Origin of the sequence: Pedobacter roseus (assembly GCF_014395225.1) — a bacterium.
In the GTDB taxonomy this organism is placed as follows: Bacteria; Bacteroidota; Bacteroidia; order Sphingobacteriales; family Sphingobacteriaceae; genus Pedobacter; species Pedobacter roseus.
Genome location: NZ_CP060723.1, coordinates 5,363,449 through 5,421,119, shown reverse-complemented (window position 1 = coordinate 5,421,119; position 57,671 = coordinate 5,363,449). Strand labels below are relative to the sequence as shown.

Annotated in this window: 47 protein-coding genes (1 of these 47 running past the window's edge); 23 read left to right on the top strand and 24 right to left on the bottom strand. The window is 38.3% G+C overall.

The genetic code is table 11. The features are described from left to right. The 3 genes in view from H9L23_RS22320 to H9L23_RS22310 are tightly spaced (at most 14 nt apart) and all read left to right on the top strand, a layout consistent with a single transcriptional unit that may run on beyond the window. Positions 1-138 carry the 3' portion of a peroxiredoxin gene (locus H9L23_RS22320; protein WP_025141704.1) on the top strand. Its footprint begins 495 nt before the window's first position, so 138 of the gene's 633 nt are visible here — the last part of the coding sequence; the start codon falls outside the window, past its left edge; it ends in the stop codon at positions 136-138. 14 nt (positions 139-152) lie between these two features. Beyond that, positions 153-461, top strand: a complete 309-nt coding sequence (locus H9L23_RS22315; RefSeq protein ID WP_025141703.1) for a thioredoxin family protein — start codon at positions 153-155, stop codon at positions 459-461. Then, positions 461-709: a DUF6952 family protein gene (locus H9L23_RS22310; protein ID WP_010599336.1), complete on the top strand. Its 249-nt coding sequence runs from the start codon at positions 461-463 to the stop codon at positions 707-709. The genes H9L23_RS22315 and H9L23_RS22310 overlap by 1 nt, the downstream gene beginning before the upstream one ends. Positions 710-1,306: 597 nt before the next feature. Here H9L23_RS22310 and H9L23_RS22305 read toward each other — a convergent pair. The 6 genes from H9L23_RS22305 to H9L23_RS22280 form a co-directional block, all read right to left on the bottom strand. Continuing rightward, positions 1,307-1,615 (bottom strand): hypothetical protein, encoded by a 309-nt coding sequence (locus H9L23_RS22305; protein WP_187592382.1) that lies wholly within the window; start codon positions 1,613-1,615, stop codon positions 1,307-1,309. Positions 1,616-1,813: 198 nt separating this feature from the next. Further along, positions 1,814-4,399, bottom strand: coding sequence for a phosphoenolpyruvate carboxylase (locus tag H9L23_RS22300; RefSeq protein ID WP_187592381.1), 2,586 nt, complete (start codon positions 4,397-4,399; stop codon positions 1,814-1,816). Between the two features lie 262 nt (positions 4,400-4,661). Further along, the gene (locus tag H9L23_RS22295; RefSeq protein ID WP_025141700.1) at positions 4,662-6,209 is read right to left on the bottom strand and encodes a DHA2 family efflux MFS transporter permease subunit; all 1,548 of its coding nucleotides are present in this window, start codon (positions 6,207-6,209) and stop codon (positions 4,662-4,664) included. An 8-nt stretch (positions 6,210-6,217) separates the two neighbouring features. Then, positions 6,218-7,297: an HlyD family secretion protein gene (locus H9L23_RS22290; RefSeq protein ID WP_187592380.1), complete on the bottom strand. Its 1,080-nt coding sequence runs from the start codon at positions 7,295-7,297 to the stop codon at positions 6,218-6,220. 8 nt (positions 7,298-7,305) lie between these two features. Beyond that, positions 7,306-8,625: a TolC family protein gene (locus H9L23_RS22285; protein ID WP_187592379.1), complete on the bottom strand. Its 1,320-nt coding sequence runs from the start codon at positions 8,623-8,625 to the stop codon at positions 7,306-7,308. Beyond that, positions 8,622-9,248 (bottom strand): TetR/AcrR family transcriptional regulator, encoded by a 627-nt coding sequence (locus tag H9L23_RS22280; protein WP_187592378.1) that lies wholly within the window; start codon positions 9,246-9,248, stop codon positions 8,622-8,624. Before H9L23_RS22280 ends, H9L23_RS22285 begins: the two co-directional genes overlap by 4 nt. 115 nt (positions 9,249-9,363) lie before the next feature. On the opposite strand from H9L23_RS22280, the gene H9L23_RS26720 reads away from it, so the two are divergent. From H9L23_RS26720 to H9L23_RS22265, 4 genes are all read left to right on the top strand, one after another. Continuing rightward, positions 9,364-9,714: a cellulase N-terminal Ig-like domain-containing protein gene (locus H9L23_RS26720; RefSeq protein WP_246474761.1), complete on the top strand. Its 351-nt coding sequence runs from the start codon at positions 9,364-9,366 to the stop codon at positions 9,712-9,714. A 47-nt stretch (positions 9,715-9,761) separates the two neighbouring features. Then, the gene (locus H9L23_RS22275) at positions 9,762-11,864 is read left to right on the top strand and encodes a glycoside hydrolase family 9 protein (RefSeq protein WP_246474760.1); all 2,103 of its coding nucleotides are present in this window, start codon (positions 9,762-9,764) and stop codon (positions 11,862-11,864) included. 72 nt (positions 11,865-11,936) lie between these two features. After that, complete coding sequence (locus tag H9L23_RS22270) at positions 11,937-12,122, top strand: hypothetical protein (protein ID WP_010599342.1); 186 nt, start codon at positions 11,937-11,939, stop codon at positions 12,120-12,122. Positions 12,123-12,259: 137 nt separating this feature from the next. Beyond that, the gene (locus H9L23_RS22265) at positions 12,260-12,829 is read left to right on the top strand and encodes a DUF2911 domain-containing protein (protein WP_187592377.1); all 570 of its coding nucleotides are present in this window, start codon (positions 12,260-12,262) and stop codon (positions 12,827-12,829) included. 55 nt (positions 12,830-12,884) lie between these two features. On the opposite strand, the gene H9L23_RS22260 is transcribed toward H9L23_RS22265, so the two are convergent. The 9 genes from H9L23_RS22260 to H9L23_RS22220 all read right to left on the bottom strand — a co-directional run bounded on the left by H9L23_RS22260 (position 12,885) and on the right by H9L23_RS22220 (position 27,496). After that, the gene (locus tag H9L23_RS22260) at positions 12,885-13,355 is read right to left on the bottom strand and encodes a Cif family virulence factor (RefSeq protein ID WP_187592376.1); all 471 of its coding nucleotides are present in this window, start codon (positions 13,353-13,355) and stop codon (positions 12,885-12,887) included. Between the two features lie 156 nt (positions 13,356-13,511). After that, positions 13,512-14,966 carry a RagB/SusD family nutrient uptake outer membrane protein gene (locus tag H9L23_RS22255; RefSeq protein WP_187592375.1) on the bottom strand — a complete coding sequence of 485 codons (1,455 nt, stop codon included), beginning with the start codon at positions 14,964-14,966 and terminating at the stop codon, positions 13,512-13,514. Between the two features lie 11 nt (positions 14,967-14,977). After that, the gene (locus tag H9L23_RS22250) at positions 14,978-18,100 is read right to left on the bottom strand and encodes a SusC/RagA family TonB-linked outer membrane protein (RefSeq protein WP_187592374.1); all 3,123 of its coding nucleotides are present in this window, start codon (positions 18,098-18,100) and stop codon (positions 14,978-14,980) included. A 287-nt stretch (positions 18,101-18,387) separates the two neighbouring features. After that, positions 18,388-19,254, bottom strand: coding sequence for an AraC family transcriptional regulator (locus H9L23_RS22245; protein WP_187592373.1), 867 nt, complete (start codon positions 19,252-19,254; stop codon positions 18,388-18,390). 4 nt (positions 19,255-19,258) lie between these two features. Then, positions 19,259-19,624 carry a VOC family protein gene (locus H9L23_RS22240; RefSeq protein ID WP_187592372.1) on the bottom strand — a complete coding sequence of 122 codons (366 nt, stop codon included), beginning with the start codon at positions 19,622-19,624 and terminating at the stop codon, positions 19,259-19,261. A gap of 105 nt (positions 19,625-19,729) precedes the next feature. Then, positions 19,730-20,356 (bottom strand): response regulator transcription factor, encoded by a 627-nt coding sequence (locus H9L23_RS22235; RefSeq protein ID WP_187592371.1) that lies wholly within the window; start codon positions 20,354-20,356, stop codon positions 19,730-19,732. 34 nt (positions 20,357-20,390) lie between these two features. After that, positions 20,391-23,261 carry a ligand-binding sensor domain-containing protein gene (locus tag H9L23_RS22230; protein ID WP_187592370.1) on the bottom strand — a complete coding sequence of 957 codons (2,871 nt, stop codon included), beginning with the start codon at positions 23,259-23,261 and terminating at the stop codon, positions 20,391-20,393. Between the two features lie 108 nt (positions 23,262-23,369). Continuing rightward, positions 23,370-25,739, bottom strand: coding sequence for a phosphocholine-specific phospholipase C (locus tag H9L23_RS22225; protein WP_187592369.1), 2,370 nt, complete (start codon positions 25,737-25,739; stop codon positions 23,370-23,372). 251 nt (positions 25,740-25,990) lie between these two features. After that, positions 25,991-27,496, bottom strand: coding sequence for a glycerophosphodiester phosphodiesterase family protein (locus H9L23_RS22220; RefSeq protein ID WP_187592368.1), 1,506 nt, complete (start codon positions 27,494-27,496; stop codon positions 25,991-25,993). Positions 27,497-27,913: 417 nt separating this feature from the next. Here H9L23_RS22220 and H9L23_RS22215 point away from each other — a divergent pair, with 417 nt between their 5' ends. The 7 genes from H9L23_RS22215 (at position 27,914) to H9L23_RS22185 (ending at position 38,562) form a co-directional block, all read left to right on the top strand. Continuing rightward, entirely contained in the window at positions 27,914-31,231 is a 3,318-nt protein-coding gene (locus H9L23_RS22215) for a DUF4175 family protein (RefSeq protein ID WP_187592367.1), read from the top strand. 31 nt (positions 31,232-31,262) lie between these two features. After that, entirely contained in the window at positions 31,263-31,502 is a 240-nt protein-coding gene (locus tag H9L23_RS22210; protein ID WP_187592366.1) for a hypothetical protein, read from the top strand. Beyond that, entirely contained in the window at positions 31,503-31,793 is a 291-nt protein-coding gene (locus H9L23_RS22205; RefSeq protein ID WP_187592365.1) for a type II toxin-antitoxin system RelE/ParE family toxin, read from the top strand. Positions 31,794-31,848: 55 nt separating this feature from the next. After that, entirely contained in the window at positions 31,849-32,286 is a 438-nt protein-coding gene (gene ybeY, locus H9L23_RS22200; protein ID WP_187592364.1) for an rRNA maturation RNase YbeY, read from the top strand. A gap of 589 nt (positions 32,287-32,875) precedes the next feature. After that, entirely contained in the window at positions 32,876-34,738 is a 1,863-nt protein-coding gene (locus tag H9L23_RS22195) for an ABC-F family ATP-binding cassette domain-containing protein (protein WP_187592363.1), read from the top strand. Between the two features lie 199 nt (positions 34,739-34,937). After that, positions 34,938-36,800, top strand: coding sequence for a tRNA uridine-5-carboxymethylaminomethyl(34) synthesis enzyme MnmG (gene mnmG / locus H9L23_RS22190; protein ID WP_187592362.1), 1,863 nt, complete (start codon positions 34,938-34,940; stop codon positions 36,798-36,800). Positions 36,801-36,921: 121 nt separating this feature from the next. Next, a complete protein-coding gene (locus H9L23_RS22185) occupies positions 36,922-38,562 on the top strand; it encodes an Ig-like domain-containing protein (RefSeq protein WP_187592361.1) in 1,641 nt (546 codons plus the stop codon). A 95-nt stretch (positions 38,563-38,657) separates the two neighbouring features. Here H9L23_RS22185 and H9L23_RS22180 read toward each other — a convergent pair whose 3' ends face one another. Beyond that, positions 38,658-39,170, bottom strand: coding sequence for a gamma carbonic anhydrase family protein (locus tag H9L23_RS22180; protein ID WP_187592360.1), 513 nt, complete (start codon positions 39,168-39,170; stop codon positions 38,658-38,660). A 70-nt stretch (positions 39,171-39,240) separates the two neighbouring features. Continuing rightward, complete coding sequence (gene nadB, locus H9L23_RS22175) at positions 39,241-40,827, bottom strand: L-aspartate oxidase (RefSeq protein ID WP_187592359.1); 1,587 nt, start codon at positions 40,825-40,827, stop codon at positions 39,241-39,243. 450 nt (positions 40,828-41,277) lie between these two features. Between nadB and nadA the strand changes: the two genes are divergently transcribed. From nadA to H9L23_RS22155, 4 genes are all read left to right on the top strand, one after another. Then, positions 41,278-42,276, top strand: a complete 999-nt coding sequence (gene nadA, locus H9L23_RS22170) for a quinolinate synthase NadA (protein ID WP_138819280.1) — start codon at positions 41,278-41,280, stop codon at positions 42,274-42,276. 36 nt (positions 42,277-42,312) lie between these two features. Continuing rightward, positions 42,313-43,551, top strand: a complete 1,239-nt coding sequence (locus H9L23_RS22165; protein WP_187592358.1) for a dicarboxylate/amino acid:cation symporter — start codon at positions 42,313-42,315, stop codon at positions 43,549-43,551. A gap of 162 nt (positions 43,552-43,713) precedes the next feature. Beyond that, the gene (gene thiL, locus H9L23_RS22160; protein WP_187592357.1) at positions 43,714-44,754 is read left to right on the top strand and encodes a thiamine-phosphate kinase; all 1,041 of its coding nucleotides are present in this window, start codon (positions 43,714-43,716) and stop codon (positions 44,752-44,754) included. Positions 44,755-44,829: 75 nt separating this feature from the next. Then, positions 44,830-45,468: an outer membrane beta-barrel protein gene (locus H9L23_RS22155; RefSeq protein ID WP_187592356.1), complete on the top strand. Its 639-nt coding sequence runs from the start codon at positions 44,830-44,832 to the stop codon at positions 45,466-45,468. 110 nt (positions 45,469-45,578) lie between these two features. Here the strand turns inward: H9L23_RS22155 and H9L23_RS22150 are convergent, their stop codons facing one another. After that, complete coding sequence (locus tag H9L23_RS22150; protein WP_187592355.1) at positions 45,579-46,964, bottom strand: DNA recombination protein RmuC; 1,386 nt, start codon at positions 46,962-46,964, stop codon at positions 45,579-45,581. A 118-nt stretch (positions 46,965-47,082) separates the two neighbouring features. On the opposite strand from H9L23_RS22150, the gene purU reads away from it, so the two are divergent. Further along, complete coding sequence (purU, locus tag H9L23_RS22145) at positions 47,083-47,922, top strand: formyltetrahydrofolate deformylase (RefSeq protein ID WP_187592354.1); 840 nt, start codon at positions 47,083-47,085, stop codon at positions 47,920-47,922. A gap of 181 nt (positions 47,923-48,103) precedes the next feature. Here the strand turns inward: purU and H9L23_RS22140 are convergent, their stop codons facing one another. Beyond that, a complete protein-coding gene (locus H9L23_RS22140; RefSeq protein WP_187592353.1) occupies positions 48,104-49,243 on the bottom strand; it encodes an NAD(P)/FAD-dependent oxidoreductase in 1,140 nt (379 codons plus the stop codon). Between the two features lie 83 nt (positions 49,244-49,326). Here H9L23_RS22140 and H9L23_RS22135 point away from each other — a divergent pair, with 83 nt between their 5' ends. Then, on the top strand, positions 49,327-50,022 hold the full coding sequence (locus H9L23_RS22135) for a zinc metallopeptidase (RefSeq protein ID WP_187592352.1): 696 nt from the start codon (positions 49,327-49,329) through the stop codon (positions 50,020-50,022). Between the two features lie 494 nt (positions 50,023-50,516). Here H9L23_RS22135 and apaG read toward each other — a convergent pair whose 3' ends face one another. Then, entirely contained in the window at positions 50,517-50,903 is a 387-nt protein-coding gene (gene apaG / locus H9L23_RS22130) for a Co2+/Mg2+ efflux protein ApaG (RefSeq protein WP_025141661.1), read from the bottom strand. A gap of 35 nt (positions 50,904-50,938) precedes the next feature. Beyond that, positions 50,939-51,946: a tRNA dihydrouridine synthase DusB gene (gene dusB, locus H9L23_RS22125; RefSeq protein WP_187592351.1), complete on the bottom strand. Its 1,008-nt coding sequence runs from the start codon at positions 51,944-51,946 to the stop codon at positions 50,939-50,941. 43 nt (positions 51,947-51,989) lie between these two features. Between dusB and H9L23_RS22120 the strand changes: the two genes are divergently transcribed. The 3 genes from H9L23_RS22120 to H9L23_RS22110 are packed head-to-tail and all read left to right on the top strand — an operon-like array spanning position 51,990 to position 53,960. Continuing rightward, positions 51,990-52,916 carry a CPBP family intramembrane glutamic endopeptidase gene (locus H9L23_RS22120; RefSeq protein ID WP_187592350.1) on the top strand — a complete coding sequence of 309 codons (927 nt, stop codon included), beginning with the start codon at positions 51,990-51,992 and terminating at the stop codon, positions 52,914-52,916. Then, positions 52,897-53,103, top strand: a complete 207-nt coding sequence (locus tag H9L23_RS22115) for a putative signal transducing protein (RefSeq protein WP_187592349.1) — start codon at positions 52,897-52,899, stop codon at positions 53,101-53,103. Before H9L23_RS22120 ends, H9L23_RS22115 begins: the two co-directional genes overlap by 20 nt. 47 nt (positions 53,104-53,150) lie before the next feature. After that, entirely contained in the window at positions 53,151-53,960 is an 810-nt protein-coding gene (locus tag H9L23_RS22110; RefSeq protein WP_187592348.1) for a phosphatidate cytidylyltransferase, read from the top strand. Positions 53,961-54,085: 125 nt separating this feature from the next. On the opposite strand, the gene H9L23_RS22105 is transcribed toward H9L23_RS22110, so the two are convergent. The 3 genes from H9L23_RS22105 to metE all read right to left on the bottom strand — a co-directional run bounded on the left by H9L23_RS22105 (position 54,086) and on the right by metE (position 57,651). Then, entirely contained in the window at positions 54,086-54,754 is a 669-nt protein-coding gene (locus H9L23_RS22105) for a class I SAM-dependent methyltransferase (RefSeq protein WP_187592347.1), read from the bottom strand. 61 nt (positions 54,755-54,815) lie between these two features. Then, on the bottom strand, positions 54,816-55,202 hold the full coding sequence (locus H9L23_RS22100; protein WP_121285364.1) for an acyl-CoA thioesterase: 387 nt from the start codon (positions 55,200-55,202) through the stop codon (positions 54,816-54,818). Between the two features lie 115 nt (positions 55,203-55,317). Continuing rightward, complete coding sequence (metE, locus tag H9L23_RS22095) at positions 55,318-57,651, bottom strand: 5-methyltetrahydropteroyltriglutamate--homocysteine S-methyltransferase (RefSeq protein ID WP_187592346.1); 2,334 nt, start codon at positions 57,649-57,651, stop codon at positions 55,318-55,320. Positions 57,652-57,671 lie beyond the last annotated feature (20 nt).

The window sequence follows — 57,671 nt, the reverse complement described above, 5'->3', positions numbered from 1 at the left end:
AAAGAATATTTACGTTTAATTGATGCTTATGCTCACGTTCAAAAACACGGCGAAGTTTGTCCTGCAAACTGGGAAGAAGGAAAAGAAGCAATGAACGCAAACAGAACTGGCGTAGCTGAATATTTAGCCGCTAACTAATTAAACAAAACGTTATGTTTTTAGAATTAACAGAAGATAATCTTCAACAATATTTAGCCGATAACTCAAAGGTGATGGTTCAGTATGCTGCATCATGGTGCGGAAACTGCAGAATTATGAAACCTAAGTTTAAAAAACTGGCTTCAGAAAATGAAGATGTAGCTTTCCTGATTGTTGATGCCGAAAAACTTCCAAACTCACGCAAATTTGCAAATGTTGATAATTTACCAACTTTCGCAGCTTTTGAAGGCGGTAGCTTGGTAGATCAGGTACAAACCAACAAAGCAGAAGGTTTAATTGAACTATTTAACAAGATAAAGTAATGAAGATTCCGGTTATAAGACAGTTATTTCAAAACACCACTCCGGCACAACTGGAGACCACTTTGGAGGTTTTAGAGGCTTTCTGCGAGTTTAGAGGCGTTAGTGAGCACGAGGTTGATGTTGCAGGCGAAATGATTACCAATATCTGTGGTGCGTTAGAAGTACACCAGATGGTAAGTGAAGGTGCTGCCGAAAAAGATGCGCTAAATGCTTTCGGCCAAAAAGTGATGGGTTCGATTGATCGATAATCGTCTTAAGCTTTAATCTGGCTTTTTCGAAATATAAAATCCCTCGTTGATGACAAAATCAGCGGGGGATTTTTTTTCGTCATTGCGAGGAGGAACGACGAAGCAATCTTTTATGCTATTATCAATTCTTGCTTTTTTGGAAATCAAGGTTCCGTTTTCCATCGGCTGCTACAGCCCTGCTTTCCCTGCTGCCGATAGAAAACCTGTGAAACAAGCAAGCATACCATAAGTAAATAAAAACAGATGCTTAAATCGGCATCCGTCCAATCAGGTTTAGGTGGCAGGGTTTTGTAATTCTGAACGCACTAAAACCCAATGAAATGAGCATAAGTGTGATTATTAAAAATATTTTGATCCCGAAAGCTTAGAAATTTCTTAAGAGTTTAACTTCAACATGTGCTAATATATGCAGATTGTTTCAGTCTATATAATAGCAGGCCCAATAGTAAGGTCGTCATTTCGACTGAAACACAGCGAAATGGAGAAATCTTTGAACTATGGTTAAAAGATTTCTCCACTAAGGTCGAAATAACGACCGTTTGTGAGAACAGGGGAATTAAAAAAGGTCTGTGATGACACAGGCCATGGTACTTAACCTTACATTAAAGAAAATAATTGCCAAAAAGCTAGAGTAAAGCTCAAACAAAATCCAACTGTAGACACAGTTTGAAGTTTATTTCCTTTTCTTGTTTGAACAAAGAATATTCCTGAAATAACCAGGATGGCAATGGCAATACCCGTTAATAACAACGTATTCTGCAAGAAAGCAGGAAACGCCGCTAAATAATTATTTTTCGCGATTTCAAAGGAGCTATTGTTATCTGAAACACGAAACCACCAAATCATATCTACTATAAAAATGGCCAGTAGTAGTGTGGCTATAATAAATTTTGTTTTCAATTTCATTTTTATCAGTTCATATCAATTTTAAATATAACTAATAATCAGCACAATATAAAAACCGAATGCCTTATGCAATGATGCCGGAGATTCTTCGCTGTGTTTAGAACTACAAATAAAAAAGGTCTGTGAGGACACAGACCTTGGATATGGTTTTTTTAACCCTCGCAGGTTTCCGAAACCTGCGAGATTTGGCACAAAGTATTAAGCTAAATTTCTACCCGCATTTACAATACCAAACACCGTTCTTACCGCAAGCTTTTCTAAAGCATGCTGGTCTTTTTCGTTTTGATCATGCTGCAGCTTCTCTAAAGCGAAATGCTGGATCAATACCAGAGGCAAAATAATTTTCTCGCGTGTGGCGATCGATTTTTTATCTACAGGATAATTAGCCATTAAAGTTGGCTGTCCTGAGAGTTTTAAGAGCATCTCTTTGGTTAATTTAAACTCATCATGTAATTGAGTCCAAAAGGCGCCAAACTCTTTGTCGTTGGCTAAATGGGCCGTAATTACAAAGTCCGATTTGCTCATGCTCATCATACAATTATCAACAATGGTTTTCAGGTAATCAGAATCCTGATAAACCTTAACTACTTTATCCCAATTACCTGCCTTTTCCTGAGTGCTCAAGGCAGTTCCCATTCCATAAAAACCGGGAACATTTTGTTTTAGCATACTCCAGGCCGTTACAAAACTAATGGCCCTTAAGTCTTCGAGCTTCATTTCGCCACCGCCGTTTCTTTTTACCGGACGGCTGCTAATATTGGCCTGAGATAAAAGTTTTAAAGGAGATAATTTCTCTAAATAACTTACAAATAATGGGTGCTCACGCAAATCCACAAAAGCTTTATAACTTTCTTCCGCCATTTCATCAAGCAGGGCTTTATTTTCAGGATCTAAAAGAATGTTATGTTTTTCCTTTAATCCTGAGGTTAATCCCGCATTGATCAATTGTTCAATGTTAAATTCAGCACTTTCTACCGAACCGTATTGCGAGCTGATGGTTTGACCCTGAACAGTTAATTGCATGTTTTTATTGGCAATTTCTTTACCCATTGACGCATAGAAACGGTGTGTTTTACCACCACCACGTGCAGGGGGGCCGCCACGGCCATCGAAAAATGCCAGCTGAATATTGTGTTTAGCAGAAATAGCCGACAATGAGGTTTTTCCGTTAAAAATAGACCAGTTGGCCATTAAATAACCACCATCTTTGGTACTGTCAGAATAACCAAGCATAATGTCCTGTTTATTGCCACGGCTCGCCAAGTGCGCCTTATAAAAGGGATTGCTATACAAGGTGTCCATTATAGCCGCAGCGCCTTTTAAGTCGTTAACGGTTTCAAAAAGCGGTACAAAATCAATCGTCAATGATTCTTTGCTCCAACCGTTCCATAGGAAAAGTTCGATCAGTTGTAAAATATCGCTGGCCTGCTGGCAATTGCTGATAATAAAACGGTGACAGGCTTTTTCGCCATTGCGTTTTTGAATGCCCTTTATTTCTTTAATTACCTCAATGGTATCCGCAATTAAAGCATCAGGCTCGCTTGCATAAACAACGGTTGCTTCTTTAAAAGAAATCAGGTTTAGTTTTTCAGCTTCTGATAATTTATCATAATCAGCAGGATATAATGAAGAAATCGGTTTATTTTCGCGGCAGTAAGCATGCACACTTCTCAGCACGCGGCTATCCTGACGGATATCCAAAGAAGCAAAATAGTTACCGTATAGATCTATCTTACGAATCAGGTCGTTAACCAGGTCAACAAATAAACCTTCGTGTTCTGCCAACAGGGTTTCTTTAATTTTATTCAGGTTGTCCCTTAATTCATCAGAAATATCATGAAGCTCGCAGGTTTGATCGAAAGCATTTTGATAAAGCACATCATGCAGTTTTGCAATATTTTCTTCAACTCCCCTGAAGGTAATGCGACGTTTGATTACCCTGAAATCACGGTAGTAACAGCGGAAAAGAATCTGTCGCAGCATTTTAGAAACTTCTAAAGTGGTATCGGCATGGATGTTCGGATTTCCATCCCTATCGCCTCCAGGCCAGAAACCGAGTTCTAAAATTTTCTTGGTTTCGAGGTTGTACTCATCCAGATTCTGGTCTATTTCTTCCTGAATGTTTGCCGCAGCGAAGTAAAAAGTATTTTCGAGGAACCAGGCCAGGTTTAAAGCTTCATCAACAGGTGTTGGCGATTTTTTATTAAAAAATGGTGTTTTACCTAACTGCTGTAAAAGCGAATTCATCGAGGTGATGTCGTTATCCCTGATCGCTTTGGTTAAATCGGTAATAATGGCCAAAACACTGCCCGGGTAAAACTGGGTAGGGTGTGCGGTTAAAACCAAGCGGAGCGAAAGCTCATCAATCAGTTTTTCAATTTTGGCCAGTACAGGTTTGTTATCGGCATTCTTTTTTAAAATAAAGGCCAGTGTACTTTGCTCATCAGTGGTATTTAGCTTGGTAAAAGAAGCATCTTCAACCGCATCAAAAAGCACCACCTGACGCTCGATATATTGGATAAACCTGAATAGAAGGTCAACAATATCTTTACGCTCGGTATAACTGGTGTACTTGGCAAAAAATTCTTCTATAATTTGTGCAGGTTTTTCTCCGTTCGCAATACCTTCTTCACAGCTTTTAAAGAAAAGGGGAAGCAGTGTTCCGGTATCCTTAATTTTGTAAAAAGGCAAGGTGAGAAATAAACTGTTAAACAGTTCAAATTTTGAGATGACCTCATTGTTAAAAATAGATTCACGTTGCGTTGTTAAACGAAGTTTGGGCATAGCTTAGGCAATAGTTTTGTATACCGTAATACTACAAAAAATGCATAAGGTATTAAAATTCTAAGGCTTACAATTTGGAAAATTGTAGAATAAATTTTAATTTTAGAATCTTATTTGGCCACTATGTGGTTAAGTAAGAACATTTGCAATGTTTAAGGGCATTGCATTGATTGTTAATTTTTTGGGTTAAAACAGCCGATGTAATAAAATACACCGGCTGTTTTTGTTTTTTGCCATTATTTATGGCATTTCTTTGCAAATTTTAATGCACATCGGCAGGAATGTTTGCATTTTTCTTAAACTTTTGAAGATATAATAATGGGATCGAGAATAACATGATCAACCCGGCTACCCAATATGCATCGTCGTAAGTAAGCAACATAGTCTGCCTGGTTACAATTCCTTCCATCGCTTTTGCAGCCATAATTTTTGCATCGAACAAAGTTTGTCCTTTTGCCATAAAACCTTTGATTAAAATATTAAAGCGCTCTACAAATGGCTGGTTATAATCATTCACATTCGACAACAAAACACTTCTGTGGAAACCTGAACGGATGTGGATCAAAGTGGTTAAAGCGGCAATACCGAATGAACCGCCCAACTGACGCATCATATTGTTCAAGCCAGAACCCTGACCAATTTCCGGTCCTTTAAGGTCCTGGATAGCCAGTGTAGTTAAAGGCACAAACAATAAGGCCATACCCACACCCCTGATAACCAAAGGCCAGAAGAAATCGCCGGTTCCTGACTGAAGTGTCGAATTGCTCAACATCCAACAGAAAACAAAGAAGGCAAACATTCCGAAAGTGGCCATAATCTGCGCCGGAACTCCTTTTTTGAGCATAATACCAATAAAAGGCATCATTACAATGGTACATAAACCACCCGGGAATAAAATTTCTCCGGTTTGCAGTGGCGAAAACCCTAACAGATTCTGACAGAATACCGGAAACACGAATACAGAACCATATAAACCGAAACCTAAAATAAATGAGGTAAACATACCCACAGAGAAACTCCTGTGCCTCATAATTTTAAAATTCACAATCGGATGATCGGTGGTCATCTCCCGCCAGATAAACAACAGTAAGCCGAATACCGAAGCAACAGCCAATGCAGTGATATATGGTGTAGAGAACCAATCTTCGCTTTCTCCTTTTTCTAACAATGTTTGCAAACTACCTACTGCAATAGCCAATAACGCGATACCCCACCAATCAACAGGTTGACCCTGCCCTTCTTTAGGGGTTGCCCGAACAAAGGTGTACGTACAGTAGGCCGCGAGTATTCCGACGGGAATATTCACATAAAAGATCCACGGCCAGGAACTGATTTCAAGGATATATCCACCAATGGTTGGTCCTACTGTTGGTCCAACTACCGCACCCAAACCAAATAAGGCTGTTGCAATACCCACATCTTCACGTGGCCAGGTTTCGATAAGGATAGCTTGCGCTGTTGAAATTAAACCACCACCGGCCAATCCCTGAATAATCCTGAATAAAATAAGCTCATTTAATGAAGTGGCGTTCCCGCACAAAAAGGAAACGAGTGTAAAAACGATGATGGAGGTAAGAAAATAATTTTTCCTGCCAAACCGGTTACCCAGCCAGCCGGACATTGGCAATACGATAACGTTTGCTACCGCATAGCCGGTGGAAAGCCAGGCCACATCCTCCAGGGTGGCGCCCAGGTTTCCCTGTATCTGTGGAATTGCCACGTTTACGATAGTCGTATCAATCAGCTCCAACAAAGAAGCTGTGATTACCGTAAATGTAATAATCCACTTTTTTAAACCTACTTCGGCCATTTTTAATATTATTTAGTAGATACTGAAGCTTTAACGCTCATTCCTGGACGTAATTTAGCCAACAGTTCTTTTGATGGATGGATTTTGATTTTTACCGGAATACGTTGAACAACTTTAACGAAGTTACCGGTAGCATTATCAGGAGGCAATAAAGATCCTTTTGCTCCGGTAATTGGAGAGAAATTATACACTTCACCTTCAATTTTTTCGTCTGGATAAGCATCAACTTCGATTTCTACTTTAGAGCCCTCTCTGATTTTCTCTAACTGGGTTTCTTTAAAGTTCGCCGTTACATAAATACTTTCGTCGTTTACGATAGAGAATAAAGACTGACCTGCCTGAACCAATTGTCCTTTTTGAACATTCTTTTTAGAAACAATACCAGTAGCTGGTGCTTTGATATCAGTATAAGATAACTGAAGTTTAGCAAAATCGATATCACTTTGGCGTTGGCTGATTACATTACTGCTTACTGCCAGTTGCGATTGCGTGGTACCAACCTGTTTAACCGCAGCATTGTATTGATCTTGTGCTGCCTGGTATGCTGCCAGAGCAGATTGTCTTGCTGCTTCTGCAGATTCTTTATTAGCCTTTGCCTGATCGAAAGCTTGTTGTGTTATCGATCCATCTTTTACCAGGTTTTCGTAACGGTTATAATCTTTCTGTGCTAAATTTACTTTAACGTTTGCAGCTGCAACATTTGATTTTGCTGCATCAACGTTTGCTTTTGCAGTACCAGTATTGGCTTGGGTAGCCGCAATTTGCGATTCTGCCACACCAACACCTGCGCTTGCACCTTTCTGGCCAGATTGCGCTTGTTCTAATTTCACTTTGTAATCGTTATCATCAAGCTTCACCAGGATCTGACCTTCGGTTACATGTGTATTTTCTTCAAAATTAATATCCTTAACATAACCACCAACACGGGCAACAACAGGACTGATATCGCCATCAATCTGAGCATCATCCGTATCTACGTGTTTGCTATAATAACTCCATTCGGTAATCCCGAAGATTATACCGATTACTAGTAAAACACCTAAAATGATGGGTACTACTATGTTCTTTTTTTTCTTTTCAGTTGTCATTGCTGTATTTATTGCGTTATTTTTCCTGTTGATTTTAATAGTGTATAGTAAGCCAAACCTGCATCTGCCTTCGCTATCTCTAAGTTTATTTTTGCCTGATATAATAAAGTTTCTGCATCGATGCGGTCGGTAACCGAAGCCACATTGTTTTTGTATTTTGATGCCAATAACTTATCGTTCTCTGTTGCCTGTGCAATTGAAGTTTCCAAAACCTGGATTTTGCTCATCGCAACCTGGTAACTTTGAAAATTTTTGTTGATGTCGGTTTTTACCTGATCGGATAAAATATCTTTCTGAATGGTAATTTCGCTCTGTTCAATTTTAGCCTGGCTTACTTTGTTTTTATTGGTCCAAAGGTTTCCGAAATTCCATGAAACCGTTGCGCCTATTGTAACCGGCATTAAATACTGGTTTGTTGGCGGAATAAAGTTACCGCTTGGGTTAATGTAATAAAGGTTAGCACCAACGCCAACGGTAGGTAAAGTATTTGCCTTAACAGTTTTGACATTAAAATCGGCCACTTTGTTCTGAATATCAAGCTGTTTCAGCTCCTGGCGGTTAGCGAAAGCCTGACCGATATATTCGTTTAACGAACCTGGTGTTTTTAAGCCAAGCGTTGGATCAACAATTTTAACTTCTGTATCTTCAGGTAAACCCAAAAGGATGTCTAAGTTATAGTTGATTACTTTGCGGTTGCTTTCAATATCCATCTGCGTTAACGTAACATTTGCCTGTTGCAATTGGAAACGCAGTACATCGTTTTTGGTTACAATACCCTGTTCGAAGAAACGTTGTGCCTGTTTAATCTGAGCGGCGATTGATTCTAAATTCTGATCAACCACTTTTCTGCTCTGTAAAACCTTGTATAAAGAATAATAAGTGTTGATTACCGCATAAGTAATTTCTTCTTTGCTTTTATCTGCATCTAAACGTGCAACCTCGGCCAATAATTTGGTCGATTCTTTAGCATACTTTAATTTACCGCCACCGTATACCAGTTCTTGTACTGCTGCTGTACCTACAAATGCATCTGCTCTTTTTGGTAACTGTAAAGTTGATCCTCCCCCAGGCAGTGAAAAAGTGCTGGTTGGAATTTCAGCGTGGTTGTACATAAAACTCGCATTTCCGGTTGGTAAGGCATTGTCTTTTACAACCTCAAGCTTTGCAACAGCCTGGTCAATTTTGTTTTGAGAAAGTTTTAAGTTTTTACTATTGGCTATGCCAAGTTCTATTGCCTGGTTAATATTTAATTCCTTGCTGCTTTGTGCAAACAAAGCTGCCGGAATTAATGACGCCGCAAGCATTAATCTAATCGATTTGGGTATCATCTTTTTGTTGTTAAATAAACTGTTGTTAGATCTTGTAAGTGAGCTATCGCCCGCTCTTTAATAATTTTTTTGTCTTTCGGGTTGTTCAGGTCGAAATTAGAGCACGATATTACTTTGTGGGGCGCAATAACTATATTGGTAATGGTGCCCATAATGGTTGCAATTACCATCCGCACATCTACTTTATTAAAGGTGCCGTCTTCTATCCCGTCGGTAATAATGCGATCAATAAGTTGCATGTTATGACTCATGGCATCTTTAATCTTATCGTACATTTCGGGTCTCTGGGTTAAAGACAGTTCGCGGTGCATCATTTTATGAAATGCAGTGTTATTCATAATCCTATTTACATAGCCTTCTATAACCTTGTGCAATTTTTCCAATGCCGAAATCTTATCTTCATTGATGATTTTTAACTGAGATGCGAACCCTGCGATACGCTCGTTCATGATCTCTACAAAAACGCCTTCCTTCGAACCGAAATAATAATTTATCATCGCCATGTTCGCTCCAGATTCTTTGGCAATCTGGCGGGTAGAAGTTCCCTCATACCCCGTTTCGCAAAACAGCTTTTCAGCTGCGTCGAGAATGGCCTGTTTTTTATCTACTTTTTCTGTTTTCATTTCTTTTTGACAGCACAAAATTAATCAAACGATTGATTAATTTCCAAATGTTTTACTACTTCTTTTACATTATCTTGATAAAACCCTAATTTTAATTAGCTAATCATCCTTTGAAATGAAAAATAAGTACTTTTTAACAATCGCTTTGCTCAGTATTTCGTGTTTTCTGATTTCATTTACCAGTGATAAAAGAAAGCATGAACAGACCTGGATCAGGATCAATCTGCTGGGCTACCCTACCAAAGGTATCAAAGTAGCAGTATGGGCAAGTAAAACAGATGAAACACCTGCGCGCTTTGAGATTGTAGAAAAAGAAACGGGTAAAGTCGTTTATACCTCAAGCCGCATTAAGCCATTTGGCAGTTACGGTCCTTTTAAGCAAACCGCCCGGTTGAACTTCAGCGATTTTAACAAGCAGGGGAATTTTTACATCAGGGCAAATGGCATTACATCCCCCTGCTGTTAATTAATGACGAAGTATATAAAGGTGCGGCCGATTTTTGCCTGCAATATATGCGGCAGCAAAGAAGTGGTTTTAATCCGTACTTAAAAGATAGCTGCCACACGCATGATGGCTTTGTATTGTATGGTGCAAAAGCAGGTATTAAAGACAGTACACATTTTGATGCTTCAGGTGGATGGCATGATGCGAGCGATTACCTGCAATATTCGACCACTACCGCCAATGCCACCTATCATTTACTGATGGCCTACCGTGATTTTCCGCAGGTTTTTGGCGATAAACAACAGGCAAATGGTTTGGCCGGAAAAAATGGCAGGGCCGATATTCTGGATGAAGCAAAATGGGGTTTAGATTGGCTGCTTAAAATGCATCCAAAGAAAAAAATCATGTTTAACCAATTGGCCGATGACCGTGACCACATTAGCATGCGGATACCAAAAGAAGACAGCCAGTATGGCAAAGGATTTGAACGACCGCTTTATTTTATTACGGGTGAACCACAGCAACGTGGCAAATTTATGAACAATACCACCGGAACCAGTTCTACCGCAGCTAAATTTACGAGTGCTTTTAACCTGGGGTCGGTTTTGTTTAAACCCGTTGATCCTAATTACGCTCAATTGCTTGTTAAAAAGGCTAAAACGGCTTACCAGTTTGCTCTACAAAAACCAGGGGTAACGCAAACCGCTTCTGTAAAATCGCCATACATTTATGCAGAAGACAATTGGGTAGATGATATGGAACTGGCCGAAGCTTCATTCAATTTCGGACGTAAAAAAGTTGAACAGAAGAAAATAGACCGGGCTTTACAATATGCCAAACAGGAAAGCATTACCCCCTGGCTACAAAGAGATACGGCAGCACATTATCAATATTATCCATTTATTAACCTGGGCCATTATGAAGTGGCCAGGCAAGAAAAGGGAACAACTGCCATTAACTATTATAAAAAAGGAATTGAGGAGGTGTGGAACAGGGCAAAGAATAATGCCTTTTACCGCGGAATTCCTTTTATTTGGTGCAGCAATAATTTAACCGTTGCTTTTGCCATGCAGTGCAACTGGTACGGTACCTTAAGCGGCGATAAAACCTATACAGAACTGGAGCAGGCAAATTTCGATTGGCTTTTCGGCTGTAATCCATGGGGTACCAGCATGGTTTATGGATTACCCGAATGGGGCGATACACCAACAGATCCACATTCGGCTTTTACCCACTTAAAAAATTACCCCATTAATGGAGGTTTGGTTGATGGCCCGGTTTACACCAATATTTACAAAGGTTTGATCGGCATTAAGCTAAACGAAGCAGATGAATATGCTGATTTTCAGAGCGAGCTGGCTGTTTATCATGATGATTATGGCGATTACAGTACCAATGAACCAACCATGGATGGAACGGCATCGCTCATTTATTTACTGGCGGCGAAAGAGGCGCAAGCTAAAACCCCAACCAACCATAGCACTTTTTACCTGGGCGCCAATATCCGCAGAGATTCTACCCAAAAGAAAATCTACCTGGTTTTTACGGGTGATGAATTTGGAGATGGCGGCGAAAAAATAAGCCAGGTGTTAGACGATGAAGGGGTTAAAGCATCTTTTTTTCTTACCGGAAGATTTTACAGGAACCCGAGCTTTAATGGATTGATCAAAAAACTTAAAAGTGAGGGACATTACCTCGGCCCTCACTCAGATCAGCATTTATTATACTGCGACTGGACTAAACGCGATAGTTTATTGCTCACCAAAGCGCAGTTCGAAAAAGACCTTAACAATAACTACGGTGCAATGGCAGGTTTTGGAATCAATAAGGCAGACGCGAAATATTTCCTTCCTCCCTACGAGTGGTATAATGAAACCATTGCCAATTGGACCAAAGAACAAGGTTTGGAACTGGTCAATTTTACGCCGGGCACAAGATCAAACGCAGATTATACCTACCCGGAAATGGGCAAAAGCTATAGATCTAGCGATGAAATTTTTAAATCGATAACCTTCTTTAACGAAAGCCGTAAAAATGGTTTAAATGGTTTTATCCTGTTGTTGCACATCGGAACAGATGCGAGGAGAACCGATAAATTTTACAACCGCTTGGCAGAATTGATTAGCTATTTAAAAAACGGGGGTTACAAATTGGACAGAATTGATAATTAATTGGATAATTGGGGAGATTGACAAATTAAAATTTAAAATAAATATTAACTTTGCCTCCAAATAACAAAAAACATGAGTGTACAAGAAAACAGCAACAATAATTTCAACTGGTTATATTATGCTTTAGGTTTATTCTTCGGAGTTTTAACTGGAGCAATTATTACGCAAAACTATATTTTCGCTTTATTAGGTGGTGTTTTAGGTTTGTTAACTGCAGGCTTATTTTTAAACGCCATTGTAAAAGGAAGAAAATACTAGTTTCTTTTAGCCTTTTTGCATTTGCGTCCTTAAAAGGACTATAAAATTTAATTTCAAGGCAATTGAGAACATTGTGCTTTTACCAATATTGTAAAATCATAATTGCATCATCGCTACAGAAAACAAACTATACCTAAATGAAAAATATCTTCATTGTTGTTTTCGCTCTTATATGCTTTAGCGCAAAGGCTCAACAGGCCAGTACCGCTGAGGTAAAATTCCCTGCTGCAGACCCAAGTCCTGCAGATATTGTTTATTTCCCGCTTAATGCCCCAAAGGTTAAAGCCGGCGATCCGACCAAACCGGTTATCAAGATCGTTTATTCACGTCCACAGAAAAAAGGTCGCGATATTTTTGGGGTTTTAGAACAATATGGAGCGGTTTGGCGGTTTGGGGCCAACGAAAGTACAGAAATTCATTTCTTTAAAAAGGTGAACATTGGCGGCAAAAAAATTAAAGCAGGTACTTACAGCTTATTTGCCATCCCGAACAAAGATACCTGGACCATTATTGTAAATAGCGAAACCGATAAATGGGGTGCTTTTATGTATAATCAATCAAAAGATATTGTGCGCGTAAATGTTCCGGTTAAAACATTGGCTAAACCGATAGAATATTTCTCGTTAACCTTTACACCGGCTACGGAAGGTGCGAACCTGATTATAGGCTGGGACAGAACGCAGGTAGAATTACCGATCAGTTTTTAAGAATAGAAATAAAGAAAAAACAAAGAATCCCGGCCATAAACCGGGATTCTTTTGTTTAACGTGAATTTGAAACCAGCTTTCTGGCTTCACTTTCGCTGGAAATAAATACTTTATACACCTGGCTGATTTTCCACTCGCCATCTTTATTTTTTTCGATGATGACAAAGTTTTGCTGTGCACCATCAAATAGTTCGTAATTAATATCTATCCGGGCAATTACCAGGGCGTCGCTTTCTGAAACGATGGTAGAACTGATATTGCAATCGCGCTGCACTACACCCTCATTTTTTTTCATCTCACTCAATACCTCACTTGCTTTATGTTTAATTACCCTTACATCTCTATTTGAGGTAAAAACAGCATCCTCGCTTAAAACAGCTTTCAGCTTTTTGTAATCAGAATTCATATAGCTGTCCATATAATAATTGATTACTGATTTATGGCTTGCGGTTGGCTTTTCGGTAGCCAAAACATAATTGGTGATTGTAGTACCTAGTAATAAAATCACTAAAGCTTTTAGTTTCATAACTATTGGTGTTTTTTTATTAAAGTTCGGTTAGATTATAGCAAAATAATATGCCGATAACACCTTAATGATGAGGTAACTAAAATGTGATGCAAAACAAAAAAGCCCCGCTCAAAATAAATTGAGGGGGGCTGGATTTATTAATTTTTCATGGTATTAATAGCCTGGGTTTTGTTGTGGTTTTAACACCGGATTTGCATCTAATTCCGATTGAGGAATTGGCGAAACCAATCTGTTATCACCAGATGGGAAGTTTACAATTTTCCAGTGTATGGTAGAACCTGTTCTGTTAACGCCTTTTTTGGTACGCAACAAATCAAAAAATTTATGCCCTTCGCCATATAATTCTTTGTTACGCTCTAATAGGATTTCTTCTATCAGTGCATCGCCGGTGTTTGATGAAACAGCGGTTGCCACTCCTGCCCTTTGCTGTACAGCTAAAAGCGCTTGTTTAGCTGCAGGCTCATTGCTAAGCCTTGCTTCTGCCTCCGCTTCGATCAGATACATCTCTGCAGAACGCATTAGCACCTGGTTGTTAGCTGTGGTAGTGGTAAAATCGAACTTATTAATTAAATAGCCCTCACCTCTTCTTCTGTAAGCACCGGTGCTAGGATCGGCTGTTGTGCTGCTTTTTACCAAAAATTGCTTTTTACGCTCATCGTTTGCAGCAAAAGAGTTAAAAAAGTCGTCGGTAACCCTAAAACTAGAATATCCTGAATCATAAGGATCATAAAAAGACGATACCGCCAGGAAACCCTGGTTATCATCTGTACGAACATTGATGCCATAAATCCATTCGGTGGTAGCCGTATTAAAACCAGTTAACAGTGCCGCAGCAGTACTCAATGGTTTTCCTGTACGTGCCAGTTTTGCGTAACGGCTTGCCTCTGCCCAGTTACCCATGTTTAAATATACCCTGGCCAATGTGCCTTGAATGGCGGCTTTAGTCATCCTGTAAACACTTGTTCTACCAGCAGGCAGGTTTGTTTCTGCGTATTTTAAATCATCTATAATAAAAGCATAAACATCTTTTACTTTATCCCTGCCTGGTGTAGGATCGTTAGGGCCAAGCGGATCCCTCACAATAGGTACACCTAATGCTTCGGGATTAACGGTATATGGTTGTGCAAACCAACGGATCAGCCAAAAATAAGTATATGCCCTTAAAGCCCTGGCTTCGGCTAGGAATTCGGTTTTCTGTGCATCAGTTATAGGTGCAGTAGGGATATTAGCAACAAACTGATTCGCGTTAGAAATCACCTTTCCACTGTATTCCCACCAGGCACCAACATCACCATTGCTAGAGGTTTCGATAAACTGATATTGCGCTACAAAACGGTTATAATTGGCGGCACCACTTACAATCATTACATCATTACCTTTTACATCGGCACTTAAAATCATATTGTTGGTGTAGCCGGAGAATGTTGTTAAATCGTAAATACCCGTCATAGCCGCCTGAATTTTAGCCAGCGATGAAAATGCTTCTTTCGAATTGATTTGTTGGGTAGGGCTTACCTCAAGAAATTCCTTTTTACAAGCGGTTAAGTTTACCAATAACAGTAATGTACCGATGTAAATGGTGGTTTTATATATTTTTATATTTTTCATTTTTCTCTAAATTAAAATCCAACATTAAGGCCCAACGTAAACGTTTTAACATTTGGAATATCATTATTGGTTAAGCCGGTAAGTGCCGATTCAGGATCCATACCTTTATGCTTAGCAAGCGTAAAAGGGTTTTCTGCAGTTGCATAAATCCTAAGCGTTGATAAATGAATGGCCTCTAACCAGTTTTTCTTTAATGTATATCCTAAGGCAATGTTTTTTACTCTTAAGAAAGATCCATCGTATAGGAAACGGGTAGATGTGCTGTTCCCCAAATCGGTATTGTTGATTACAAAACGAGGTACATCTGTTACATCACCCGGTTTTTGCCAGCTGTTGAAATTATCTACCGATAATTGTTTACCCACATTGGCACCTCCATGCATTAAATTTCCATAAAGGGTATCGTAAATTTTTCCACCTGTTGAGAAATAAGTGAATACACTTAAATCGAACTGCTGGTACCTAAAGGTATTGTTAAAACCACCGGTAAATTTAGGTAATGATGAACCGAAATTGTTGTATCTGGTAGCTGTTGACCAGTTTTTAGTAGTGATTCTGTTCCCTGTTGATTGACCGTTCACCACTTCATCCATATACCACATCGGTTTTCCATCAGCTGCGTCTACTCCTGCATATTCGCGTAAATACCAGTCGTATCTGCTGCCTCCTACAGTCCATCTTTTGGTTGGATCATCGGTATCAATAACCTCAGCCTGGGTCATTTGGTTGATCTTGTTTTTGTTCGAAGTAATGTTGAATGAGATATTCCAGTCGAAATCTTTGGTTTTAACCGGATTTGCATTTAATAATACCTCTACGCCATAATTATCCATTGAGGCTAAATTGGTGGTTAACGTACGGAAACCAGTTAGCTGCGAAACGGGCTGGCCAAATAATAATCCTTTCGAGCCACGTTTATAGTAAGAAACTTCACCACTCAATTTTCCTTTAAAAATGGCAAATTCCAAACCTAAATCGAATGTTGAGTTTTGCTCCCAGCGTAAATCAGGGTTTGGTAACTGGAAATAGTTAATACCGGATTGGCCTTCGTAGTTTTTACCCAATGCGTATAAGCCCTGTGCAGCATAACGTTCAATCCTGTCGTTACCCGTAGTGCCATAACTTGCTCTTAATTTCAACTCGTCAAGCCAGCTTAAGTTTTTAAGAAAATCTTCTCTTCCAATACGCCATGCACCACCTACAGAATAAAATGTTCCATATTTATGGTCAGCTCCAAAAACAGAAGAACCATCTCTTCTTACACTTCCAGATAAATAATATTTGGTATCGTAATTATAGGTTAACCTGGAGAAATACGATGCAAATCTTTTCTGGGTATAATAAGATTGGGTAGTATTTGGGGTTGAAGCAGAAATTAGCTCATTGGTACCCGGAAAAGGAAAACCTGTAGCCTGGGCATAAATGTAATCTTGCTTGGTACGGTAAGCCTCCTGACCCAATAATACGTTAAAACTGTGGAGATTAAACGTTTTATCGTAGGTTAAGGTGTTTTGGAAAGTAACCGTAACATCTTCTTTAGTATAACGGTATGCCCTGCCTTTAACACTTACCCCATCGCCATGTTCCATATTATAAAACTGACGTTCGCGGTTATTGATGTAATCAACAGCCACCATGGTTTTAGCCGTAAAATCTTTTAAAAATTTAATTTCGGCGTAAGGGCTGGTGATTACCCTATTGGTGATGGTATTGTATTCGTTTAATTTTGATAAGCCAACCGGGTTAAAATCAGGTGTAACCGGGTTGATGTAGTTATAAACGGGACTGCCAGTAGCATCATATACCACATTTCCGTTTGCATCCCTTACATATAGAGGATAAATATTTGCGGTTTGATCGGCAAAGTTTACCGGGTTGTCAGAACCTGTACTTCCTGCCGGGGTATTTTGCTCGGTACGGGCCAAACTATTGTTGATCCCTATTTTTAAGAAATCGGTCACATCAGAATTCAAGTTAAACTTACCCGAATAACGTTTAAAATCTGAACGGATTACGATGCCATTCTGCTCAAAATATCCGCCAGAAACAAAGAATTTAGTTTTCTCATTACCTCCACTTGCCGATAAGTCGATATTTTTGGTAACACCCCTGCGTAATACTTCATCGCGCCAATCGGTATCGTAAAGCACTGCTGCACCATTGGCCAATACACCATTTGCGCCATAAGGATTAGCCGTATTATATGGGTTTACAACCAATTTACCATTGGTTAATCCGTTCGCGGCTGTAGCTGCAGCAGCTGGTGTTAAACCTGCTGCCAGGCGTTGTGCATAATACACATCCCAATAGGTTTTGTAATATTGGGTGGCATCCATTACCTCTGGTTTATCTACCGCCTGGTAAGAGTAACCGGTATATGCGCTCAGGTTTAATTTGGTTTGGCCTGCTTTACCTTGTTTAGTGGTAATCAACACCACGCCATTGGCTGCCCTTGAACCATAAATGGCTGCTGCTGTAGCATCTTTTAGTACTGTTAACGAAGCAATATCATTCGGATTAAGTGTAGATAATACATCAGAAGTTTGCGCTACATTACTTAAATCGCCATTGGTAATCGGAATACCATCTACTACGTAAAGCGGCGTGCTAGAGGCAGAAAAAGAGCCTACACCGCGAATACGCACGGTAGAGGTTGCTCCCGGCTGACCAGACACACTGGTTACCTGCACACCTGCTGCTGCCCCTTGCAAAGCCTTTTCGAAAGAAGTAACCGGGCGGTCCTTTAAAACATCGTTATCAATGACTGCAGCCGATCCGGTAAAGTTTTCTTTCTTTATCGTTCCGTAGCCAATAATCATTACATCCTGCAGGTTTTTAGAAGATGCAACCAGTCGTACATTTAATGTTTCGCCCGTTATTTTTACTTCCTGCTCAGTATAGCCTACGTAACTGAGCACCAAAGTCTGTGCATCTGCAGGTACCGAGATCGAAAATGTTCCCTGCCCTGTAGTTTGGGTTAATTGTGATGTTCCTTTTATTTTTATTGATACACCAGGCAACGGTAAGCCATCGTCTGCATCAACCACTTTTCCGGTGATTGTTTTATTCTGCGCCAGGGCGTTGAAATAAGACAAAACCGTCACCATTAAAATCAATAGTAATTTTTGTTTCATGTTGAGAAATAAATAGTTAGTAATTAGTTTATAGTCTAGTTTTTAGCCGGGGTGCATAAAACCAAATCAATAAGCAATTTAGGGGCTATCAAAATCCCAAAATGTGCGAAAATCACCGTTTTTAGTAAGAAGGGCTATAAACGCAAAAAAGCAAACTCCAATCCTGGCAGTTTGCTTTTTTAATCATTATTAACCTAAACAGGAAAAAACTTCTACAAATTGTCCTGCAAGAGCTTCAAAAATAGTTTCATCCTGATATACAAAATATGCAGAAATCACTATTTATATTAATTCAACTTACTCCTCCTATACTTTAAAGGGGTAATGTTGAATGTATTTTTAAATAATCTGATGAATGAGCTTGGGCATTCAAAACCCACTAACCCCACAATTTCGTTTAACGAATAAGTGGTGGTCTGTAATAATCTTTTGGCCCGGTTTAACCTCAGTTGCATCAAAAACTGGTAAGGACTGATCTCATAAGCCTCTTTAAATGTTCTGAGCAAATGGTTAACCGATAAACAGGCCTGTTCTGCAATAGCCTCCAAAGTAATGTTCTGGTTGTAGTTGCTGCTGATATATTCTTTGGCCAGTGTTAATCTTTTTAAAACCTCCTCGCGGGTTTTGGTTTTGATAAAGCTGAGTTTATCCATTTTTTGCACCACTTCGCGATCATAAATTTTATAATAGTTTAAAAGGCAGTGGTGCATGTATTCATTGATCAGCATTTCGTCTTTCAAACCCTTATCGAGCTGATTTTTAAGGTGCTGTACGTTAAAGCGCATATCGCCGGTAAAGGGATATAAAGATTCCATAAATGCCGGTCGGCTTTTAGCCCCTTTCCCATCCAGTAAACTTTCGTTGCTACTGCATAGGCTATGGTGAAAATCAGTAAAAAAATGCTCTCCGAATGAAACCGAAAATGTATTTACAGGGTTTATGGAATCTATTTTACTGCAAAAGTTCGTTCCTGCATTTACCACTGCAAACGTATCAGGGTAAATACTGAATTTCCGTTTATTGATTTCGCAATCTTCGGCGCCGTTAAAAACAAATTTAATGGTATAAGCATCGTTCTGTTGCTCATAAACGGCTTCGCAAGTGCTCTCGCTAACGATTCTGTTTCTGTTGCTCAATTCTTTAACGTACCTCATGCCATTAATCTTCATTATAGTTACGCTGTTCTAAAATGATAAATTCGTTACCATAGGGATCAGAAAATGCAGCACTTAAACCCTCACTTAAATAAGATGGTGTTTTTTTAAAAACTACACCTCTCGATTTTAACCTGCAATAATCTTCCAGGCAATCATCACTTTGTAATACAATTATATTGGTCTGGTTTTGATGCTGAAGTTCCGAAAGAAAAATATTGGTTTCGCCATCTGCCTTAACCAATATTCCTTTTTCCTGTCCGCGAAGCGTGGTTGTTTCCGTAGGCATCCCTAAACAATTGGCATAAAAAGCCCCCGCATCATTTAGTTGCTTCACTTGCACATAAAAGAATTTAGCAGAGGGACTCATTATTCCGTTTAATTGTATGGTGTAAAATTAAAGCGGAATTGAAAAGGAAGGATCACCCAAAAAGGGTGATTTTAGCATTATTTTTTAAAGGCAGATTCTTATAGCTTAAATAAAACGTTTTTCTTTTGCGGTTTTAATGGCCTCGGCCTTTGAGTTTACATCGAGTTTGATATAGATATTTTTTACATGGCTCCGCACCGTTTCCTGATCAATAAAAAGATCGTTGGCAATTTGAGGTTTGGTTTGTCCGTTGGCTATCCTGTCCAATATCTCTGTTTCTCTTTTGGTTAATGGAGAGTTCAGGTTCTTCTGAAAAGAATGCATCACAATCCGGGCTACATTGGTGCTCATGGCACCGCCGCCTGTACTTACTTCCCTAACGGCATCGATAATTTTTGCTGCACTCGAATTTTTGGTGAGGTAACCGCCCGCCCCCATCGTTAAAGCTTCGAAAACCAACTCGGGCGAATCGAATACGGTTAAAATGATGATATGGGCATTGGGCAAAGTTTTTTTGATAAAGGGCAATGCCTGTAAACCGTTTGTACCTGGCATCTGGATATCAAGCAGAATTACATCGGGCTGATCGGCATCTAGATGTTTCCTGGCTAAATCGTATGATGCGTAAGAATTTACAACTGCAAAATCTTCTATATCAGTTAATAACGACTCATAGCCCATTCTTAAAATATCATCGTCTTCTATTAAAACAATTCGTATAGTATGGTTCATTTTTGGGTGTGTTTAATGTTAGACGACTTTTATGCTATTTTGTGACAGGAATCCGGGTAGAAATTGTGGTTGTTGTTCCTTTTCCTTCTGTGGAAGAAATCTGGAAAGTAGATTTTATCCGTTTACAGCGGGTTTGAATATTGTTTAAACCTCTTCCCCTTTCAACAGAGTCAAGATCGAAACCCTGACCATCATCTGTGGTTAAAATATTGATGGTATGGTGATCCGTTTCGATAACCATAATGAGCACCTGTGTGGCTTTTGCATGTTTTAATACATTATTGAGCATTTCCTTAAAAATAAGCGTCAGGTTGCGGTTAAACTCCATTGATAGGTGCAGCTTTTGGTACTTGGGCAATACTCCTTCCATTTTAAAATCAACGCCTGTATTCTGGAATAAATCGATGCCAAAGTTTTTAATGTGCACCAAAATCTCGAAAAGATTATCACTATGCGGATCAAGGGCCCAAAGGATATCTTTTGTGCCGGTATATAGCAAGCCTGCATTTTCCCTGATCAGGCGGATCAGTTCTTTCTGGTCTTTTTCTGCGCCATCTACTTTTTTATCTAAAAGTTCCGATAAAACATTAATCCTTGTTAATTTATTGCCAATATCATCATGAAAATCTTCTGCCGTCTGTTTCCTGATTTTTTCCTGCTCCTTTAATTTTAATTTTTCAAACTGGTATTTTTTCCGTTCCCGGGTTTTAAAAATCAGGTAGAAAATAAGCCAGATCAAAAAGATCATCACCAAAAAAGCAATAATCTTGAACAAAACCGTATCGTAATAAGGCGGTACGATTGTAAAGCTAAACTGTTCGATATTGGATTGTTGACCGTTTGCAATGGCATATACCTGAAAAGTATAACTTCCGGGCCTGATGGCAGAGTATTCAATTTCCGTATTGGGTACGGGTTTACTAAAATCGTTATCTATCCCAACCAGCTTATAACGGTAAAGCACACTTTCGGGGTTTGTGAGGTACACGCCCTTAAAACTGATTGAAATGTGGTTCTGACTGTAGTTTAACTTGTAAAAGCTATCGTTTCTGCGGTTTAAATCAATAGAAAGATCTTTCGACCGGTCATTTTTATGAAAAACACTGACCTGCTGGATATGGATAAAAGGGCTTTTTTTGTTCTGGCCCGGAGGTACAATTTTGCATTGGATCAGCCCGCTAATGGTGCCCACCAAAATATTGTTTTTGTAATTGATAATCGCATTTTGGTTACACTCTACAATTAGCGCATGATCTCTAAAAACATCGTAGCGTTGCTCCTGTTTATTGAAGGTTAACTTATTGATTCCACGCCCTGTTCCCGCCCATAAATTTCCACCATTATCGGTGGCCAGGCTATAAATATCATTAGAGTTAAGTCCGTTGGCAATTACATAACGTTTAATTTCTTTTGTTTTGAGGTTCCAGGTGATGAGCCCATCTCCAAGCGTAGCAAAAACCAGGTTATCACCATGTTTAAGGATGCTTAATATATGTATGTGGCTAAGTGCTTTAATCTGGAAAGTACGATCTATTTTTTTATTTCTGATGAGCGTAACGCCATTAGAGGTTCCCAGCAGTACACTATCTTTGCTTAAGGGATAGGGAAAAATACAGGAGGAATAGCCTTCAAAGCCAGTAATTTTTTCAATTTTCCCATCTTTTAAATAAGTGGATGATTTTAATCCGTTTATCCAGATGCCGCCTTCACTATCCTCTCCAATACAACTGTTATCAAAACGTTCGGGCTTTAGTACCTGCGAAAATTTTTGACCATCGTATTTCCAAACGCCGTTACCATAAGTTGATATCCAGATATTTTTTGCTCTATCGGCATAAACGAAATAGATTTTTTTATCCTTGAAAACCGGATTATCGATCTGTACTACTTTTTTGCCGTCGTACTTAAACACCCCTTTATTATAGGTGCCAAACCATAGGTTGTCTTTTTTATCCGCAGCAATCCCGCTTATAGGGTAAGCAATATTCTGACCTTTAAATTTATTATAACGGATAAAGGCATCGCCCTCATACTTGTAAATGCCATCACTGAAACAGGAAATCCAGATGTTGTTTTCTGCATCGCTAAAAATCTCATTTACCTGATTATCGCTCAGCCCGTTTTCCGCATTGAAATAAATAAAAGAACCGTTTTTATGGATAAGGTATGCACCTTTTTCAGAACCCACCCACATGTTGCCTTTGTTATCCTGCGCTAAAGCGTAATAGGTATCAATGGCTGGATTTTTAAAAAAAGGTTTGGTCATTCCATTTTCAACCACATAAATACCGCTACGGTAGGTTAACAGGTAAACTTTGTTCCTGTTTTTCTGGTCAAAAAGGATTTTTCTGATGGATAGCGCACTAATTTCGGCCGGCAATTCCTGATAAATAACCCAATTGTTATTTTTGAGCTGATAAATCCCTTTTTCTGCAACAACCGCATAAAGATTGCCAAATTGGTCAGCATTAATGGCATTTACGTATAATCCTCCTAGAGGATAAAAAGCAAGCTTGCCTTTTTCAATTTTAAAAAGTTTATGTTCGGTTACTCCCCAGATGGTGCCCTGCTTATCTTTTAAGAGATGGCTTACGTTTTTTCCTGAAAATATGGTGTTTATTTTTCCCTTTTTTAGCACATTGATCCCCACCTCGGTTCCAAAATAAACCTGCCTCTGGTTATCTTCAAGAATGCAGTTTACCGAATTTGAGCTCAGGCCATCGGCTTTGCTGTAAGAAGTAAATACTTTTCCGTCGAAATTGCTTACGCCTCCAAAAGTACCCAGCCAGAGCGTTCTGTCTTTTGCCTGGTAAATAACCATTACCTGCGATTGCGGCAGGCCATCTTTTAAACTGTAATTGGTAAAGTTATAGCTTTGGGCCGATAGCTGAAGGCTACAAACCAAAATGAAAGAAATTATGAGATTTATCTTGACTATAGACAGTTTACTGCACATACCATACAAAATAAGCATAATTTCTTTCAAAAGCCATCCCCCTTTTTGGGGGATATTTTATGCGTTACCCATATATGGATCGGTTTGGGTAATTTCTCCGGTTTCTATTTTGCCTGCATAACGTTGCTTAAAAATCTGATTACCAGTTTGTACAATGCTGAAATCGTACCAATTGGCATTTTTAGCCAAATTAAATACCACATTAATGCCCGATTTCGGTTTTATACTGACCGTTTTTGTTCCGGTTTTGTATTTATTATCGATAACCTGCAGGGTAATTAAAACAGTACTTTTGTTCTCTATGGCAAAAACAAGGTTTCCGTTAAGTTTTTTACTTACCAAACCGCTTTGCTCCGGGTAAGCTTTTATGACAACCTGAGGATTCTTTTTACTTCCGGCAAAATTCCTGTAGAAGCCATTAGGCCCGCTGATGGCAAGGTCGTAAGCTTCGTTATCGAAATCATCTATTTTGATATTGTCTTTCAGGGTATCGCCAGCCTTTACCGCATAAGCCCAGGTTTTACCCGCCACCCCTTTAAATTTGGCAATGGTATTCATATTGAATGGTGCGCCAATACTTTCAGTTTCACTGCCGAATAAGGTTTTGGCCGATTGGAAAGTAAGCTCGATTTCGTTGTTCACCAAATATGCATCTACCATTAAGTGGTAAGGTAGCGCGCAGGCATGTTTGGTTCCATTCTCCTGTTTAGGCGCATGGATCGATGTTTCACGTGAAAAGGACTCGAATTTATTGATTTTAGCTATCTCGGTTTTATTCAGGGCCGTTGGACCAACCTGTGCGGGTTTGTTTTTAGCATTTCCGATATTGGTTACCACCACATCGCGTTTTAAGGGCTCAGGAGATTTAATTTCTTCACCGTTATAAGGCCTGAATACGGAAGTTAAATCGCCGGAAATATTTCTGCGCCAATCGCTAATGTTGTTACTTTTAACAGCTTTCCCCGTTTTTTTGGCCAGCCATTTTTCCATAAACATCAATGAAGAGGTATGATCAAAAACCTGCGAATTTACAAAACCGCCTTTGCTCCATGGCGAAGCAATAACCAAAGGTACACGGTAACCCAAACCAATCGGACTTCCCTTGCGGGCTTCGAAATCTGTTGCATAGTTGATTCCGCTTGATACTTTTCCACTGCCTGGATCATCAGGATTCGGAACTACAAAAGGCGGCTGGTGATCGAAATAACCATCATTTTCATCGTAGGTTAATACGAAAATCGTTTTTTTCCAAACCTCAGGGTTTTTAGTTAAGATATCCAAAGCTTCACTTACATACCATGTTCCATATAATGGCGAACTGGTATGGTCCGAAAAACGCTGTGGCGCCACTAACCACGAAACGGTTGGCAGTTTTCCGCTGTCTACATCTTTTCTAAACTGGTGGAAAATATCCCCTTTTGGAACATTGATGGTTTCTGATTCACCCTGATCGTTTTTAAAGGTAAAAGGCTCAAGTTCCAGGTAATCTTTTTGTGAAATATTGGTGGTAAAGGCCTTATCAATCAGGTTTTTTTCCTTTTGAGATAATTTATCATATTTCGTCTGAACTTCTTTGGCTGATAATGGAGGTTTGACCGTATTATCGCCATTTTTTCTGAAATAAGCTGATAATTTAACGTTGTGCCTGCTGATGTATTCAACAGGATTATCGCCGTAATTTCCCAACCAATCGTCTACTTCACCCTCAGGAAGTTTTGATGTCCAAAGTTCGTTCTGGTAAATGCGCCAGTCGATGCCATTATCTTCCAACGTTTCCTGAAAAGTTGGCCAGTCTACAAATACATTGTTCTGCGATTCGGCCTGATCATTGTTCACTACTGCCACACGGTTTGCACTTTTCTCTCCCCGTATGGTTCCGGTAAAAAAGAAGAGGCGGTTTGGTGTTGTTCCAGTTAACGAAGAACAAAAATGCTGATCGCAGATCGTAAAAGCATCGGCCATGGCGTAATAAAAAGGAATATCATTCCGATCGTAATAAGCCATTGTCATTGGTGTTTTTACGGGTAGCCACTTATCATAACGACCGCCATTACGTGCAGCAACCTGATCGTTCCACGAGTGTGGCAAACCACCCTGCCAGGTAATTTTGGTTTTGTTAATGTCGACATGGAAGGGGGCATAAGTATAACCCTGACCATCTTTTTGGAGCCAAACTTTGTTACCATCCGGCTGTATGTGCGGATGCGGATCATTAAAGCCACGAACGCCCTTCATTTTTCCGAACATGTGGTCGAAGGACCTGTTTTCCTGCATCAAAAAAACAATGTGTTCTGCATCATAAAAGGTGCTGCCTGGCTCTGGGTTAATCGACATGGCTTTTAGCACCGAACTGGGCAAAGTGTTGGCCATGCCCGTGGCCCCGGCAAACAAGGCTGCCTTTTTTAAAAATTCTCTACGTGAGTCCATAAATTATACAATATAGCTTAGATACCGCAAGTTATAGTTTTCAGTTAGCATTTTTCAGTAGACAGTTAAATTTTAGTCTGCGGTCTTTAGTCCAAACGAGCTATTCCAACAATTTAACAACCCAGCAATGAAACCTTTTCAATTGGAAGTTTACAATTTTCAGTTAACCAGTTTCAACAATTAACCAGTTAACCTTTACAATGAACTATCGATCTGTAAACCATTTTCCCTCATCCATCTCACATCTTCCATCACTTCTGAAACACCCTTACATAATCAACTTTCATGGTTGCCGGAAAAATAGCATCATCAACCCCTTTTTTTCCGCCCCAGCCGCCACCTACAGCTACATTTAAAATCAAGTGGAAATTCTGATCGAAAGGCCAATCACCCGATCCTTTTTTGGTATTGTTAAAAGTGAGGAATTTTTGATCGTCGATAAAGAAATCGATACGATCGGCAAACCACTCTATGGCATAAACATGGTATTCGGTATAAGGGTTATTTACTTTTAACGCTTTACCTACCTGCGTTTTGATGACGTGATTAAATTTTTCGGTATGCACGGTTCCATGCACACTGTCAGGATCGTAGCCTACATGTTCCATAATATCAATTTCGCCGCTTTTTGGCCAGTTGCCATATTTCCAATCGGTTGGCAAAGCCCATATTGCAGGCCACAAACCCCTGCCCTTTGGTAACATGGCGCGCACTTCTACCCTGCCATACTTAAAATCGAATTTGTTTTTGGTTACCAGCCTGGCCGAGGTATAATGGCTGGCATCTTTATCAGCCTTTATAGCAGTAATATTCAGGTTTCCTTTTTTTACCACAGCGTTTGCACTATCGGCATCAGTGTAATATTGAAGCTCGTTATTTCCCCAGCCTTTTCCGCCCACGTCATAGCTCCAATTTTTGGCTAAAGGCAATCCGGCATCATCAAATTCATCTGCCCATTTTAATTTCCACCCTTGCGCAACCGGCGTTTCTTTAATTTCTTCGAAAAGCAATTCAGGCTCGTTAGTGGTAATGTAATCTACCTTGTGGGCTAAAAGCCACTGCATCTCAGGTGCTGTATTTACCGTCCATGCATTTACAGTTAAACCCAGTTTTTGCGCGTTTTCGATCCAGTTGTCTTTCTGGTAAACACTATAATGATAGTCAACACCCGTTAATTTATCGGCTTTCATTTGCTCAGCGCTGATTTCGCCCCTTAAATAAGCCACTTTTGCTTTTGGCAATAAAGCTAAAACACGCTTGCAGTAATCGTAATCAAAACTGATGTATTCTACCCAATCGGTTACTTTTAACTTCTGTACCATTTCTACAGATTTATTGGTAACATCGATACCGCGCTCTTTACTGATGAGTGATGGTTTGATCTCTAAGATCAGTTTTGTACTTTTCTGTTTTTTCCCTTCAAGCAAATAAGCCTCTAAAGTTGGGATTTTCTCCCCATTGCTCATGGTTTTAGTCAATAATTCTTTATAACTGACTTTCTCGATGGTTAAACCCTGAAATTCCGGATCGTGGTTAATCACCAAAACACCGTCTGCTGTCATCCATACGTCGAACTCTGAGCCATAACAACCTAGCTTTACAGCTTCATTTAGAGAAGCGATGGAATTTTGAGGAAAATTATTTTTCTTCCAGGCGCCACGGTGCGCGATCACCTGGTTTTTGTTCCAGTTAAATTTTTGGGCAAAAGAAGCAGTAAAAATGAACAACATCAGTGCAGATATAAGTACTCGTTTCATGTTTTGGTATGATTATACAAAAATTCAAAAGTAGATTATTATGAGAACACTCATTTAAAATCTATGTAACCTTTGTATTAATAAAAACAAGATAAAGATTTTTAAATTAATATTTTTAACCATAAATGCACACAGATAAAACCGTGTTTATCAGTGTGCATCTGGCCATTGGATTTATTTATACTTTATCAAATAAACCCGATTGAAGCGGAAACCAAAAGTTTTTTCTGCTTTTGTTGCAGCAAAAAGCGGGACTGGAACCTGCCAAGAAACACTATCGTCGTTTTCCAAATCAACAAAACAATTTCTCGAACCCATCACAATTACCTACCAAACGATAAACTATTTGAAATAAACGCGTTACCTAAATATACTTTCCTTTCAATTGACTGGAACAATTTTTACATTTACAGTGATATGGTGAGCAATAACTACAACGAATTATTACGGAAGATCGATGAGTTTATCCGCAAATTTTACCTCAATAAAATTTTGCGGGGCAGTATTTATGCCGCCGCAGTACTTTTAGCGCTCTATCTCCTCGTTTTTTTAAGCCTTTATTACCTCAATCCAACTGCAGGTTTTAAAACCTTTGTATTTTTTGCTTACCTGCTCATCGGAGCATTGTTAGTTGGCTTTCTGATTGTAAAACCGATGCTATCCATGTTGAAATTGAGCAAACACCTTACTTTCGACGAAGCATCGGTTATCATCGGAAATCACTTTTCCGATATTAAGGATAAACTGCTCAACACCCTGCAGCTTCACCGCTTATCAGAAAACCAGCCCAATAACAATCAGCTCATTATTGCCAGTATCGATCAAAAAATCCTCGAACTTAAACCTGTTCCTTTTTATACCGCTGTAAGCATTAACGATAACAGAAAGTATTTAAAATACCTTTTTATACCCCTTTCTATCATTTTATTGATTGCCATTATCGCACCTGCTATTTTACGCGAGGGTACCAATAGTTTTTTCAAATACGATGAATATATTGCACCAAAGGCTCCCTTCAGTTTTACGGTTTTAAATAAAAGTTTAACGGTTACACAGGGTGATGATGTAACCATAAACCTAAAACTATCAGGTGATGAACTTCCTGCCGAAATTTATGTAGAAGACGGAAAAAACACTTATAAACTGCAAAAAGAGAACATCAGCAAGTTTAACTACAACATAAAAAACATTCAAAACGATAAAAAACTGGTTTTTAAAGGAGGTGGCTTCAGTTCTTCCGTTTTTACTATTACTGTTAAACCCCGCCCGGAACTGTTGAATGCAACAGCAACCTTAAATTTTCCCGCTTACCTCGGCAAAAAAACCGAACAGATCGCAAACGCAGGTGATATGCTCCTACCGGAAGGCACCAGGGTTACCTGGAACTTTAAAACCGGAAAAAGCAATTCAATTTTATTTGTTCTGAATGGTACCGAAAACGATTTAAAAGTGGAAGACAATGAATCTGCTTTCAATGCCACCATCAAAAATAACTCTAAATACAGCATCACTCCTAAAAATGAATACGTTACGCTTCGGGATTCTCTATCACACCAAATCACGGTGGTTAAAGATCAGGCTCCAGGCATTACTGTAGATGAAAAGCCAGATTCAATAAGTAACAAAGCAATGTATTTTAGTGGTCAGGTTACTGATGATTATGGGTTTAGCCGCTTAAGTTTTAAATATAACATCAAAGAAAATAACAGGACTATCGGTTCATTTACCAAAAATATCGCCATCAAAAGTAATGTCACAGAGAATACTTTCTTCTATTACTGGGATTTAAAAACGGCTTTAGCCAAACCTGGACAGGAAATTGAATATTACTTCGAAGTAGCCGATAATGATGGGGTTAATGGTGCAAAAGTTACGCGATCGGAGATTAAAACCTTTAAACAACCTACTAAAAAAGAAACTGCAGAACAGGTAAATGTCAGTAACCAGGCTTTAAAACAGAAAGTACAGTCGGCTATCCGTTTGGCCAATACCATCGAAAAAGAAAGTAAAAAGGTAGCTGAAAGCCTGATTGATAAAAAACAGATCTCTTTCGAAGATAAAAAGCAGATTGAAGCCCTTTTGGATAAACAAAAACAGCTTGATGAAGCCGTAAAAGAAATTAAAGAGCAAAATGATAAAAACATTCAGCAACAGGAAGATCAAAAACAAACCGAGGAGCTTTTAGAAAAACAAAAGCAGATTAAAGACCTTTTTGATAACGTTCTTGATGAAAAAACAAAAGAGCTATTGCAAAAGTTGCAGAACCTGATGAATGAGAAAAATAAGGATCAAACACAGAATGAGCTTTCCAAAATGCAATTAGACAATAAAACCCTTAAAAATGAACTCGACAGGATTTTAGAACTCTATAAACAGTTAGAATTTGAACAAAATCTTCAAACGGATATCGATCGATTAAATGAACTTGCCAAAGAACAAAAAGAGCTTGCAGAACAAACAAAAGATAAAAAACAGGACAACGAATCTCTAAAGCAAAAACAGGATGCGCTTAACAAAGAGATGAAAGACCTAAAAGATGATCTTAAAAAACTGGAGGAAAAAAACAAGTCATTAGAAAGACCAAACCCTTTCGAAAACCCTGAAAAAGATGTTCAGGATATACAAAAAGAACAACAAGACAGTAAAGATGCTTTAGATAAAAAAGATTCTAAAAATGCGAGTCAGAAACAGCAAAAGGCCGCCGATCAGATGGAAAAGTTATCAAAAAAAATGAGCGAAATGCAACAACAGGGTGAAGAAATGGAAAACAACCTGAATGCCAAAGAGTTACGTCGTTTATTAGAAAACCTGTTAACTACCTCATTCGACCAGGAAAAAGTAATGTTGGCTTTAAAAAGAATGAATGCTACCGATCCATCATATATCAGCAATGTCCAAAAGCAACGCAGCATTAAAGATAACCTTAAAACCATTGCTGATAGTTTGTACAGTTTAAGTAAACGTGTTCCACAGATAGAATCGACAGTTAATGAGGAAATGAATAAAATTAATTTCAACCTCGATAAAAGTTTGGAAAGTTTAGGTGATAGAAGAACTCCAGAAGCCAACCGTTTTCAGCAGTTTACCATGACTTCTATCAATAACCTCACGCTGATGCTAAGTGAAGCCTTAAGCCAGCTGCAAAACATGCAGAAAAACGGTAAAGGTGGTAGCGGAAAGAAACAAAAGCAAGGTATGAAACAGCTTTCGCAAATGCAGGATCAACTGAATAAAAGCATGCAAAAGGCCAGAGAACAGATGCAAAAATCAGGAGGCAATCAAGGTACCGTTGGTAAAGGGCAAATGAGCCAGGAGTTTGGTAAAATGGCCCAGCAACAACAAATGATTCGTCAGGCACTGGAAAAAATCAACCGTGAAGAAAATAAAGATGGAACCGGTAAAATGGGTAACCTGAACGAAGCCATTAAAGAAATGAAACAGACGGAGACCGACCTGGTTAACAAGCGTTTACAACAGGAAACCTTAAACAGACAGAAAGACCTGTTAACCAAATTGTTAGAAGCAGAAAAAGCAGAACGCGATCAGGAGGAAGATTCAAAACGTGAAAGTAAAGCCGCTAAGGAGTTCCCTCCATCCTACCAGAAAATGGTCGATCAGTTTAAAAAACAGCAACAAAATGGCAACGATATGCTACAAAAACTGCCTCCTAGCTTAAATTATTACTATAAAAATAAAATTGCTGAGTATCTAAAATCGTTGAATATGGTGCGATAAGCCATGTACTTTTTTTATTATATTTGATATTATGACAAGCACAGCAATAAGACAGCGATTAATTACCTATTTATCTGATGCAGAAGAGAATAAGATAAAAGCTATTTATACACTCCTAGAGAGGGAAATTGAGGACGAACAATCTTTTAGTCTGTCTGTAGAACATTTGGAAATTCTTGATAGAGAAAGGCAACTTCATTTAAGTGGAGAAACAAATTCTTATAATAAGGAAGATTCTCTCGATATTATCAAGGGGCTTAAAAAATTATAAATGTATACCCTACAAATAAAGCCTGCAGCCCTTTTGATGGCAAAAGATGCTTATGATTGGTATGAAGAACAAAAAACAGGCTTGGGCGATCTATTTTTAGCAGAACTAGGAAGATGTTTCAATAAAATAGAAAAGAATCCCCTCCACTATCAAAAACTAAAAAAGAACTATCGTCATTTAGTTTTAAATAAGTTTCCATACGTTTTAATATTCGAAATCCTAGAGGATGAAATAGTAATTTTTGCTGTTTTTCACACCGCAAGAAACCCTAAACTTAAATTCAAGAAATAATCTCTTAATCTGTAGAGTAATATTTTCTTAAATTTGCAGCCACAAACTCCACAATATGCCTGCAATTTCCTTTTTCACCGAATCAATTAGCTATAATCTTCCTCAAAAACTTAAAGTCAAAAAGTGGATTAAAGCAACCATCGAGAAAGAAGGCTTTAAATTGCAGGAACTAAATTTCATTTTCTGTAGTGACGAATATCTACTCGGTATTAACCAGCAGTACTTAAATCACGATACTTACACTGACATCATCACTTTCGATAATTCTGAAGAAGAAAAACATATTGTGAGCGATATATTCATCAGCATTGAACGCGTAAAAGAAAACGCCAAAACCTTTAAAACTTCAGAATTTGATGAGGTTTGCCGCATCATGATCCACGGAACCCTACACCTATTGGGCTATAAAGACAAAGGAAAAGCCGCTAAAACCCTTATGACCCAAAAAGAAGATGAACATTTAGGATATAGAAATGAATTTGGATTAGCTTAATACTCTTTTATTATCCCATTTCAGATTACCATTTCAAGCGAAGTGCATCACAGTCGAAAAATCTATTAAACAGATCTCTCCATTCCGCTACACGCCTTCATGACATCCCGATTACCATAACTCCCTCAACAAAAGCAAAATAACTTCTTATCTTCTATTTATTTTTTGGTGTTCGTCTAGTGGTTACTGGTGTTCGTCGACAATTAAGCTCTACTGGTATAATACACCAAATCTTATTGCAACTTTTCTTGCCTTCTGCAGTCTTATATTCAAAAAACAACAATTACATAATGAGCTTGAATTCGTATTCTAGCCATTATACAAGATAAAAGTTTAGTTTTAGTTAATGATTGAAGCAGCGGTGGAGCGAGTCCAACCGCTGTTTTGTTTTTACATTCGACTCCGCTCCAGGATAAAAAACAAATAGAAGACTATTCCGTGCTAATCTGCGCCTCCGTGGCCATTATCGATCAAGTTTCTGCCATTTTTACCTGATACAGAAGTCCTTTGCAATTTGAATATGCCGTTGCAAGTATTTTATCCTTACCTTTGCACTAATTTTCCTTTATAAATCCGAAATACAAAAAAATTGAGCACACTAATTGCGGCAGAAGGCTTGGGACATGGTTATCATGACGAATGGCTATTTAAGAATTTAACCTTAGGCATTAACTCTGGTCAGCGCGTAGCGTTGGTTGGTATTAATGGTGCGGGTAAGAGTACACTTTTGAAATTACTAGCAGAAAGGTTCCCTCCGCTTGAAGGTAAAATTGTAAAAAATAAAGCTGTTAAAATTGGCTTTTTAGATCAGGAACCCCAGTTTACCGAAGGTTATTCCATTAGTGATCATATTTTTTCTCTGGAAAATAAACAACAACAGTTGATTAAGGAATATGAGGAGTTAATTGAAGATCCAAATCCGGATGAGAAAACGCTTAACCGTTTGTATGAAGAGTTAAGCGAACATAATGCATGGGAATATGAGCATGAGATCAAGACCATTTTAAATAGAATGGGCATCACTCATCTTCAGCAGAAAATTGCTACTCTATCTGGCGGACAAAAAAAACGTTTAGCCCTGGCCAAACTTTTAATTGAAGATCCAGAGATTTTAGTACTTGATGAGCCTACCAACCATTTAGATATTGATACCATTGAATGGCTCGAAAAATTATTAACCACCGGGCAAAAAACTATTCTATTGGTTACTCACGACAGGTACTTTTTAGATAACGTGTGTAATACCATTGTGGAACTGGACAGAGGCAAAATTTTCAATTATAATGGAAACTATGCTTATTACTTAGAAAAGAAATCAGAAAGAGAAGCGTTAGACGCCACAGTTCAGCATAAGAACCAGCAGCTACTGAAGAAAGAATTGGAGTGGATGAGGCGAATGCCACAGGCTCGTGGAACTAAATCTAACGCTAGAATCAATGCTTTCTATGATTTAGAAGAAAAAACAAAGAAAAAGTCTGACAATCAGAGCATTAGCCTTCAAATGAAGATGTCTCGTCAGGGCGGGAAAATTATTGAAGTAGAACATATTGCAAAAGCATTTGATGGCCGCCCTATCATTAACGATTTTAGTTATACTTTTAAAAAAGGGGACCGTATTGGTTTGGCAGGAAAAAATGGAACAGGAAAATCCACTCTTTTAAATATCATCACCAGTCAACTTAAACCAGATGCAGGAACAGTTGATACTGGTGAAACAACAGTTTTTGGTTATTATAAACAAGGCGGTTTAACTTTCGATCCAAAAGAAAGGGTAATTGATATTGTAAAATCAGATGCCGAATATATTAAAATGGCAGATGGTTCAGTGATCACTGCCTCTGCCCTATTAACCTTATTTCTCTTCCCACCAAAGAAACAACATGGCATGGTTGAGAAATTAAGCGGTGGCGAAAAGAAACGTTTAAACCTGATGAAGGTGTTGATGCAAAATCCAAACTTCTTAATACTGGATGAGCCAACAAACGATTTGGATATTGATACACTAAATGTATTGGAAGAATTTTTAGAAAACTTCCCGGGCATATTAATGCTGGTTTCTCACGACAGGTACCTGCTCGACAAAATGAGCGATCAGTTATTTATCATGGAAGGCGAAGGTGTAGTTAAAATTTACAACGGGAATTATTCAGAATACCGTTTAAGTTTAGATCAGCCAAAAACTAAACCAGAAACCAGGAAAACCCCTACTCCAGTTGTAGAACAAGCGCCAGTTAAAATTGCAAAAAAGTTAAGTTTCAAGGAACAAAAAGAACTTGATCATAGTGAAAAAGCAATGGAAGAGACAGAAGCTAAAATAGCTTTATTGAATGAAAGTTTGATTAAAGTTGATGCGACTGACTATGTTAAAATTCAGGAAATTTCAAGTGATATTGAAAAATTACAAGCTAAGTTGGATGAATATACCATGCGTTGGCTAGAGCTTTCAGAATAGAATACAAAGCAATTCTATCCTGTTTTTCACGTTATGTTTCACGTGGAACATAAGTTAATTATAAATTGATTATCATCCTGAACGTAGTCGAAGAGCTAATAGATAATATTAAAGTAGAGCGTCTTATTATGATCCTGTTGACCATAATGCGCTAATTAATAAAATTGTTCCACGTGGAACATTAAAGAAATATAATAAAATGTTTTCAAAATACGATTTGATTGTTGTTGGCGCAGGTCATGCAGGCTGTGAAGCTGCTGCTGCTGCTGCTAACTTAGGATCATCTGTTTTACTTATCACAATGAATATGGGCACTATTGCCCAAATGAGTTGTAACCCTGCTATGGGCGGTGTAGCTAAAGGACAAATTGTTCGGGAGGTTGATGCCCTGGGTGGATATTCGGGTATTATATCAGATAAATCCACCATCCAGTTCAGGATGCTTAATAAATCAAAAGGTCCTGCTATGTGGAGTCCAAGGGCTCAGATAGATCGGATGCGCTTTGCTGAAGAATGGAGATTAGCATTAGAAAACACGCCTAATGTAGATATTTGGCAAGACAGTGTAGTGAGTTTATTAGTTAAAGATAATACCGTATATGGCGTAAAAACATCTTTAGGAATAGAGATCGAAAGCACAGCAGTAGTACTAACTAATGGAACTTTCCTTAATGGAATTATCCATATCGGAGAAAAGAAATTCGGTGGAGGTAGAACTGCAGAGCGCTCTTCAACGGGAATTACCGAGCAATTGGTAGAACTAGGTATGGAAGCCGGTAGAATGAAAACAGGTACTCCCCCACGTGTTGATGGAAGAAGTTTGGATTATTCTAAAATGGAAGAGCAATGGGGTGATGAAGATAGAAGCAAATTTTCGTTCACCGACACTCCTGTTACAACCGATCAACGTTGTTGCTGGATTACGTATACAAATAGCGAAGTACATGAAACTTTGAAAGAAGGATTCGAAAAATCGCCAATGTTTACTGGTCGTATTAAAGGTTTAGGTCCGAGATATTGTCCTTCTATTGAAGATAAAATTAACCGTTTTGCAGAACGTGACAGGCACCAGATTTTTGTTGAACCAGAAGGATGGAACACCTGCGAAATTTATGTAAATGGATTTTCTACTTCGCTTCCTGAGGATGTACAATTTAAAGCGCTTAGATTAATACCAGGTTTTGAGCAAGCGAAAATGTTCAGACCAGGTTATGCCATTGAATACGATTTCTTTCCACCTACCCAATTATCTTTAACGCTAGAAACTAAATTGATCAGTAATTTATTTTTAGCAGGACAGATTAATGGAACTACTGGTTATGAAGAAGCAGCTTGTCAAGGTTTCATGGCTGGTATAAATGCGCACCAAAAAATTCATGATAAACATGAGTTGATCATGAAAAGATCTGATAGTTATATTGGTGTTTTGATAGACGACCTGGTTACCAAAGGAACCGAAGAACCATACCGCATGTTTACCTCACGAGCAGAACATCGTTTATTATTAAGACAAGATAATGCTGATATCCGTCTCTCCCCTATTGGTCATGAATTAGGATTAATATCTGATGAACGTTTAGAAAAGGTAAATCAAAAAATTGCAAATGCTGAAGCATTGGTGAAATTCACCAGGAATCAGGGTATAGAAATGGCAGATGCAAATCCAATGCTTGAAAGTTTAAGATCAAGCGCTTTAAATCAAAACGTAAAAATCCATAGCTTAGTAGGAAGACCTCACGTTGGTTTGCAAGATCTGATTAAAGTGAGTAAACCTCTTGCTGAAGCGACCAAAGATTTAGATAATGAAACCATCGAGCAGGCTGAAATCAAAATTAAATACGAAAGTTATTTTGAGAAAGAAAATGAGATTGTAGCAAAAATGCTGAAAATGGAAGACAAAGAAATCAAACCAGATTTTGATTACAATAAAATTGTTTCCATTTCAAAAGAGGCACGTGAAAAATTATTTAAGATCAAACCACGTACTTTAGGGCAAGCATCAAGGATTTCAGGTGTCTCACCTTCAGATATATCAGTTTTGATGGTTTACATCAATAAGTAACTGATTATCAGTATTTTAACAAAATAAAATTAGACTTTAAATAAATCGATATAAAGCAATAAAAAGATTTTTTAATGTTAGAGTTCCAAAAAGTGTACAAATTCGTCAGAACGTTTAAAATATGCCAAATTTGAAAGATCAGTATTTTAACTTAAAAAATTTAGCGGTTCTAGTAACCACGCTCCTATTTTATGGTTGTGCGAGTATCCAAACCCCACAAGGTGGACCAAAAGATACGAAGCCACCAAAAGTTTTAAGTATGACGCCAAAAAATCAAACGAGGAATTTTAACGCCAAAAAAATCACGATCGAGTTTGATGAATATTTTAATATCAAAGATGAGTTTAAAGAATTTTCGATTTCTCCTGATCAGGAAAAACTTCCGGTTTTAAAGAAGCGTCAAAAAAAACTGGAAATTGTACTTCAGGATTCTTTGGAAAAAAATACTACCTATACTTTAAACTTTGGAAAATCAATAGCCGATGTAAACGAAGGTAATGTGGTTAAAAATTTATCTTATGTTTTCTCAACTGGTCCGGATATAGATTCTTTATCCATCAGTGGCAAGGTCATTAATTCGCTGAGCGACGAACCAGAAAAAGATGCAACCGTATTTATTCTTCCATTAGAAAGAGATACTATTTTTGGAAAGAGACGTCCATCAATATACACTACTACAGATAGCGCGGGAACCTATAAATTAAACAACTTAAGAAAAGGTACCTATAAAGTTTACGCCATTAAGGAAAGTAGCGGCGGTGGTGATAAAATTTATCAGCAGATTTCGGATGAAGTAGGTTTCATTAAAGAGCCTGTGGTGATCGATAAAAACCTGGATAACATTAACCTTCAAATTTTTAAGGAATTAGCCCCAGAATTTCGCGTGGTTGATCGAAAACTGAACAATGATGGAAGTATATCAATTATTTTCAATCAGCAGCTTAAAAGCCCTAAAATTACGGTTATGGATCCACCGGCAGTTGACGTTGGAAAGTATGTACACTACACCAAGAATAATGATACTGCCAAAATATGGTTGAAAGACCTGAGTTTTGATTCGGTTAAAGTGGCGGTTCAGGATCAGGGTAAAGTATTGCAGACTTTAAATTTTACCCGTGGTAAAAAAGATACCTATACCCGTGATGTAACTATAGCAGATAACCTCTCTGGAGGTAAGTTAAATCCGTTTCAGCAATTAACCCTGACTTTCCCATTTCCAATGACTGGTGCAGATCCTTCCAAGATCACGCTATTAGAAGATTCCGTAAAACGTACCAATTTCGAACTGATAAAAGACAGTGTAGATCAACAGAAATACTACATCAAATATCCCTGGAAAACCAAAAGAACTTACGACCTAAAATTAGGTGCAGGTGCATTTACAGCTATATTTAACGCGAAAAATAAAGATGTACCCAAGAAATTTACACTTGAGAATTCAGATGCCTATACTACACTGGCCTTAAATGTTACTGTACCAGATACCGCAAAAAACTATATTGTACAATTTCTTAACGAGAAAAAAGATGTTATTAAATCGTATCCAATAAGCAAAAATTCAAAGATTCTATTTTCTAAATACCCTGCCGGAAAATACATGCTCAGGGTAGTTTACGACGATAATAAAAACGGAATATGGGATACTGGAAGTGTTAAAGGTGGTTACCAGCCCGAAAAAGTTTGGTATTTAAAAGCTTTAATGGATTTAAAACCGAACTGGGAGCGGGAAGATCCATTGGTGATACCACCGCCAACTCCTTAGAAAAATCCATCATCCCGACTGGAACGCAGTAAAATGGAGAGATCTATCTCAAAACAGATTTCTCCATTCCGTTTTACTTCAGTCGAAATGACCACCTAAGTAGTAAACCAACCCGAATACATAATATAATTGTCAGGTAATTTATTTAATAAAGCCCTTTGCTCTTCAGTAATGGGCTTTATTTTTTTTGCAGGTGTACCCGCATATAAATAACCAGTTTCGCATATCGTATTCTCCAAAACCACAGATCCAGCAGCTATAATACAATATTCTTCAATAATGGCATGATCCATTACTATAGCCCCCATCCCTATTAAAACGTTATCCTGTACGGTACAACCATGTACAATAGCATTGTGCCCTAAAGATACGCGATTACCGATGTGTGTTGAGGCTTTTAAGTACGTAGCATGAATTACCGCACCATCCTGGATGTTCGATTCATTTCCGATCGTAATGGCGTTTACATCGCCTCTAATCACGGCATTAAACCACACTGAACATTTATCACCAATCACCACATCACCAACAATGGTGGCATTTTCGGCAATGAAATTATCTTTTCCTATTTCAGGATATTTATTTTTTACGGGCAGTATTAAAGGCATAATATAATGTAAGAGGGTTTGATGGAATGGACGATGTGTAAAAGTCCCCTTAAGGGGATTTAACGTTGGGTTAAAAAACAGTATCTACCAGTTCTTTAGCATGTTCCGGATAATCGGTAGTATAATGTAATCCCCTACTCTCTTTCCTTTGCATCGCCGACTTAATCACCAGATAAGCCGTTTGAATGACGTTCCGTAGTTCGCAAAGTTTAACCGAAACCTTATTTTTTTTATAAAATTCTTCTGTTTCCTGGTAAATTAAAAATAAACGGCGATGTGCCCTTTCTAAACGAAAATCAGAGCGTACAATGCCTACATAATCTCCCATAACCTTTTGCAGCTCTCGCAGGTTATGTGTTACCAATACATCTTCATTACTTTGGGTAACGCCTTTGGAGTCCCACTCCGGAATATGATCGGGAATTACATTATTTTTAAAGTTCTCGATAGCATCCTGATAAATGCGGTGAGCAAAAACGGTAGCTTCCAGTAACGAATTGGAAGCCAAACGGTTAGCACCATGTAAACCAGTTGAAGAACATTCTCCACAGGCATATAAATTTTTTATGGAAGAACGACCATATTCATCAACCAGGATACCACCACACATATAATGCGATGCTGGTGTAACCGGGATATAATCTTTTGTCATATCGATCCCAATTGACAAACATTTCGCGTATATATTGGGGAAATGCTTTAATATATCTGCTTTACTACGCATGGTAATGTCCAGATACACAAATTCATCACCAGATTTTTTCATTTCATTATCTACTGCACGAGCCACAATATCACGCGGCGCCAAGGATTTACGCTCATCGTACTCTTGCATAAATTCTTCACCATTTTTACGCCTTAAAACGCCACCAAAACCCCTAACCGCTTCGGAAATTAAAAACGATGGATACTCTCCGGGATGATATAAAGCCGTTGGATGGAACTGTATAAACTCCATATTCCTCACTTTTCCTTTAGCACGGTAAACCATTGCCATACCGTCACCTGTTGCAATAACCGGATTTGTTGTGGCCGAATACACATGTCCGGCACCACCCGATGCCATCACAGTAACATTTGCCACAATCTTTTCCACATCGTTAAGCTCTGTGTTAAAGGCATATATCCCATAACAGTTAATATCTTCGGTACGTTTATCAACAAATTCACCCAGATGATGCTGGGTAATTAACTCCAACGCAAAGTAATGTGTTAATATCTCTATGTTGCTATTCTCATGTATTTCATTTAGCAACACCCGCTCTATCTCATATCCGGTGATATCTTTATAGTGTAAAACACGGTGTTCAGAGTGACCACCCTCCTTAGCCAGATCATAAAAACCAGAGTTATCCTTATCGAAATTTATACCATAGTCAATGATCTCCTGGATACGCTGAGGTCCCTCTTTTACAACTATTTCCACAATTTTTTCGTCGCATAATCCATCACCGGCAATCAGTGTATCTTCGATATGTTTTTCAAAAGAATCACCTTTATCCACCACAACTGCAACACCACCCTGGGCGTATTTTGTATTCGATTCGTCTTCGTTAGACTTCGTAACAATTAAAACCTTACCAAACTTTGCAGCTTTAAGTGCAAAACTCAAACCCGCTATACCTGAGCCGATTACCAGAAAATCTACTTTCCTCATTAATAAAATCATTTACTTTATCCACGATGTTAACAACTAGTTAATAAATGTTAACTCCATGTCTAAATTATCCTAACAAATAAATTTGAATGTTTAAAGCTACTCTAAAAACACAATTTGCCACAATCTTTTGCGCAATTTTTAAGCAGCTTTATACAAGTAATTAACTTTTTACCCACTTATAAACAATTAACATTCCAGTATTGATAAAAATTGAACCGATTTTCGATAACCCTGAAAATCAAACTTATGATATTACAAAAATGTAATCTAAATGTTAGTAAACGATTAACAACTTATATAAAAGAAAGAATTTTCTGAACTTGCCAACATTATTAACACACTAATAAACAAACAAGATTTATTTATTTAAAATAACTTATTAATTATTGAGACGTGGAAAGCTTTATCTTTGACCAACGTCAAAATTCAAAAAAGGAAAATTTTAAAATGAACATAGATGTCTTAGAAGAAATCAACAAAAAAGGTTTCGCAGAAGAAGAAATTGATCCTACACTCGATCTTTTTGCAGAGATTGAGAAATTAAAAAAGGAAAAGAATGCCATTATCCTGGCTCATTATTACCAAGAACCTGATATACAGGATATTGCGGATTATATAGGTGATAGTTTGGGGTTATCGCAGGAAGCTGCAAAAACGGATGCTGATGTAATTGTGTTTGCTGGCGTGCATTTTATGGCCGAAACGGCAAAGATTTTATCGCCCAATAAAACGGTTTTATTGCCTGATGTAAAAGCAGGATGCTCATTAGCAGATAGTTGCCCACCGCATTTATTTAGAAAATTTAAGGAAAAATATCCGGATCACCTGGTAATCACCTACGTAAACTGCACAGCCGAATTAAAAGCTTTAAGTGATATTGTTTGTACAAGTACCAATGCGGTGCAGATTGTAGAGAGTTTACCTAAAGATCAAAAAATCATTTTTGGTCCGGATCGTAACTTAGGTGCTTACGTAGCGAAAAAAACAGGTAGGGATTTGGTATTGTGGAATGGTGCCTGCATGGTTCATGAAATTTTTTCGCAGGAAAAAATTACAAAACTGAAAGAACGCCACCCAAATGCCAAATTTATTGCGCACCCGGAATGTGAAGAAGTGGTTTTGAAAATGGCTGATTACATTGGTTCTACCACCGGTTTGTTAAAATATACCATCACCAATCCGGCTACAGAATTTATTGTGGCTACCGAAAGTGGGATTATTCACCAGATGGAAAAAGCAAATCCGACAAAAACGTTTATACCAGCACCACCTAATAACAGCTGTGCTTGTAACGATTGTCCGTATATGAAAAGAAATACTTTAGAAAAACTATATTTATGTATTAAAAATGGTTTGCCTGAGGTAACTGTTCCTGAGCATATTATTGAACAGGCGCGTAAACCGATTCAAAGAATGCTTGATATTTCTGCTGAACTGGGGTTGTAAAATCTATCAAACCTTAAAGGTTTATTTAAATTATTAATGGAAAAAAACAACATCCTTAAAAATTATTCAGGCTTATTATGGCTTTTGGCAGGTATTACTGTAGGGAGCATAGTGGGGTTAATTTTTGGGAAAAGTGTTGAAAGTATAAAACCCCTGGGTGATATATTTTTGAACCTGTTGTTTACTGCCGTTGTTCCCTTGGTGTTTTTTGCAGTTTCATCTGCCATTGCAAATATCGATCGAAGTAAAAAACTCGGGAGATTATTAACCGTGATGGTTTTAGTTTTCCTGGCCACCATATTAATTTCTGCAGTTTTGACATTGGTAGCCACTTGGATTTTTCCGATACATCAACAATTGGGAAATGCAACAATACCGTTAGAACCAGAAAAAATTCAATCATTTGGAGAACAAATGACCCAACTTTTAACCGTTGGAGAATTTTTTGAGATCGGTAGCAGGAAAAATATGCTGGCACTGATTATTTTTTCAGTTTTAGTGGGATTTTCTACACTATATGCAGAAAAAGAGGGTGATGGATTTAAAAAATTTCTCGTTTCTGGTAACGAAGTGATGAAAAAACTCATCATTTTGATCATGAAACTGGGTCCGATAGGTTTAGGTGCCTATTTTGCCTATCAGGTTGGGGTATTTGGTCCACAGCTTTTTGGTACTTATGCAAAAGCTTTAGGTTTGTATTATGGTGTTGGGGCATTTTATTTTATTGTTTTTTTCACTTTATATGCTTTTGTAGCTGGTGGATTTAAAGCCATAAAAGTATTCTGGAAAAATAATATTGTACCTTCTTTAACTTCTATCGGAACCTGTAGTAGCATTGCCACTATTCCTGCAAATTTGGAAGGGACTACAAAAATGGGAGTACCGGCTTACATCACCAATGTAACGATTCCTTTAGGATCGACATTGCATAAAGATGGTTCGAGCATTAGTTCCATTATAAAAATAGCCGTTGTTTTTGCCATTTTTGGTAAAGATTTGGTACATGTTGATACCATTATTTTAGCCTTGGGCATTACGGTTTTGGTGAGTATAGTAGAGGGTGGAATACCAAACGGAGGATATATTGGCGAACTATTAATGATTTCGGCTTACCAACTGCCACCAGAAGCTTTACCACCTGCCATGATTATAGGAACATTGGTCGATCCAATGGCTACTTTGTTAAATGCCACCGGTGATAATGTTGCGGCCATGTTGATTGCCAGATTTACCGAGGGTAAAAATTGGATGGAAAGTAAGGATTTGTCATCCTGACGAAGAAAGGATCTGTTTGCTAAGAAGCAATGGCTTGAAGTCGGGCAATGATTCTTCGCTATACTCAGCATGACAAATAATTTTAAAAATAAAAAATAAGGGCTTTGCCCTTTAGAAATGTATAATTATTAATAAAAGCCCCTTAAGGGGTTTGGGGTGAATATGTTTGAAAATAAAGAGCGTACAGATATTAATGAATTAGGTGAGTTTGGGTTAATTAAACACCTAACTACTAATTTTAAAATTAAAAACGATTATTCGGTAAAAGGTGTGGGCGATGATGCAGCCGTTTTGGATGCCAAAGGAAAACAGACCTTAATTTCGACTGATTTGTTATTGGAGGGAATCCACTTCGATTTAGCTTATGTGCCCTTAATGCACCTGGGTTACAAAGCAGTACAGGTAAACCTGAGTGATATTTATGCGATGAATGGAAAAGCCAGTCAGATTACGGTTTCGCTGGGTTTATCAAGTAAATTTCCATTAGAGGCTGTTGAAGAAATTTATAAAGGTATTGAGCTGGCTTGTAACAAATACAATATTGATTTAATTGGTGGCGATACTTCTTCAAGTAAACAAGGTTTAGTGATCAGTATTACCAGTATTGGTTATGCAGACGCTGATAAAGTAGTATACAGAAATGGTGCACAGGAACATGATTTACTTTGTGTTTCAGGTGATTTGGGCGGCGCTTATTTAGGCCTGCAGATTCTGGAAAGGGAGAAATTAATCTACCTGGAAAATCCTCAGATCCAACCAGATCTGGAAGGAAAAGATTACATCATAGAAAGGCAGTTGAAACCTGAGGCCCGGATGGATATTGTTGCACTTTTGGATGACCTGAACATCAAACCAACTTCAATGATAGATGTTTCAGATGGTTTAGCTTCAGAGATTCTGCATCTGGCAGAACAGTCTGATAAAGGAATGACTATTTATGAAGAGAAAATTCCTTTAGATCCAATGACTTATGAAACAGCCCGTGAGCTAGGTTTAGATCCAACGGTTTGTGCCTTAAGTGGTGGCGAAGATTATGAATTGTTGTTTACCATCAGTCAGGAAGATTATAAAAAGCTGAAACATGATGTAGATATCACTGTGATTGGTCATGTTACCGATAAAAATTCGGGCTGTAAAATGGTTTCTAAATCAGAAAAAGTACATGAGCTAAAAGCCCAGGGCTGGAACGCTTTTAATAAATAAAATAAAGGGTTGTTTATTTTTAACGCCGCTGGCAAAAAAGTTGACAACCCTTTTCCCTCTCATTTTTAACGCTTCATGAAAAAAATAATAACGCTCTTATTTATTTTCTTTACACTTGCTTCTAATGCTCAAAGTAATAAGGAAATCGTATCTGTAAAATTTGGATATGGCTCCACAAATGTGGTTGTTAAAGAGGCTAATTCTCCAACTTTAAATCTATTTGGTTACAGTTTTTCAAGCGGAAATACTTTTGTTGGAGAGGGAATTGAACTGGGTTTATCAAAATCCATTAATTCCAGCTTATTTGTCGAATTGGGATTTTCTAATTTCAAAGGCGCTGATTTAATTTATAAAATTAATAGTTACGAAAGAACCTATAAGCTAAAAGGTTTTCAGGTACCTATTTCTGTTAATTATCTTTTTAGGAAAGAGGAAAAAAGATTACGAATTAATTTAGGTGCCGGATTACAGTATTTTAAATCAACATTAAATCAATTTGAGCGCTACGTTAATACCAATGATATTCAGGTAGAAAATCAGCCTGTAGGCATTGATATATCGGAAATACATTTTTTGTTTAGGCCTGGTTTACAATATAGGATAGTTGAGAATTTAACAGCAGCTTTTGTGGTTAAAGTTTCGTTATCTCCAAAAGGGAGATATACTGATAACCCCGCTATTTCAGTTAGATACACATTTATCACAAAGTGCTAAGTATTTAAAAATCAGTACTTTATTCAAGTAATAAAATATATAAAAAATCGTCCTGGGGATGTCAGAAAAAATAGCTAGATTTGCAAGTTTTGGCTTATAATTTAAGGTAGCTATAAATCTTGTGTTTCATTTAAATCCAGGTACTTCGTATCAATCTGTTTTGTAGCCTTAGCACCAAGTTTCTTAATCTTTTCTGAGGTATTGGTTAAATTCCCGGCACCAACTGATAATTTATTAATGGCTTTATCGTAAGCATCCTGTCCGTTTTTAATGTATTTGCCAATATTTTCCATATCGGCTACAAAACCCACAAACTTATCGTACATGCTGCCGCTTAAACGGGCAATTTCCATTACGTTACGGTTTTGGCGTTCCTGTTTCCACATGCTGGCAATGGTGCGCAAAGTTGCAAGCAAAGTTGACGGACTTACAATCACCACTCTCCTGTCCCATGCAAAATTGAAAAGTTCTGCATCTTTTTGCACTGCAATGCTGAAAGATGATTCGATGGGAACAAACAATAAAACAAAATCCGGAGAGTTGATTTTATATAAATCCTGATAACTTTTTGATGATAGCTCCTGGATGTGATTCTTAATAGAGGCTAAATGCTGTTTTACATAGCCTTCACGCTCTTCTTCGGTGTCTGCTGATACGGAACGTTCATAAGCAACCAAACTTACCTTAGCATCAACCACAAGATGTTTGTCATCCGGGAGGTCGATTACTACATCGGGCTGGTAGCGGCTACCTTCTGCGGAAGTATGTGAGGCTTGAATGCGGTATTCTTGATCCCTAACTAAACCAGAGCGTTCCAGCACCTTTTCCAGAATAATCTCTCCCCAGTTTCCCTGCTTTTTACTGTCGCCTTTTAAAGCTTTGGTTAAATTATTGGCATCTTCCTGGATGAGTTTGCTTTGAATCTGTAATTCGGAAATTACGCCCTTTAAAATATTCCTTTCGTCTGATTCGGCTTTGTAAACCTTTTCTACCTTATCTTCAAATGCTTTGATATTTTCTTTCAGAGGATTAAGGATAATATCCAGGTTGGTGCGGTTTTGCTCAATAAATTTCGTAGATTTTTCTTCCAGTATTTTATTGGCAATCAATTCGAAATCTTTATTTAGGTTTTGTTGTGATTGCTCGTAACTTACCTTTTGTTCGGCCAGTTTTTCTTTTTCGGCCAGGTAGAACGATCTTGTACTTTCAAGCTCGCGGTTGGCATCTGCCAGGCGGTCGCGTTCGGCTTGTAATTCATCAATCAAACGTTGCTGCTCTTGTTTAAGGAGTATGGTGATATGTTCTTTTTCTACTGATAAGTTAGAAACGCGTTCGTCGGCTTTGGCTAAACTGATTTTTAAAATTTCATTTTCGCTTTTTATCCGCTCAAATTCTTCTACAGATACAATAGATAACGCAGCCTGAGGTTTCTTTAGCAATAAAATGACCAGGACAATTAAAATAACAATTAGTAAAGCAATGCCGACAATATCCATAATGATAAAAATTTTAGCAAAAATGGAGATTTAAAATAGATATACCAAAAAAAATTAGTCAGTTTGAACAGGATAAAACCGTAAAAATTAATTATAATTGGGCATTACTATTTTATAAATGAATGCATTAACAGTCCTTATTTCCTGCCCTGATCAGGTGGGTTTGGTTACAAACATTACCCGTGTACTGGCTGCGCATCAACTCAATATTATCGCCATGCGCGAGTTTGTTGATGAAGCCAATAAAACCTTTTTTACAAGGATTGCCTGTACCGGAAATCTGGAGGATGCAGAGAAATTGAAGGAAAAACTTTTAGAAAATCTCCCTAATGCTGCCGAGGTAAATTTAATTACGGAACAGGAGAAGCAGATTGCTGTTTTGGTAACCAAAGAGTATCACTGTTTGGCAGAAATACTGATCAAAAACCAATTTAAAACTTTAGGGGCGAATGTTCAATGTGTAATAGGCAATTATGAAAGTTTAAGGGATTTTACGGAAAAACTGGGTATTCCTTATTTTTATGTAGATCATGCAAACAAGGCTAAAAGTGTATTCGAAGCTGAAATAAAAGAAATCATTAATCAATTTGAGGTAGATTACCTGGTACTGGCCAAGTTTATGCGGATTTTATCGGCTGATTTTGTAAAAGATTATGCGGGTAAAATCATCAATATACATCATTCTTTTTTACCTGCTTTTATTGGTGCCAACCCCTATAAACAGGCTTTTGAGCGTGGTGTAAAAATTATTGGTGCAACAGCCCATTTTGTTACCGATAACCTGGATGAAGGCCCGATTATTACCCAGCACACCAATCACGTTGACCATAATTTTGGCGTGAAAGAAATGGTAAGGGCCGGGAAAGAAATTGAGAAAAAAGTATTATTAGAAGCATTGGAACTTATTTTTGAAGACCGCATTTTTGTGAGTGGGAATAAAACGGTGGTGTTTAAATGATGTAAAATGTAAAATGGATGATGGAATTGATTTCACGTTTTTATGCCACGGAAACTCAGAAACACGGAATATTAATCTCGATTGGTTATCCTGAGCGGAGTAGAAGGATAACATTTATTCATTCTAAAGGTGAAAAAATTAACTTTGCGCCTCACTCTGCTTCCTTTGCGGTTAAAAAACGTTATAAATTAGCTAAGAGCAAATTTGCCACATCTTCTCCTGTTTGTGAGCCTATGGCAATGCCCATACCGTTACACCTCGTTGCGCAAAATACATTCGGACGGATTTCTGCTATAAAAGGTTCCAGTATTTTACCAAAGGCCATAATGCCACTCCAGCGATAGTCAATTTCAAAATCTGTTTTTGGCAAAATTACATTTTTGAGTAAATCTTCCAGTGCCAGCTGAATCCGTTCGGTTTGTCCGAATGTGGTGGTTTCTTCAGCCTCGAAATCAATGTTTCTTCCACCGCCCAATAAAATCCGACCATTTATATTTCTGAAATAATAAAAACCTTTATCATAATGGAACGTGCCTGCTACTTTTAAATCTTTAATGGGTTTGGTAATTAAAACCTGACCGCGGCCCGGGTTAATCTCAATACCAGGAAAAAGATCTTTTATAAAGGCATTGGTTGTAACAATCAACCGTTTACAGCAAAAGTTTCCGTTTTTGGTGATCAGGCAGGAACCTTTTGATTCTTCCTCAATTTGATCTACCCTACAATTATTAAAAATGCTAATGCCCAGCTGCTGTGCATATCGGATTAAAGCAAACATCATTTTACCACTATCAATCTGAGCTTCATAACGGTTTTCGATTAAAGTACTTACACCTTCGAAACCAAAGGAACTGATCTTTTTATTGCTTAAACCAAAAGCATTGGATCCAACAACATCGTTAACAAGACGGTTAAAATGTTCAATTTTGGATACACCTGTTTCAACCAAAAAATTATCTCCGTTTTTAAATAATTCGTATCCACCTAAACATTGGTAATCTATGGCATTATCGCCCAGTAAATTGCGTAGTTTGAGCAGGCCTTTCCAACGTTTTTCAATGAGCGCTGAAAGTTGATCGACACCAATCATTTCTTCCTGTTCAATCAGTTCAGAAATGCTCCCAAAACAGGCAAAACCGGCATTTTTTGTACTTGCGCCTGTAGGTAAAAATCCCCTTTCGAGGATTGCTATTTTTAAGGAAGGAGCTGTTTTTTTGAGGTGGATGGCTGCGTTTAATCCAACAATACCGCTACCAATAACAATGGCATCATAATTACAAAAAAATGATTCTTTTTCCCAGTATGAAAGCTCGGTTGGCATAGCATAAATGTACTGTTTTTTAACACCAAAATAATATGGGAACGCTTTTTGATATATGCCGGATGAAAAACATACATAAGAAAATGGGAGTTTATTTAATATTAATCATCCCGGTATTATTGTTGAGCATGTTTGTACAATGGCGTTTTAGAAACAAGTTTTCTATGTACGCCGAAATGCAATTAAGCTCAGGTTTATCGGGCAAGGAGGTAGCAGAAAGAATGCTGCATGATAATGGGATATACGACGTGAAAGTGATGAGTACCGAAGGGCAATTAACAGATCATTACAATCCAACAGATAAAACCGTTAATTTAAGTACAGATGTTTATTACAGCCGAAGCGTGGCTGCAGCTGCAGTGGCGGCTCACGAATGTGGGCATGCTGTACAACATGCAAAATCGTACAGCTGGCTTAACTTAAGGAGCACAATGGTTCCGGTGGTAAGCATATCATCCAATCTTTTACAATGGGTATTATTGCTTGGTGTAATGTTACTGGCTTTCTCAGTAACACCAGTTGTTTTGGCTATTGGAGTGGTAGGATTGGCATTGGTAACGGTATTTAGCATTATTACTTTACCGGTTGAATTTGATGCCAGTAACCGGGCTTTGGCCTGGTTAAAAAATAACAGCGGCGTAATGCAAACACAGGAAGAAAATGCACAGGCTAAGGATGCACTTTGGTGGGCCGCCATGACTTATGTGGTAGCTGCTGTGGGTGCGCTTGCTAACTTACTCTACTATGCATCAATGCTTTTTGGAAGAAGCAGGGATTAAAGGATATCCAATTATGAAAAATACAACTCGGCCGGGATCATAATCCTGGCCGTTTTTGGTTTGATGATATTTTAATGAAGTTTTTTTGGAAAGCAGTTTTCGGTGGAAATAGGAAAGCTTCTGTCCAGCTCTACGTTCTTTCCGACAAAACCTGTGAAACAAGCAAGCACAAAATAAAAAAGTAAGAACAAGTGCTTAAACCGGAACCACTTCGATCAGGTTTAGGTGGCACGGTAGGTTATACTATTTGGGTTGCAGGGTTGGGGGAAGAAGATTTTACGCCATGCTGTTAAACCTTTAATATTAGCAGAAACACTGCAATTTAAACCTGATTGACGTGAAAAGCCCGGAGCGAAGCGAGGACTTGAAATGAAAAGTAGGACTAACATTAAATTGGAATGCTGAAATTGCTTTTCTAACCTAAGTAATCATATTAACTGTATAGATTTCTCCCTTTCGCTGCGCTTCAGTCGAAATGACGGTTCTTCGAAGGATTAATTTAATTTATAAGGGGCTACTAATTGAAATTCGGGTATATCGACATCGAATTCTGAACCATCAATATCGCGTTTCATCAGGTAAGTGCCCTTCATGCTGCCCATATCGGTTTTTAGGTTACAACCCGAAACGTACACATGGGTTTCGCCGGGTTGGATAATAGGTTGTAAACCAACAACACCTTCACCTTCTACTTCCCTACGACTGGAGTTAGAATCGAAAATTAACCACTGGCGGCGCATTAACTGTACAGCATAATCAGAAAGATTAGAAATTTCTACGCGATAAGCGAACATAAAATGTTCGTTGGCCGGATTTGAATATTCTGGCTGGTAAACTGTTTCAACTGAAACTTTAACCCCATCTGTAATAGCTGTAACCATGATAATAACGAATGTATGAAAAAAGCTTTCAAAAATCAAGCCAGTACCTTAGTAGCATCGTAGTTGGCAAATTTTTCTGCCACTTCTTCTAAAATGCTGTAAATGTTATTGATATCGGGCTCGGCCACTAAACGCATGCGGTATGGTTTAAAATCGGGCAGACCTTTAAAATAATTGGCATAATGGCGGCGCATTTCGAAAATTCCGGTTTTAGGACCTTTCCATTCCAGTGATTTATCCAAATGGGTACGGCAAACTTCAATGCGTTCTTCAATGGTTGGTCCGGCAAGGTGTTCGCCGGTTTTGAAGAAGTGTTTTACCTCGCGGAAAATCCATGGGTAACCAATAGCTGCCCGGCCGATCATAATGCCATCTACCTCATATTCCATGCGCCAGTTGGCCGCTTTTTCAGGACTATCTACATCACCATTGCCAAAAATCGGGATTTTGATGCGTGGATTGCGCTTAATTTCGCGGATAAGCGCCCAATCTGCTTCGCCTTTATATAATTGTGCCCTTGTACGGCCATGGATGGTAAGTGCCTGGATGCCCACATCCTGTAGTCGCTCGGCAACTTCGTAAACATTTTTAGTGTTATCGTCCCAGCCTAAGCGGGTTTTAACGGTAACGGGTAAATGCGAAGCTTTAACTACAGCATCTGTCATTTTTACCATTTTATCAATATCCTGAAGCAGACTAGAGCCCGCACCTTTACAAACTACATTTTTTACGGGGCAGCCGTAATTAATGTCGACTAAATCTGGTCCGGCGGCCGAAGCAATTTCGGAAGCTTCGCGCATGTGTTCAATATCGCCACCAAAAATCTGGATACCGATGGGTCTTTCATATTCGAAAATATCAAGTTTTTGTATGCTCTTCGCTGCATCCCGAATCAAGCCTTCCGAAGAAATAAACTCGGTATACATCATATCAGCCCCGTTTTTTTTGCATACGTAACGGAAAGGCGGATCGCTTACATCCTCCATTGGAGCGAGCAATAAAGGGAACTCACCTAAATCAATATTTCCTATCTTAACAGACATTTTCTATCTTCAACGATTAATAAAACATACAAAGGTACAAATAATGAATTTTGTAACACCCATCCGCAAAGGCAGCCACCCACTTTTACAGATATTTTTACTTTGCGTTTACTGGGCCGTTGGTGCGGTAATATGCACATTATTAGGCTTTATAGCAGTTGCAATTGTTTATGGCACCTCTATATTTGGCGAATTTGGTGCCATTATGAGTGGCGACCCTAAATTTATCACAGCCTTAAAAATAATCCAGATTTCTAGTTCTATAGGAATGTTTATTTTACCTCCTATCGTTTTAGCGTATACAGAAGGACAAAAACCGAATACTTTTTACAGATTTAACAAGCCTAATTTTCTTCCTTTTGTTTTGGTTTTTGCCATAATGGTGGTGAGTATGCCTGTTATGGAATGGGTAGCGGTTGTCAATCAAAAAATGGTACTACCTGAGTTTTTAAAGGGACTGGAAAACTGGATGAAAATGAAGGAACAGGAAGCCATGAAAATGACCATTCAACTGATTACGGTGAGGAATAACTGGGATTTTGTGGTTAACCTGGTGATGATTGCGGTATTGCCTGCTATTGGCGAAGAGCTCTTTTTCAGAGCTGGGCTGCAAGGCTCGTTACAAAAAATGTTGGGTAATCATCACATTGCCATTTGGAGCGCAGCTATTATTTTTAGTGCGATCCATTTCCAGTTTTATGGATTTTTGCCACGCATGTTGCTGGGCGCAGGCTTTGGCTACCTGTATTATTACAGCGAAAGTATCTGGTATGCCATGCTGGCGCATTTTTTAAACAATGCTTATGCGGTTTGTGCTGCTTTTTATATGCAAAAGCATAATATGCCACTTGATAAAGCTGATGAACCGATCGGTTTTCCGTGGTATGGCTATTTAATTAGTGCAATAATTACCATAGCTTTGTTTAAATTTTTTAAAGATAGCGCAACACGTGAGCGAAAATTGGGTTAAAGTATATACCACCAGCAATGCCTTTGCGGCCGAGGTATTAAAACAGGGATTAACAGAAGCCGGCATACCAGCGGTAACGATAAATAAACAGCTCTCGGCATATAATATTGGCGAAATAAATGTTTTGGTGAATAAGGTCGATTTCGATAAGGCCATAGAATACATTGTTGAAAACGAAATAGAATAACATGTTAAACACCGTCCATTTTACATTCCCCATCTTACCTTTTTAGCATGAAAACCAGGGCAATAACCGCTTTCTTTTTTACCATTGTAATGCTTGGCTCGATCCTTTTGGGGAGTTATGCATTTACTGCATTTTACCTAATTTTAAGCGTTTTATCTTTATTCGAATTTTATAAGTTGATTAAAAATTCAGGCATCAGGCCACACCGGAATATTGGTTTGGTTGCCGGATCTTTGATATTTTTAATGGCAGCAGGTTTACATTACTTAAAATATGATGTGAAATACCTGTTGCTTTGTATTCCTTTAATTTTCTCGGTTTTTATTACCGAGTTGTATAAGAAAAACAAAATTCCGTTCGCCAATATTTCTTACACTTTTGTTGGTTTTGTTTACGTAACGATTCCTTTTTGTTTTTTTCACGCACTCGGCTTCTTAAAAAACTGGAACGAATATAACTTTCATCTTCCACTGGCCTTTTTATTAATGCTTTGGGCAAATGATACCGGGGCCTATCTTTTTGGTGTAAAATACGGTAAACGAAAACTGTTCGAACGCCATTCGCCAAAGAAAAGCTGGGAAGGTTTTTTTGGAGGGATGTTTACCAGCGTGCTGGTTGCTTTTGGCCTGTCGTTCTGGTTTACAGAAAGTCCGGCATGGGTATGGGCTGGTATGGCCTTATTAATTGCAAATTTTGGTACACTGGGTGATCTGGTAGAATCGATGCTTAAACGCAGCTTGGATACAAAAGACAGTGGCGGATTATTACCAGGACATGGCGGTTTGCTAGATCGTTTTGATGGGTTGTTGTTGGCTGCACCGGTGGTTTATGCCTATTTGTATTTGATTTTGTATTAGATTAACCACAAAGACACGAAAGCACAAATAAATGAGGTTCATATTAATGTAGTTTGTTATTAGCGATGCAATCGCTATTCTCGCTAATCCTCGTTACAAACGAGGACTATGATTTTTCTATAGATTTATTTAGTGGAAGCAACCACAACATAATATTCTCTTTCTACCTGCTCACCTGTTTTACTCTGTACCTGTTCTAATTTTTTAAGGGTATTTTTAATTTGGAAGCCAGCACTTGCCAATAACTCCTGTACTTTTTCTACCTCATAAAGCGTAAAACCATAAGCAGTAAAAGGAAGATTTTGCATAAAATTTTTATCTGCAAAGCATAAGGCAAGGATGCCGTTTGGTTTTAAAGTGCGCTTAATTTCATTAAGGTATTTACTTGGATTGCTCCAGAAATAAATGGTATTGACGGTAAAAATTTTATCGAACTGATTATTTTCAAAGGGTAGCGTAGCTCCATCCGTTAGCTCAAAATGGACAATACCTTTATCAACAAAATCCTGATTGATTTTTTCTGCTTCGGCAATAATTGTTTCTGAAATATCAGCTCCATAATACTTTAAATTTTCCGCTTTTGATAATAATTGAGCAATATGCCCACCATTTCCATGGCCGATTTCTAAAATGGTATTATTGTTTTGTAGGTTTAATGCAACAATGGCCGAGCTGGTCATTCCAAGATTACTGGCGTGCATCATCTCGCCTGTTTTAATGCCATGTTCGCCTTCAGGACAGCCCAATTGCTTCGCAATATTTTTTAAATCTTCTTCAGAATGTTGATGCTCCATAATCAAATTTAAAGATTTAAACCTGATGATTTTTATACCATCTTAGCTAAAACTTATAACATTATTTGATTACCTGTACCGGTTTTTTGTTTTCATCGATGGCTACAAAAGTAAAATCGCCATGTACGGCCAGTTCCCTTCCTTCGGCATACATCTGCTCAATGTAAATTTCTACATTAACCTTTAAACTGGTATTCCCAACATGGCTTACTTTACCAATAAGCTCTATGATGGTACCCGCTGGGATTGGTTTTTTAAAATCTATCCGATCGCTGCTTACCGTTACCATAATCTGGCGGCTAAAACGTGTGGCGGTAATAAAAGCAACTTCGTCCATTAAATGCATGGCGGTGCCGCCAAAAAGCGTATCGTAATGGTTGGTTGTATTTGGGAAAACGGCTTTAAAAATACTGGTTTTTGAGTTTTCTATTCTTTCTTCTAAGGTCATGAGGGTAAATATATGATGAGTAAAAAGCTTTGACAACTTTCTGATTAGAAAGTTGTCAAAGTAAGGGCTTGCTTCAGAGAAAACTGTCGTCTCTCTGGGGTAACAATTGAGGCAATTAATTTGCCTGAAGATCTGCTGATAGTACTTCTTCCGTTTTACGCATCTCTTTTGCCGCTTCAACCATTTCGATCAATGCTTTTTTGGTTTCGTCCCATCCGCGGGTTTTTAAGCCACAATCAGGGTTTACCCACAGTTGCGCTGAAGGAATAACGGATTTTGCTTTTTTCAATAATTGAACCATTTCTTCCCGCCTCGGAACCCTTGGGGAGTGGATATCGTATACACCCGGACCAATTTCGTTTGGATATTTAAAATCGGCAAAAGCGTCTAATAGTTCCATCTGCGAACGTGAAGTTTCAATCGTGATCACGTCAGCGTCCATATCGGCAATGTTCTGGATGATATCGTTAAATTCAGAATAACACATGTGCGTATGAATCTGTGTATCGTCTTTTACGCCACTAGCCGAAATTTTAAAGGCTTTAACCGCCCAGTTCAGGTAATTTTGCCAATCTGCCTTGCGCAAAGGTAAACCCTCTCTAATGGCGGGTTCATCAATCTGAATGATTTTAATACCTGCATTCTCCAGGTCGCAAACTTCATCTCGGATGGCTAAAGCAATTTGTGTACAGGTTTCTGATCGTGGCTGATCATTACGTACAAACGACCATTGTAAAATGGTAACCGGACCAGTTAACATACCTTTCATGTATTTCGAAGTAAGCGATTGCGCATAAGCGGTCCACTTCACTGTCATAGGTTCTGGTCGCGAAACATCACCAAAAATGATTGGTGGTTTTACACAGCGCGAGCCATAGCTTTGTACCCATCCGTTTTTAGAGAAAGCGAAACCATCTAATTGCTCACCGAAGTATTCAACCATGTCGTTACGTTCAAATTCCCCATGTACGAGTACATCCAGGTCGATTTCTTCCTGCCATCTTACTGCTTTTTCGGTTTCCAGCTCAATTAGATTATCATATTCTTCAACAGTAAAAGTTGCGTTTTTAAGCTTGGCCCGCCAGCTTCTTACTTCTGCTGTTTGAGGGAAAGATCCGATGGTGGTGGTAGCATAAATGGGTAGATTAAGCTCCTGTTGTTTGATTTTTCTTGCCGAAAATGGACTCAGACGTTCGACATCCTGCTCTTTTAAGGCCGAAACACGTTCTTTTACTGCCGGATTATGGATGATCTTTGAAACTTTACGGTTAGCGATTGCAATTTTGTTTTCCTCCAGCTTTTGCAGGGTAGATGCAGGGCTTTCGTTCGTAATGAGTTTTTTTAAGGTAGCCAGCTCAGCAATTTTTTGCTTTGCATAGGCCAGCCATTGTTTAATTTCTGCCGATAAATTTTTTTCGTTGGTTTCATTGTCCAGATCAACCGGTGAGTGGATTAATGAACAGGATGGTGCAATCCATACTTTATCTAAGCCTCTTTTTTCAACCGCCTGATTAATGATAGAAACAGATTTTTCAAAATCATTCTTCCAGATGTTCCTTCCGTCTACCAAACCTAAAGAAAGGGTGGTATCCTCTTTTAACAAAGCTAAAACGTTGTTTAACTGATCTTCAGCACGTACCAGATCGATATGTAAAACATTTACCGGCAATGAAGTAGTTAAGGCAAGATTGTTACCTAAACCCTCGAAATAAGTTGCTAAAACGATCTTTAACCTTGGGAAAGCTTTTCTAATTTCCTTATAAACATATTCGTAAGCTTTTTTGTCTTTTTCGGTTAAATCTAAAGTCAAAAATGGTTCATCAAACTGTACATGTTCTACATTCAAAGCATCTAAACGAGATAAAATCTCGATATAAACCGGAAGCAGGTTTTTGATCAGGTCTATTTTTTCAAATCCGGCTTCTTTTTCCTTGCCCAATAAAAGATAGGAAACCGGGCCGATTAGAACCGGTTTGGTGGTAATACCCAATTGTTTGGCCTCGTAAAACTCATCGATGATTTTAGTTGAGAAAAGTTTAAAAGGCTGGTCTTTGTAAAACTCTGGCACAATGTAGTGGTAATTGGTATCGAACCATTTGGTCATTTCCATCGCTACTACATCCAATCCTTCTTTTTGGTAACCTCTTGCCATGGCGAAATAAAGATCAAGTTCTTCATTCCCTTTTTTCAGGATTACCTCGTTATACCTTTTCGGGATTGCCCCAAAAGTTAAGGAATGATCGAGTACATGATCGTAAAAAGAAAAATCGTTTGATGGAATCACATCAATGCCTGCTTCTTTTTGAAGTTTCCAATTTTCGTGGCGAATGTTTTTGCCCACCTGAAGTACATTTTTGTACCCAGTTTTATCTGCCCAGTAATTTTCGCAGATTTTCTTTAATTCCCTTTGACTACCTATTCGCGGGTAGCCCAGATTTTGCGTTAGCATCTCTTTTAAAGATTAAGTAA

What these genes read in the sequence shown, in the direction of transcription:
- H9L23_RS22305 (WP_187592382.1), bottom strand. Translation starts at nt 1,615, where the DNA reads ATGAAATTGAAAACAAAATTTATTATAGCCACACTACTACTGGCCATT.
- apaG (WP_025141661.1), bottom strand. Translation starts at nt 50,903, where the DNA reads ATGGTTACAGCTATTACAGATGGGGTTAAAGTTTCAGTTGAAACAGTT.
- H9L23_RS22245 (WP_187592373.1), bottom strand. Translation starts at nt 19,254, where the DNA reads ATGAGGTACGTTAAAGAATTGAGCAACAGAAACAGAATCGTTAGCGAG.
- H9L23_RS22110 (WP_187592348.1), top strand. Translation starts at nt 53,151, where the DNA reads ATGAAAACCAGGGCAATAACCGCTTTCTTTTTTACCATTGTAATGCTT.
- H9L23_RS22265 (WP_187592377.1), top strand. Translation starts at nt 12,260, where the DNA reads ATGAAAAATATCTTCATTGTTGTTTTCGCTCTTATATGCTTTAGCGCA.
- H9L23_RS22100 (WP_121285364.1), bottom strand. Translation starts at nt 55,202, where the DNA reads ATGACCTTAGAAGAAAGAATAGAAAACTCAAAAACCAGTATTTTTAAA.
- H9L23_RS22240 (WP_187592372.1), bottom strand. Translation starts at nt 19,624, where the DNA reads ATGAGTCCCTCTGCTAAATTCTTTTATGTGCAAGTGAAGCAACTAAAT.
- H9L23_RS22235 (WP_187592371.1), bottom strand. Translation starts at nt 20,356, where the DNA reads ATGAACCATACTATACGAATTGTTTTAATAGAAGACGATGATATTTTA.
- thiL (WP_187592357.1), top strand. Translation starts at nt 43,714, where the DNA reads ATGTTTGAAAATAAAGAGCGTACAGATATTAATGAATTAGGTGAGTTT.
- H9L23_RS22185 (WP_187592361.1), top strand. Translation starts at nt 36,922, where the DNA reads ATGCCAAATTTGAAAGATCAGTATTTTAACTTAAAAAATTTAGCGGTT.
- H9L23_RS22250 (WP_187592374.1), bottom strand. Translation starts at nt 18,100, where the DNA reads ATGAAACAAAAATTACTATTGATTTTAATGGTGACGGTTTTGTCTTAT.
- H9L23_RS22215 (WP_187592367.1), top strand. Translation starts at nt 27,914, where the DNA reads ATGGTGAGCAATAACTACAACGAATTATTACGGAAGATCGATGAGTTT.
- nadB (WP_187592359.1), bottom strand. Translation starts at nt 40,827, where the DNA reads ATGAGGAAAGTAGATTTTCTGGTAATCGGCTCAGGTATAGCGGGTTTG.
- H9L23_RS22255 (WP_187592375.1), bottom strand. Translation starts at nt 14,966, where the DNA reads ATGAAAAATATAAAAATATATAAAACCACCATTTACATCGGTACATTA.
- H9L23_RS22225 (WP_187592369.1), bottom strand. Translation starts at nt 25,739, where the DNA reads ATGGACTCACGTAGAGAATTTTTAAAAAAGGCAGCCTTGTTTGCCGGG.
- H9L23_RS22310 (WP_010599336.1), top strand. Translation starts at nt 461, where the DNA reads ATGAAGATTCCGGTTATAAGACAGTTATTTCAAAACACCACTCCGGCA.
- ybeY (WP_187592364.1), top strand. Translation starts at nt 31,849, where the DNA reads ATGCCTGCAATTTCCTTTTTCACCGAATCAATTAGCTATAATCTTCCT.
- H9L23_RS22300 (WP_187592381.1), bottom strand. Translation starts at nt 4,399, where the DNA reads ATGCCCAAACTTCGTTTAACAACGCAACGTGAATCTATTTTTAACAAT.
- H9L23_RS22120 (WP_187592350.1), top strand. Translation starts at nt 51,990, where the DNA reads ATGAATTTTGTAACACCCATCCGCAAAGGCAGCCACCCACTTTTACAG.
- H9L23_RS22150 (WP_187592355.1), bottom strand. Translation starts at nt 46,964, where the DNA reads ATGGATATTGTCGGCATTGCTTTACTAATTGTTATTTTAATTGTCCTG.
- H9L23_RS22180 (WP_187592360.1), bottom strand. Translation starts at nt 39,170, where the DNA reads ATGCCTTTAATACTGCCCGTAAAAAATAAATATCCTGAAATAGGAAAA.
- H9L23_RS22295 (WP_025141700.1), bottom strand. Translation starts at nt 6,209, where the DNA reads ATGGCCGAAGTAGGTTTAAAAAAGTGGATTATTACATTTACGGTAATC.
- H9L23_RS22105 (WP_187592347.1), bottom strand. Translation starts at nt 54,754, where the DNA reads ATGGAGCATCAACATTCTGAAGAAGATTTAAAAAATATTGCGAAGCAA.
- H9L23_RS22140 (WP_187592353.1), bottom strand. Translation starts at nt 49,243, where the DNA reads ATGCCAACCGAGCTTTCATACTGGGAAAAAGAATCATTTTTTTGTAAT.
- mnmG (WP_187592362.1), top strand. Translation starts at nt 34,938, where the DNA reads ATGTTTTCAAAATACGATTTGATTGTTGTTGGCGCAGGTCATGCAGGC.
- dusB (WP_187592351.1), bottom strand. Translation starts at nt 51,946, where the DNA reads ATGTCTGTTAAGATAGGAAATATTGATTTAGGTGAGTTCCCTTTATTG.
- H9L23_RS26720 (WP_246474761.1), top strand. Translation starts at nt 9,364, where the DNA reads ATGAAAAATAAGTACTTTTTAACAATCGCTTTGCTCAGTATTTCGTGT.
- H9L23_RS22260 (WP_187592376.1), bottom strand. Translation starts at nt 13,355, where the DNA reads ATGAAACTAAAAGCTTTAGTGATTTTATTACTAGGTACTACAATCACC.
- H9L23_RS22165 (WP_187592358.1), top strand. Translation starts at nt 42,313, where the DNA reads ATGGAAAAAAACAACATCCTTAAAAATTATTCAGGCTTATTATGGCTT.
- H9L23_RS22280 (WP_187592378.1), bottom strand. Translation starts at nt 9,248, where the DNA reads ATGAAAACAGAAAAAGTAGATAAAAAACAGGCCATTCTCGACGCAGCT.
- H9L23_RS22270 (WP_010599342.1), top strand. Translation starts at nt 11,937, where the DNA reads ATGAGTGTACAAGAAAACAGCAACAATAATTTCAACTGGTTATATTAT.
- H9L23_RS22220 (WP_187592368.1), bottom strand. Translation starts at nt 27,496, where the DNA reads ATGAAACGAGTACTTATATCTGCACTGATGTTGTTCATTTTTACTGCT.
- H9L23_RS22290 (WP_187592380.1), bottom strand. Translation starts at nt 7,297, where the DNA reads ATGACAACTGAAAAGAAAAAAAAGAACATAGTAGTACCCATCATTTTA.
- H9L23_RS22135 (WP_187592352.1), top strand. Translation starts at nt 49,327, where the DNA reads ATGGGAGTTTATTTAATATTAATCATCCCGGTATTATTGTTGAGCATG.
- H9L23_RS22210 (WP_187592366.1), top strand. Translation starts at nt 31,263, where the DNA reads ATGACAAGCACAGCAATAAGACAGCGATTAATTACCTATTTATCTGAT.
- H9L23_RS22205 (WP_187592365.1), top strand. Translation starts at nt 31,503, where the DNA reads ATGTATACCCTACAAATAAAGCCTGCAGCCCTTTTGATGGCAAAAGAT.
- nadA (WP_138819280.1), top strand. Translation starts at nt 41,278, where the DNA reads ATGAACATAGATGTCTTAGAAGAAATCAACAAAAAAGGTTTCGCAGAA.
- H9L23_RS22155 (WP_187592356.1), top strand. Translation starts at nt 44,830, where the DNA reads ATGAAAAAAATAATAACGCTCTTATTTATTTTCTTTACACTTGCTTCT.
- H9L23_RS22275 (WP_246474760.1), top strand. Translation starts at nt 9,762, where the DNA reads ATGCGGCAGCAAAGAAGTGGTTTTAATCCGTACTTAAAAGATAGCTGC.
- metE (WP_187592346.1), bottom strand. Translation starts at nt 57,651, where the DNA reads ATGCTAACGCAAAATCTGGGCTACCCGCGAATAGGTAGTCAAAGGGAA.
- H9L23_RS22285 (WP_187592379.1), bottom strand. Translation starts at nt 8,625, where the DNA reads ATGATACCCAAATCGATTAGATTAATGCTTGCGGCGTCATTAATTCCG.
- purU (WP_187592354.1), top strand. Translation starts at nt 47,083, where the DNA reads ATGAATGCATTAACAGTCCTTATTTCCTGCCCTGATCAGGTGGGTTTG.
- H9L23_RS22315 (WP_025141703.1), top strand. Translation starts at nt 153, where the DNA reads ATGTTTTTAGAATTAACAGAAGATAATCTTCAACAATATTTAGCCGAT.